General features: G+C 62.8%; 56 protein-coding genes (1 of these 56 only partly in view). 18 read left to right on the top strand and 38 right to left on the bottom strand.

Annotation, left to right across the window (positions count from 1 at the left end; translation table 11 throughout):
• Together LCF60_RS05625 and LCF60_RS05620 are read left to right on the top strand one after the other, a co-directional pair.
• Positions 1-285, top strand: partial view of a YbaY family lipoprotein gene (locus LCF60_RS05625; RefSeq protein ID WP_292290296.1) — the 3' end only. Its footprint begins 1,149 nt before the window's first position; 285 of the gene's 1,434 nt are visible here — the last part of the coding sequence; the start codon falls outside the window, past its left edge; the stop codon is at positions 283-285.
• 37 nt (positions 286-322) lie between these two features.
• Positions 323-2,755 (top strand): mechanosensitive ion channel family protein, encoded by a 2,433-nt coding sequence (locus tag LCF60_RS05620; RefSeq protein WP_292290295.1) that lies wholly within the window; start codon positions 323-325, stop codon positions 2,753-2,755.
• Between the two features lie 38 nt (positions 2,756-2,793).
• On the opposite strand, the gene LCF60_RS05615 is transcribed toward LCF60_RS05620, so the two are convergent.
• Entirely contained in the window at positions 2,794-5,478 is a 2,685-nt protein-coding gene (locus LCF60_RS05615) for an HAD-IC family P-type ATPase (RefSeq protein ID WP_292290293.1), read from the bottom strand.
• A 194-nt stretch (positions 5,479-5,672) separates the two neighbouring features.
• On the opposite strand from LCF60_RS05615, the gene LCF60_RS05610 reads away from it, so the two are divergent.
• Complete coding sequence (locus LCF60_RS05610; RefSeq protein ID WP_292290291.1) at positions 5,673-5,912, top strand: CDGSH iron-sulfur domain-containing protein; 240 nt, start codon at positions 5,673-5,675, stop codon at positions 5,910-5,912.
• 54 nt (positions 5,913-5,966) lie between these two features.
• Here the strand turns inward: LCF60_RS05610 and LCF60_RS05605 are convergent, their stop codons facing one another.
• The 4 genes from LCF60_RS05605 to LCF60_RS05590 are packed head-to-tail and all read right to left on the bottom strand — an operon-like array spanning position 5,967 to position 10,534.
• Entirely contained in the window at positions 5,967-7,562 is a 1,596-nt protein-coding gene (locus tag LCF60_RS05605; RefSeq protein ID WP_292290290.1) for a gamma-glutamyltransferase family protein, read from the bottom strand.
• Positions 7,562-9,073 carry a tripartite tricarboxylate transporter permease gene (locus LCF60_RS05600; RefSeq protein ID WP_292290289.1) on the bottom strand — a complete coding sequence of 504 codons (1,512 nt, stop codon included), beginning with the start codon at positions 9,071-9,073 and terminating at the stop codon, positions 7,562-7,564. The genes LCF60_RS05605 and LCF60_RS05600 overlap by 1 nt, the downstream gene beginning before the upstream one ends.
• 4 nt (positions 9,074-9,077) lie before the next feature.
• Entirely contained in the window at positions 9,078-9,587 is a 510-nt protein-coding gene (locus LCF60_RS05595) for a tripartite tricarboxylate transporter TctB family protein (RefSeq protein WP_292290288.1), read from the bottom strand.
• Entirely contained in the window at positions 9,584-10,534 is a 951-nt protein-coding gene (locus tag LCF60_RS05590) for a tripartite tricarboxylate transporter substrate binding protein (protein WP_292290287.1), read from the bottom strand. The genes LCF60_RS05595 and LCF60_RS05590 overlap by 4 nt, the downstream gene beginning before the upstream one ends.
• Before the next feature lie 126 nt (positions 10,535-10,660).
• On the opposite strand from LCF60_RS05590, the gene LCF60_RS05585 reads away from it, so the two are divergent.
• The 4 genes from LCF60_RS05585 (at position 10,661) to LCF60_RS05570 (ending at position 13,841) form a co-directional block, all read left to right on the top strand.
• Entirely contained in the window at positions 10,661-11,575 is a 915-nt protein-coding gene (locus tag LCF60_RS05585) for a LysR family transcriptional regulator (RefSeq protein ID WP_292290286.1), read from the top strand.
• A gap of 327 nt (positions 11,576-11,902) precedes the next feature.
• Positions 11,903-12,466 (top strand): hypothetical protein, encoded by a 564-nt coding sequence (locus LCF60_RS05580; protein WP_292290285.1) that lies wholly within the window; start codon positions 11,903-11,905, stop codon positions 12,464-12,466.
• On the top strand, positions 12,463-12,945 hold the full coding sequence (locus LCF60_RS05575; RefSeq protein WP_292290283.1) for a hypothetical protein: 483 nt from the start codon (positions 12,463-12,465) through the stop codon (positions 12,943-12,945). Before LCF60_RS05580 ends, LCF60_RS05575 begins: the two co-directional genes overlap by 4 nt.
• A gap of 224 nt (positions 12,946-13,169) precedes the next feature.
• Entirely contained in the window at positions 13,170-13,841 is a 672-nt protein-coding gene (locus LCF60_RS05570) for a DUF1045 domain-containing protein (protein ID WP_292290282.1), read from the top strand.
• Between the two features lie 74 nt (positions 13,842-13,915).
• On the opposite strand, the gene LCF60_RS05565 is transcribed toward LCF60_RS05570, so the two are convergent.
• Entirely contained in the window at positions 13,916-15,061 is a 1,146-nt protein-coding gene (locus LCF60_RS05565) for a response regulator (RefSeq protein WP_292290281.1), read from the bottom strand.
• A gap of 25 nt (positions 15,062-15,086) precedes the next feature.
• Complete coding sequence (locus LCF60_RS05560) at positions 15,087-15,479, bottom strand: winged helix-turn-helix domain-containing protein (protein ID WP_292290280.1); 393 nt, start codon at positions 15,477-15,479, stop codon at positions 15,087-15,089.
• A 207-nt stretch (positions 15,480-15,686) separates the two neighbouring features.
• Between LCF60_RS05560 and LCF60_RS05555 the strand changes: the two genes are divergently transcribed.
• Positions 15,687-16,508 carry a fumarylacetoacetate hydrolase family protein gene (locus LCF60_RS05555; RefSeq protein ID WP_292290279.1) on the top strand — a complete coding sequence of 274 codons (822 nt, stop codon included), beginning with the start codon at positions 15,687-15,689 and terminating at the stop codon, positions 16,506-16,508.
• Here the strand turns inward: LCF60_RS05555 and LCF60_RS05550 are convergent.
• The gene (locus LCF60_RS05550; protein ID WP_292290277.1) at positions 16,483-16,797 is read right to left on the bottom strand and encodes a hypothetical protein; all 315 of its coding nucleotides are present in this window, start codon (positions 16,795-16,797) and stop codon (positions 16,483-16,485) included. The two genes, LCF60_RS05555 and LCF60_RS05550, sit on opposite strands and share 26 nt — an antisense overlap.
• 56 nt (positions 16,798-16,853) lie before the next feature.
• On the opposite strand from LCF60_RS05550, the gene hemN reads away from it, so the two are divergent.
• Positions 16,854-18,209 carry an oxygen-independent coproporphyrinogen III oxidase gene (gene hemN, locus LCF60_RS05545; RefSeq protein ID WP_292290276.1) on the top strand — a complete coding sequence of 452 codons (1,356 nt, stop codon included), beginning with the start codon at positions 16,854-16,856 and terminating at the stop codon, positions 18,207-18,209.
• Between the two features lie 213 nt (positions 18,210-18,422).
• Here the strand turns inward: hemN and LCF60_RS05540 are convergent, their stop codons facing one another.
• The 8 genes from LCF60_RS05540 to fliF all read right to left on the bottom strand — a co-directional run bounded on the left by LCF60_RS05540 (position 18,423) and on the right by fliF (position 27,627).
• Complete coding sequence (locus tag LCF60_RS05540; protein WP_292290275.1) at positions 18,423-20,495, bottom strand: hypothetical protein; 2,073 nt, start codon at positions 20,493-20,495, stop codon at positions 18,423-18,425.
• A 95-nt stretch (positions 20,496-20,590) separates the two neighbouring features.
• Positions 20,591-21,955 (bottom strand): hypothetical protein, encoded by a 1,365-nt coding sequence (locus LCF60_RS05535; RefSeq protein WP_292290273.1) that lies wholly within the window; start codon positions 21,953-21,955, stop codon positions 20,591-20,593.
• Between the two features lie 214 nt (positions 21,956-22,169).
• The gene (locus LCF60_RS05530; protein WP_292290272.1) at positions 22,170-22,532 is read right to left on the bottom strand and encodes a hypothetical protein; all 363 of its coding nucleotides are present in this window, start codon (positions 22,530-22,532) and stop codon (positions 22,170-22,172) included.
• 576 nt (positions 22,533-23,108) lie between these two features.
• Positions 23,109-24,122: a flagellar motor switch protein FliG gene (locus tag LCF60_RS05525; RefSeq protein WP_292290270.1), complete on the bottom strand. Its 1,014-nt coding sequence runs from the start codon at positions 24,120-24,122 to the stop codon at positions 23,109-23,111.
• A 22-nt stretch (positions 24,123-24,144) separates the two neighbouring features.
• Positions 24,145-24,975, bottom strand: coding sequence for a flagellar type III secretion system pore protein FliP (gene fliP, locus LCF60_RS05520; RefSeq protein WP_292290269.1), 831 nt, complete (start codon positions 24,973-24,975; stop codon positions 24,145-24,147).
• A 3-nt stretch (positions 24,976-24,978) separates the two neighbouring features.
• The gene (fliN, locus tag LCF60_RS05515; RefSeq protein WP_292290268.1) at positions 24,979-25,308 is read right to left on the bottom strand and encodes a flagellar motor switch protein FliN; all 330 of its coding nucleotides are present in this window, start codon (positions 25,306-25,308) and stop codon (positions 24,979-24,981) included.
• Positions 25,301-25,975: a hypothetical protein gene (locus tag LCF60_RS05510; RefSeq protein WP_292290266.1), complete on the bottom strand. Its 675-nt coding sequence runs from the start codon at positions 25,973-25,975 to the stop codon at positions 25,301-25,303. Before LCF60_RS05510 ends, fliN begins: the two co-directional genes overlap by 8 nt.
• 11 nt (positions 25,976-25,986) lie before the next feature.
• Positions 25,987-27,627: a flagellar basal-body MS-ring/collar protein FliF gene (fliF, locus tag LCF60_RS05505; RefSeq protein ID WP_292290264.1), complete on the bottom strand. Its 1,641-nt coding sequence runs from the start codon at positions 27,625-27,627 to the stop codon at positions 25,987-25,989.
• A 277-nt stretch (positions 27,628-27,904) separates the two neighbouring features.
• Between fliF and LCF60_RS05500 the strand changes: the two genes are divergently transcribed.
• Genes LCF60_RS05500 through LCF60_RS05485 form a run of 4 tightly spaced genes read left to right on the top strand, consistent with a single transcriptional unit; the run spans position 27,905 to position 30,438 of the window.
• Positions 27,905-28,423 carry a flagellar basal body-associated FliL family protein gene (locus LCF60_RS05500; RefSeq protein WP_292290263.1) on the top strand — a complete coding sequence of 173 codons (519 nt, stop codon included), beginning with the start codon at positions 27,905-27,907 and terminating at the stop codon, positions 28,421-28,423.
• A gap of 13 nt (positions 28,424-28,436) precedes the next feature.
• A complete protein-coding gene (locus LCF60_RS05495) occupies positions 28,437-29,405 on the top strand; it encodes a FliM/FliN family flagellar motor switch protein (protein ID WP_292290262.1) in 969 nt (322 codons plus the stop codon).
• Positions 29,405-29,740 carry a hypothetical protein gene (locus LCF60_RS05490; protein ID WP_292290261.1) on the top strand — a complete coding sequence of 112 codons (336 nt, stop codon included), beginning with the start codon at positions 29,405-29,407 and terminating at the stop codon, positions 29,738-29,740. Before LCF60_RS05495 ends, LCF60_RS05490 begins: the two co-directional genes overlap by 1 nt.
• Complete coding sequence (locus LCF60_RS05485; RefSeq protein ID WP_292290260.1) at positions 29,734-30,438, top strand: hypothetical protein; 705 nt, start codon at positions 29,734-29,736, stop codon at positions 30,436-30,438. The genes LCF60_RS05490 and LCF60_RS05485 overlap by 7 nt, the downstream gene beginning before the upstream one ends.
• Here the strand turns inward: LCF60_RS05485 and LCF60_RS05480 are convergent.
• From LCF60_RS05480 to LCF60_RS05445, 8 genes are read right to left on the bottom strand one after another with little or no spacing between them, the layout of a single operon-like run.
• Positions 30,419-31,585, bottom strand: a complete 1,167-nt coding sequence (locus LCF60_RS05480; RefSeq protein WP_292290259.1) for a flagellar type III secretion system protein FlhB — start codon at positions 31,583-31,585, stop codon at positions 30,419-30,421. The genes LCF60_RS05485 and LCF60_RS05480 overlap by 20 nt on opposite strands.
• Positions 31,586-31,588: 3 nt before the next feature.
• The gene (locus tag LCF60_RS05475; protein WP_292290258.1) at positions 31,589-32,350 is read right to left on the bottom strand and encodes a flagellar biosynthetic protein FliR; all 762 of its coding nucleotides are present in this window, start codon (positions 32,348-32,350) and stop codon (positions 31,589-31,591) included.
• Between the two features lie 3 nt (positions 32,351-32,353).
• A complete protein-coding gene (gene flhA / locus LCF60_RS05470; protein ID WP_292290257.1) occupies positions 32,354-34,456 on the bottom strand; it encodes a flagellar biosynthesis protein FlhA in 2,103 nt (700 codons plus the stop codon).
• Between the two features lie 3 nt (positions 34,457-34,459).
• Entirely contained in the window at positions 34,460-35,428 is a 969-nt protein-coding gene (locus LCF60_RS05465; protein ID WP_292290256.1) for a transglycosylase SLT domain-containing protein, read from the bottom strand.
• Positions 35,428-35,697 carry a flagellar biosynthetic protein FliQ gene (locus LCF60_RS05460; protein WP_292290254.1) on the bottom strand — a complete coding sequence of 90 codons (270 nt, stop codon included), beginning with the start codon at positions 35,695-35,697 and terminating at the stop codon, positions 35,428-35,430. Before LCF60_RS05460 ends, LCF60_RS05465 begins: the two co-directional genes overlap by 1 nt.
• 1 nt (position 35,698) lies before the next feature.
• Entirely contained in the window at positions 35,699-36,022 is a 324-nt protein-coding gene (locus LCF60_RS05455; protein WP_292290252.1) for a flagellar hook-basal body complex protein FliE, read from the bottom strand.
• A 5-nt stretch (positions 36,023-36,027) separates the two neighbouring features.
• Complete coding sequence (flgC, locus tag LCF60_RS05450) at positions 36,028-36,438, bottom strand: flagellar basal body rod protein FlgC (RefSeq protein ID WP_292290251.1); 411 nt, start codon at positions 36,436-36,438, stop codon at positions 36,028-36,030.
• 5 nt (positions 36,439-36,443) lie between these two features.
• A complete protein-coding gene (locus tag LCF60_RS05445; RefSeq protein WP_292290249.1) occupies positions 36,444-36,791 on the bottom strand; it encodes a flagellar basal body protein in 348 nt (115 codons plus the stop codon).
• 66 nt (positions 36,792-36,857) lie between these two features.
• Here LCF60_RS05445 and LCF60_RS05440 point away from each other — a divergent pair, with 66 nt between their 5' ends.
• Positions 36,858-38,219 (top strand): FliI/YscN family ATPase, encoded by a 1,362-nt coding sequence (locus tag LCF60_RS05440; protein WP_292290248.1) that lies wholly within the window; start codon positions 36,858-36,860, stop codon positions 38,217-38,219.
• On the opposite strand, the gene LCF60_RS05435 is transcribed toward LCF60_RS05440, so the two are convergent.
• Together LCF60_RS05435 and motA are read right to left on the bottom strand one after the other, a co-directional pair.
• The gene (locus LCF60_RS05435) at positions 38,191-38,613 is read right to left on the bottom strand and encodes a hypothetical protein (RefSeq protein ID WP_292290247.1); all 423 of its coding nucleotides are present in this window, start codon (positions 38,611-38,613) and stop codon (positions 38,191-38,193) included. The genes LCF60_RS05440 and LCF60_RS05435 overlap by 29 nt on opposite strands.
• 23 nt (positions 38,614-38,636) lie before the next feature.
• On the bottom strand, positions 38,637-39,500 hold the full coding sequence (gene motA / locus LCF60_RS05430) for a flagellar motor stator protein MotA (protein WP_292290380.1): 864 nt from the start codon (positions 39,498-39,500) through the stop codon (positions 38,637-38,639).
• A 132-nt stretch (positions 39,501-39,632) separates the two neighbouring features.
• On the opposite strand from motA, the gene LCF60_RS05425 reads away from it, so the two are divergent.
• Both LCF60_RS05425 and LCF60_RS05420 read left to right on the top strand, forming a co-directional pair.
• Positions 39,633-40,634 carry a hypothetical protein gene (locus LCF60_RS05425; RefSeq protein ID WP_292290246.1) on the top strand — a complete coding sequence of 334 codons (1,002 nt, stop codon included), beginning with the start codon at positions 39,633-39,635 and terminating at the stop codon, positions 40,632-40,634.
• Positions 40,635-40,965: 331 nt separating this feature from the next.
• Positions 40,966-41,520 (top strand): hypothetical protein, encoded by a 555-nt coding sequence (locus LCF60_RS05420; protein WP_292290245.1) that lies wholly within the window; start codon positions 40,966-40,968, stop codon positions 41,518-41,520.
• A gap of 296 nt (positions 41,521-41,816) precedes the next feature.
• On the opposite strand, the gene LCF60_RS05415 is transcribed toward LCF60_RS05420, so the two are convergent.
• The 10 genes from LCF60_RS05415 to LCF60_RS05370 all read right to left on the bottom strand — a co-directional run bounded on the left by LCF60_RS05415 (position 41,817) and on the right by LCF60_RS05370 (position 50,853).
• Positions 41,817-42,341, bottom strand: coding sequence for a chemotaxis protein CheD (locus LCF60_RS05415; RefSeq protein WP_292290244.1), 525 nt, complete (start codon positions 42,339-42,341; stop codon positions 41,817-41,819).
• On the bottom strand, positions 42,338-43,360 hold the full coding sequence (locus LCF60_RS05410) for a CheB methylesterase domain-containing protein (RefSeq protein WP_292290243.1): 1,023 nt from the start codon (positions 43,358-43,360) through the stop codon (positions 42,338-42,340). The genes LCF60_RS05415 and LCF60_RS05410 overlap by 4 nt, the downstream gene beginning before the upstream one ends.
• 134 nt (positions 43,361-43,494) lie before the next feature.
• Positions 43,495-45,777 carry a methyl-accepting chemotaxis protein gene (locus LCF60_RS05405; protein WP_292290242.1) on the bottom strand — a complete coding sequence of 761 codons (2,283 nt, stop codon included), beginning with the start codon at positions 45,775-45,777 and terminating at the stop codon, positions 43,495-43,497.
• 94 nt (positions 45,778-45,871) lie between these two features.
• The gene (locus LCF60_RS05400) at positions 45,872-46,207 is read right to left on the bottom strand and encodes a hypothetical protein (RefSeq protein ID WP_292290241.1); all 336 of its coding nucleotides are present in this window, start codon (positions 46,205-46,207) and stop codon (positions 45,872-45,874) included.
• Positions 46,207-46,596, bottom strand: a complete 390-nt coding sequence (locus LCF60_RS05395; protein ID WP_292290240.1) for a response regulator — start codon at positions 46,594-46,596, stop codon at positions 46,207-46,209. The genes LCF60_RS05400 and LCF60_RS05395 overlap by 1 nt, the downstream gene beginning before the upstream one ends.
• Positions 46,593-47,516, bottom strand: coding sequence for a protein-glutamate O-methyltransferase (locus LCF60_RS05390; protein WP_292290239.1), 924 nt, complete (start codon positions 47,514-47,516; stop codon positions 46,593-46,595). The genes LCF60_RS05395 and LCF60_RS05390 overlap by 4 nt, the downstream gene beginning before the upstream one ends.
• The gene (locus tag LCF60_RS05385) at positions 47,513-47,974 is read right to left on the bottom strand and encodes a chemotaxis protein CheW (RefSeq protein WP_292290237.1); all 462 of its coding nucleotides are present in this window, start codon (positions 47,972-47,974) and stop codon (positions 47,513-47,515) included. The genes LCF60_RS05390 and LCF60_RS05385 overlap by 4 nt, the downstream gene beginning before the upstream one ends.
• Positions 47,975-47,988: 14 nt before the next feature.
• Complete coding sequence (locus LCF60_RS05380; RefSeq protein WP_292290236.1) at positions 47,989-50,124, bottom strand: chemotaxis protein CheA; 2,136 nt, start codon at positions 50,122-50,124, stop codon at positions 47,989-47,991.
• Position 50,125: 1 nt separating this feature from the next.
• The gene (locus LCF60_RS05375; RefSeq protein ID WP_292290234.1) at positions 50,126-50,497 is read right to left on the bottom strand and encodes a response regulator; all 372 of its coding nucleotides are present in this window, start codon (positions 50,495-50,497) and stop codon (positions 50,126-50,128) included.
• Entirely contained in the window at positions 50,494-50,853 is a 360-nt protein-coding gene (locus LCF60_RS05370; protein ID WP_292290233.1) for an STAS domain-containing protein, read from the bottom strand. Before LCF60_RS05370 ends, LCF60_RS05375 begins: the two co-directional genes overlap by 4 nt.
• Positions 50,854-51,132: 279 nt before the next feature.
• On the opposite strand from LCF60_RS05370, the gene LCF60_RS05365 reads away from it, so the two are divergent.
• Complete coding sequence (locus tag LCF60_RS05365) at positions 51,133-52,335, top strand: PAS domain-containing protein (protein WP_292290231.1); 1,203 nt, start codon at positions 51,133-51,135, stop codon at positions 52,333-52,335.
• 25 nt (positions 52,336-52,360) lie between these two features.
• On the opposite strand, the gene LCF60_RS05360 is transcribed toward LCF60_RS05365, so the two are convergent.
• Complete coding sequence (locus LCF60_RS05360) at positions 52,361-53,086, bottom strand: response regulator transcription factor (RefSeq protein WP_292290229.1); 726 nt, start codon at positions 53,084-53,086, stop codon at positions 52,361-52,363.
• A 356-nt stretch (positions 53,087-53,442) separates the two neighbouring features.
• Positions 53,443-55,299, bottom strand: a complete 1,857-nt coding sequence (locus LCF60_RS05355) for a hypothetical protein (RefSeq protein ID WP_292290227.1) — start codon at positions 55,297-55,299, stop codon at positions 53,443-53,445.
• Between the two features lie 352 nt (positions 55,300-55,651).
• Here LCF60_RS05355 and LCF60_RS05350 point away from each other — a divergent pair, with 352 nt between their 5' ends.
• Positions 55,652-56,098: a hypothetical protein gene (locus LCF60_RS05350; protein ID WP_292290225.1), complete on the top strand. Its 447-nt coding sequence runs from the start codon at positions 55,652-55,654 to the stop codon at positions 56,096-56,098.
• The last annotated feature ends 113 nt before the right edge of the window (positions 56,099-56,211 follow it).

Below are 56,211 nucleotides of genomic sequence, written 5' to 3'. Positions count from 1 at the left end.
CGTGAGCCGCATATCGTCCTCTACAGCGATCCCGAACGGCGCTTCCGGGCGACCGTCGGGTGCAATCGGATCCTCGGCCGGCATGATCAAGACGGAGAGACCCTGACTTTAGCCGTGGGGGCGAGCACGCGAATGGCCTGCCCGCCGCCGCTCGATACGATTGAACAGGCGCTGCTCGACATGCTGGCTGCGACCCGCAGCTTCCGTCTTCAAGGGCAATCGCTCGAGCTTCAAGATGCGGAGGGCGGCATCCTCGCCGAACTTTCCGCCGTTTATCTGCGCTGACCGCAGATGTTTCACTCTGCAAGGACACGGACACATCATGGCCAGCCTGCTTAGGGTATTTTCACTTTTCGCCCTGCTGCTTGGCCTCGTCCTCTCGACGCCGGCCAAGGCGCAGGACGCGCCGCCCGCGCAATGGGGGGGCACATGGGATACGCTGTGGCGCGACGGCGGGGCGAGGCTGAACCTTGACCAATCCGGAGCCCTGATTACCGGCACCTATCCGCTTTATGAAGGCCGGGTCGAGGCCGTTGCGGTGGGGCGCGAATTGCGCGGTCGCTGGATCGAAGAGGACCGCTCTGGTGCTTTTGTCTTTGTCCAGTCGCGCGACGGGCTATCCTTCACCGGTCGCTTCGGATCCGGTGAATGGTGGACAGGTGCTCGGGCCGCGACGGAAGGCCCGCGTGTCGCGATCGTGAACCAGTCCAGCCCGATGAACACGATGCGCGATTTTCTGACGGCGGCCAACGAGGCTGTCGACGGCGATCTCGAAGCCCTGGGCATGGCCGCGGCACTTGTCCGCCCGCAGGATGGCACGGAAGGTGATGCGGACAGGTTCGACTATGCCCGAGCGCTCCATGCGGTGATCAACCAAACGACCTTTCGCCTGTGGGACCTGCCTCAGCAGGTGGATGGCAACGCGGTCACGGTCGATCTGGAACAGGCGGGCACAGGGCTGAAAGTCGGGATCGAGTTTCAGCTGCATGAGGGCCAGTGGTATCTCGCGCCGCGCTCGATCGATGAGCTTGCCACTTTGCGCGACAGGCTTCGCACTGCGTCCGGAACCGCAACGGAAGAGCATCAGGCGGGCCTTGGTCCGAGAGACCCGCGCGACGCGATGCGCGCGTTCCTGTTGAGCTTTCGCTTCAACCCCGACGGATCTGCACCGGCTGCGCTTGCTGCGCTGGATCTGCGGGGACGACCGGAAGTCACCCGCATTCACGACGGCCAGGTGCTGGCGGGATATCTCAAGCGGGTGATCGACCGGGCCGGCTACGTCATCTGGCAGGAGATTCCCGACGCCCCGAACGGCGATATTCCCTATGTGCATTTTCGGCACTCAGAAGGCAGCGTCGTCATCGCTCCTGTCGAAACCGAAGAAGGTGTCATCTGGCAATTCACCCCCGAGACCCTGCGGACCATCCGGGCCGTCTACACGTCGATGGAGGACATGCCGCTGGCTCCCGGATTGACCGAGGTTCAGGATCGCGACATTCACTTCATCATCCGCAGCGCGCTTCGCGGTGTCCTGCCCTCGACGCTCACGCCCCTGGGACCGCTCGAAATATGGCAGTGGTGGGCCCTGTTCGTGACGCTGATCCTGGCATGGGGTGCTGCATTTCTTGCGCTGCGTATCCTGCGCAGTCTTTTCACGACGGAAAACGCGTCGGCAGCCGAAGAGCATCCGATCAGCAACGAGCTTGCCAGTTGGGCGCTGTGCGGATTGGCCGTCGGGATTGTCTTTCTGGGCGCGGACCTTGTTCTGGGTCTTCCGGAACGGTTCACCGGAGTTCTGGCCGCCGTCGCCGTCATCCTGATCGTTTTCGGCCTGTTCCTGTTGGGATGGCAGGCAGTTGGCGCCATGGCAGACAGGTATCGCAATGCTGAACGGGTCATCGGGCACAACCTCATCCTTCTGTCGCTGGTCTCCGGGGTCCTGCGGGGCGGTCTGCTGCTTGCTGCGGTTCTTGCCATCGCGCATATGCTGTCGCTGCCGCTTACCAGTGTTCTGGCCGGCTTCGGGATCGGCGGCATCGCCTTCGCTCTTGCCGTTCAGCCGACGTTGCAGAACCTGCTTTCGGGCTTCACGATCTTCGCCGACCGCCCGATTTCCGTCGGCGATTTCTGCCGCTTCGGCGACAAGTCGGGCACGGTGGAACATATCGGGCTGCGGTCGACCCGGCTGCGCACCCTCGACCGCACGGTCATCAGCGTGCCGAACTCGCAGTTCCTCGACATGGAACTCGAGAATTTCTCGCGTCGGGATCGCTTCCTCTTCACCACGGTCCTGCAACTGCGCTACGAAACGCGCCCCGACCAGCTGCGCTATGTTCTGGTGGCGCTGCGCAAGCTGCTCATCGGCCATCCTGCGGTGCTGTCGGATCCGCTCAGGGTGCGCTTCATGGCGTTTGGCGCGCATTCGCTCGATATCGAGATCTTTTCTTACATCCAGGCCTCGGACATCGACACCTTCGCGGCTGTCCGCGAGGATGTCCTGCTGCGCATGATGGCCGTGGTGGAAGAGGCCGGTGCGCAATTCGCCTTCCCGTCCGTGACGCATTACGCCGCCCCCGACGAAGGCCCCGACACCGAGCGTGTCAATCGGGCAGAAGCCGCTGTCGAAGCGTGGCGTCAATCGGAAAACCTGCCGTTTCCCGATTTCGACTGGACGCTGAAGGCGAAGCTGAGCGGAAGCCTGGAATATCCACCCGAAGGGTCGGCGCTGAACAAGCAGACACCCGACCCGACATAGCCCGGAGCCCCATTGAACCCCTCCGGGCAGCGCCAGGATCAGGTTTGGTCACGTCTGCTGCCAGGCAGGAGCGAAAGGCGTATCTGTTTTTCTGTCTCTATCAGGGCCAGGAAGGCGATCCCGATCCCGACAAGCAGGATGCCTTCGCCGAAGGGCACCGCCGCGGTTCCGAAAATCCTTTGCAGCGGCGGCAGATAGGTGATCGCGCCCTGCGCAGCCGTAACGAAGATCACGCAGGCCCAGACGACCTTTGTGCCCTTGGCGGCTGCCCAGGTCAGGGACGGTCCGTGCAGGTTCCGGATATAGAAGAGGTACATGATTTCCAGCACCACCAGCATGTTCATCGCCAGTGTCTGCGCCAATGGCAAAGCATGTCCGGCGTCAATCGCATGGGCGTAGACTCCGAAAACGGCGGCAAGAAACAGCATCGAGACGAAGACGATCTGCCAGACAAGTCTGCGGGTCAGCAGCGGCTCGCCCCGCGGGCGGGGAGGGCGGCGCATGGTGCCCGGCTCTGGCGGTTCGAACGCCAACGCAAGGCCCAGCGTTACGGCGGTGATCAGATTGATCCACAGGATTTGCAGGGCGGTGATCGGCAAGGACATGCCGGCGAACAGCGCGACAACGATGGTCATCGCTTCGCCGGCGCTGGTGGGCAGCGTCCAGCTTATGACCTTCTTGATGTTGTCATAGACGGTACGTCCCTCGCGCACCGCTGCGACGATCGATGCGAAATTGTCGTCGGCGAGCACCAGTTCCGCCGCCTCCTTCGCCGCCGCGCTGCCCTTGAGACCCATCGCGATGCCGGCATCCGCGCGCTTGAGGGCAGGGGCGTCGTTGACCCCGTCACCGGTCATGGCCACGGTGAGCCCGCGCGACTGCAGCGCCGTGACCAGCCGCAGCTTGTCGGCCGGAGAGGTTCGGGCAAAGATGTCGGTCTGAGCAGCGGCGTCGGCAAGGGCGGCATCTCCCATCGCCTCGAGCTCTGCACCGGTCAGAACGCGGTCCTGGATTTTCAATCCGATCTGCCTTGCGATGGCGCGCGCCGTTGCGGCGTGATCACCGGTGATCATCTTCACGTGGATACCGGCCGCATGACACTCGGCCACCGCCGTTATCGCTTCGGGGCGGGGCGGGTCGATGAGGCCGATCAGCCCCACAAAAGTCAGCTTTCCGGCAAGTTCGCCAGGGGCGAGACTTTTGCACTCGGGGTTCCGCTCGAGCGTGGCCACCGCGATCACGCGCTGGCCTCCGGCCGCAAGGGTCTCGACTGCGCCAAGCCAGTGATCTGCGTCAAGCGGTACCGTTCCGCCGTCCTCCGAACGCGCGTTGCCGCATAGCGAAAGCACCGCCTCTGGTGCGCCCTTGACGTGGATGCAGGCGCGTCCTGAACCGTCGCAGTCAAGCGTCGCCATGTAGCGGTGCGCGGCGTCAAAGGGGATCGCATCCCGCCTGGTCCAACCGGCGAATGGCGTTGCCCCGTCACCGGTGATCTTGCCTGAAAGCGCCAGAAGCGCGCCTTCCATCGGGTCGCCTTCCACGCGCCAGCCGTTCTCGGGCCCGCGCAGTACTGCATCGTTGCACAGCGCGGCCACGCGCGCGATCTCCTGCAGGGTTGCCGCCTCGCCGTCACCTGCACCGGGCGCGCTAAGCTCGCCTTCGGGCGCGTAGCCATCGCCGGTCACCTCGTGGATATGACCGGCGGTGGCCAGCGATGCCGCCATCATCTCGTTGCGAGTAAGCGTTCCGGTCTTGTCCGTGCAGATGACCGAGACAGACCCCAGCGTCTCGATTGCAGGCAGGCGGCGCACGATGGCGTTGCGCCGGGCCATCGCCTGGACACCCACCGCCAAGGTGATGGTAAGCACGGCGGGCAGGCCTTCGGGAATGGCCGCGACCGACAGGCCGACCACTGCCATGAACAGGTCTGAAAAGCCCATGTGCCGGACAAAATAGCCATAGCTCAGCAAGCCGCCCGCAAGGATGACGATGAACACGGTCAGCCACCGTGCGAAACGGTCCATCTGTGCCACAAGCGGCGTGGTCAGCACCTCGACCCGGCTCAGCATGCCGCTGATCTGGCCGATTTGCGTCTCGGCGCCCGTGGCCGCGACCACGCCGCGTCCTGTGCCCGAGGCGACCAGCGTTCCGGAAAACAGCATCGATGCCTGGTCCCCGAGCGCAGCATCACGGTGCACCGGTGCCGTGGCCTTCTCCACGGGCATCGACTCTCCGGTGAGGATCGCTTCCTCGGCGGTCAGCCCATGCGCGAGGATCACCCGCAGATCGGCTGGCACACGGTCGCCTGCCTCGAGAATGACGATGTCACCGGGTACAAGATCGGCGGCATCGACGTTGACACGGCTCCCGCCACGCAGCACGGCAGACCGCGGCGCAAGCATCTCGCGCAGGGCTGCCATCGCCTTTTCTGCGCGGCCCTCCTGCACGAAGCCGATGATTGCATTGACCACCACCACCGCAAGAATGACGCCCGTATCGACCCAATGCTCCAGGGCGGCGGTGACGATTGCCGCGCCGATCAGAACGTAGATCAGGACGTTGTGGAACTGCGCAAGGAACCGCAGAACCGGGTTGCGCCCCGGCGGGTCGGGCAGGCGATTTGGGCCGTGCTTCGTGCGCCGGCGCGCGGCCTCGTCAGCGCTCAAACCGGCTGTCGTCGTGCCAAGCGATGCAAGCGCGCTTTCGGGTGTCTTGTCGTGCATGGCGCCTCTTGGACTCTGGTCGATCATGGGTCAGCCTGGCTGACGGCACTCTACCCGGCTTGGACAACCGGGTATTTGATGCAAATCAGGGCCAGTGCCCGAGCCGAACCTGCTTCTTCATCGCTGGGCTCAGCCCGCCTACCATTTGCCCGATCTGGCGCTACTTTCCGTGACAGACAATGATGGAGTATCCAGTGACAGCACCGATCATCACGCAGAAGTCGCCGTTTCCGGTCGAGGTTCAAGACGGCAAGACCTATTTCTGGTGCGCCTGCGGCAAAAGCACCAAGCAGCCCTTTTGCGACGGCAGTCACAAGGACACCGGCATCACGCCGGTCAAATACACCCCAGATGCCAGCAAGCGTGTCTTCTTTTGCGGCTGCAAGCACAGCAGCAATCAGCCGCTCTGCGATGGTGCGCACAGCAAGCTGTAGTCGCGCGAAACCTTCCTGTCGTCCCGGCCCAAAAGCCTGCGACAAGCCATGCGCTCAGAAGCCCACAGCTTGCCCGTCCTTGCGGGGGTCTGACCCGGCGGCATATCCGCCGGTTGCAAGACGCTCGATCAGTTGCGCGCCGCCGAAGCCAAAGGCGCTGTCCGGCGACTCCACGGAAATGTCATGCCCCAGATCCGTCAACCGCGCGCGGGTCTTTTCGGGCAGGGCTGTCTCGCAGGCGACGGTGCTGCCCGAAACGAAACGCCAGCGCGGCGCATCCACCGCGGTCTGGACATCCTGTCCCCAAAGCTGCGTGCGCAGAACCATCTGGACATGGCCCTGTGCCTGCATCGGTCCGCCCATGACTCCAAAACTCATTTTCGGCGCGCCGTTCTGCATCAGGAAGCCGGGGATGATGGTGTGGAAGGGCCGTTTGCCCGGTCCCACCTCGTTGGGATGTCCCGGCTCGAGCGTGAAGCCCGCGCCGCGATTCTGAAGGCTGATGCCTGTGCCCGGCACCACAACGCCCGAGCCAAATCCCGCATAGTTGGACTGGATGAACGAGACCATCATGCCCGATGCATCGGCGGCGGTCAGGTAGACCGTCCCCCCGTTTCGGGGTGCGCCGGGGCCATGGTTCTGCGCGCGATCCCGCGACACCAGCCGCGCCCGGGTCGCGAGGTAGCCCGGGTCGATCAGGTGTTCGGGCGTGACATCTGTCATGAAACGGCGATCGGCGACAAAGGCGTGAAGGTCGGCAAAGGCCAGCTTGATTGCCTCGATCTGCAAATGCAGGGCAAGTGGATCATCGGCATCGAATTCCCCAAGGCCGAGATGCTCGAGCATGCCAAGCGCCATCAGTGCCGCGATCCCTTGGCCGTTGGGAGGGATCTCGTGCAGTTCGTTCTTGCCATACGCCGTTGAGAGGGTGCCACACCATTCCGGTTCGAACGCCGCCAGATCCGCCTCGGTCAACGCGGCGCCATGCTCGCGTGCAAACGATGCGATCCGCGCTGCCAGGTCGCCTTCGTAAAAGGCGCGGCCGTCGGTTTCCGCAATGAGCTGAAGGCTATGGGCCTGGTCAGGGTTGCGGAAACGCTCACCGGCTTTCGGGGAGTGCCCGCCCGGCATGAAGGCCTGGGCAAAGCCCGGCTGATCCGACAGCGTGTCTGCCCCGCGCTGCCACAATTCACCGATCACGGGTGTGACGGTGAAGCCGGTTTCTGCATAGCCGATTGCCGGGGCCAGGAGCGTGGGCAGGTCCAATGTCCCGAACCGCTTTGCCAGGGCGGACCATGCACCGATGGCGCCGGGGATTGTGACGCTCTCCCAACCTCTGAAGGGCATCGCATCCTGGCCGCTGAACCGCTCCGGCGTCCAGCCTTGCGGCGCCCCGCCCGAGGCATTCAGCCCGTGCAGTTCGGACCCGTCCCACAGGATGCAGAACGCGTCCGAGCCCAGACCATTGCCCGTGGGTTCGACCACCGTGAGGGTCGCGGCGGCTGCAATTGCCGCGTCTACGGCATTGCCGCCTTTGGCCAGCATGGAAAGCCCCGCCTGCGCGGCAAGCGGATGGGACGTGGAGACCACGTTTTCCGCCAGAACCGGTGAGCGGCGGGAAGCATAGGGTGCATCGTGGCGGAATGGCATCAGGAAGAGTCCTTGAGTTTGGTAGCGTGTTTTCTGGATTTGAGGACGGTCCAAATCGCCCAGCCCACTGACAGCACCGCAGCGACAAGCAGCAGGAGGCTGATGGGGCGCGTCAGGAACAGCGTCCAGTCATTGTCCGTCATCAGCGCGCGGCGCAGATTGGTTTCGGCGATGGGTCCGAGGATCACCCCCAGTACGAGCGGGGCAAGCGGGTAATCTAGCGCCTTGAGCGCGTAGCCCAGCAGGCCAACAGCGGCCAGCAGGTAGAGATCCGTCACCCGGTTGTTGAGCGCGAATGATCCGACCACGCAGCACACGAGGACAATCGGCACGACGGCCCATTTCGGCACTTCCGCGACACGCAGGAACAGTCGCATCGACACAAGGCAGACCGCGAGCATCATCAGGCTCGAGACCGCCATGGCAAGGAACATCCCGTAGACGAGATCCGCATTGTCGAGGATCAGGCGCGGGCCCACCGAGATGCCATGCACCATCAGCGACGCCATCAGGATCGCGTCGACGGCGGATCCCGGAATGCCAAGCGCAATCAGCGGGATAAGGCCGCCGCCGGCGGTAGCCGAGTTGCCGGCTTCGGAAGCGACAACGCCGTCCGGGGTTCCGGTTCCGAATTTCTCGGGCGTCTTGGAACTGCGTCGCGCCTGGTCGTAGGCAACAAGATTGGCGATGGACCCACCCGCTCCGGGCAGGGCGCCAATGCCGACCCCGATCAGGGACGACCGGATCAGATTGACCGGGCGCATCAGCACTTCACGCATCACGCTCCAGGTCCGAAACTCGATATCGCTGGTGACCAACCGCTCTCCGGTCTTGATGGCGTTGACGTCCTCGACCTCCGAGGCAAGTTGTGAGATCGCGAAGATGCCGATCAGGACAACGAGGAAGGGCAGACCCGCCGCCAGCAATTCGAACCCCATGTCGAAACGCGGGCGACCCATCATCGGGTCGGTTCCGATCGTCGCGATGACCAACCCGATGAGCGCGGCGATCAGCCCGCGCTGAAGCGAATGTCCGACGAGGCTGGCCACGATGGTCAACGCGAAGACGATCAGCGAGAAATACTCCCAAGGCCCCAGTCTGACGGCAAAGATCGCCAAGGGTGGGGCCGCGACGATGAGAACGGCGGTCGAGATGATCGTGCCGAAGAAAGAGGCCCAGACCCCGAGCGACAGGGCGCGGCCCGGCTCGCCGTTGCGCGACATGGGGAAGGCGTCGAAGGTGGTGGCTACGGAAGAGGGCGTTCCGGGAATACCCAGCAAGGCCGCCGAGATCAGGCCGCCGGTGTAGCCGCCGACATAGACCGAGAGCATCACGGCGATCCCCTGAAGCGGGTCCATTGTAAAGGTCAGCGGCAGCGTCAGAACGATCGCCATGGTCACCGTGAAGCCGGGTATGGCTGCCGCGATGATCCCGGCAATCGCACCGAGCAGCATCATCGCCAGCGTCGACAGCGACAGAACCTGAGAAGCCCCGAGCAGAAAGGCGTCCATGAGCCTAGTTTCCCCTTGGCAGGAAGACGTTGAAGACTTCGGCAAAGAGCCAGTTCAGGCCGAACGAGAAGACCAGCGCCAGAACCAGAGCGACGACAAGGGCCGTGCGGGTCTTGGGCGCCAGGGTGACCAGCAAGGTGATGAGGAACAGAAACGTCGAAGACGTGTAGCCGATCACAGGCATGACCGCCACGTAAAGGCCAAGCCCGGCGAAGACCACGAAGACAAGGCGTTTTGCCTTGCCCCACGCGACCACGTCAGCGGCAAAGCGCCCGTAGGCATCCGCCGGAATCTTGCGCAGCGACCCGATGATGGATCCGGTCAGCAACAGGATCAGCGCGCCATGCACCAGCATGGGAAACGCCCCTGCACCCAGAACTTCGAACCGCGATGTCGGCATGGTGCTGGCCTCGAGGAAAAGACCAGCCGATGCCGCAAGCAGTGCGACATAGGACAAGAGCCGGGCGATGTCGCCCGACCCTCCGGTCCCGATCTGTTCGTCTGTCGTGCTCAAGGCGCGATGACCGCTGCCAGACGCTCGACCGTTCCGGCGAGGTTCGACAGGTAAGCCGTGTAAGCCTCGCGCCCACGGAACGCGACATCGGCGCCGGCATTGTTGATCTGTTCGATGAAGGCGCCATCCTCGGAAAGCTCGGACAGGGCCGCCTCGAGCGTGGCCTGTGCGTCTTCGGGCGCGCCCTTGGGCATCACGATCCCGCGCGTGATCGACAGGTCCAGATCGGCGCCAAGCTCCATGAAGGTGGGAACATCCGGTGTCTGTTCCAGCCGCTCTGTCGATCCCGTGGCCAGGAAGACCAGATCGCCGTTCTCGACAAATTGCAAGGACGACGAAATATCGCCGATGGCGAGGTCGAGATTGCCACCGACCAGCGCACGCACACGCTCGCCCGTGCCTTCGTAGCCGACATAGCGCCAATCAAGCTCAAAAGCCTCGGCGATCATCGCGGCGTGCAGATGCGGAACGCCGCCAAGCGTCACGCCGATGGTCAATTCGCCCGGATTTGCCTGTGCATAGTCTACAAGCCCCTCCATCGTGTCAAAAGGCTGATCGCCCGCAGCCACGAGATATTGCGGAGAGGCGGTCAAGAGTGCGATCGGGTCGAAATCGCTCCAGGACAGCTCGGTCAGGCCGGTGGCCGTGGCCGCAAGCAGCCCTTCGTGAACCTGGCTGATCGTATATCCGTCCGCCGCTCGGCGCGATGCTTCGGTCAAGCCGACGGTACCACCGACACCGGGAATGTTGATCACGGGCATTTCCGCTCCGAGAAACGGCGTGACGTTGTTGGCGACGATGCGCATCAGCGTGTCACTGCCACCGCCCGGCCCCCACGGCACGATGAATTCAACGGGTTTGCTGGGATAGTCCTGAGCAGTGGCTGGCTGGATCAGGGCGACAACTGCCAGGCCAATGCCGGCGAGGGTCCGCAAGAATAAGGTCATGAAGAATTCCTTTCTGTAGGTGCCCACGCATCAGGGCCTTCAACTGGTTAGAACGGGACAAACGCTTTCGAAAGCGAATATTCTTTGTCTTTTGATGAAAGGATGCTTAAAGAAAGATGCATGGATATGCGCCAACTCCAAACGATCGTGGCCGTGGCCGACGCAGGAAGTCTTGCCGGGGCAGCGGCCATCGTGAATCTCACGCCGTCCGCTGTAAGCCAGCAAATTCAGGCGCTTGAGACCCATATCGGAGTCGAGCTCATCGACCGCAAGAAACGCCCCCGGCAGCTCAATGCACGGGGCCAGGAACTGGTGCGGGCCGCGCGGGACGTGGTGCAGACGATGGCCGAGGTCCAGATGGTGGTTTCGGGCAGAAAAACTGCCGGCGTGCTCAAATTCGGTGCAATTCGCACAGTTTCCATGCAGCTTGTACCGCAGGCTTTCGCGAAAATGCGACCGCAGTTCCCTGATCTGGCCTTCGAACTCACCGTCGGGATGTCGCAGGCCCTGATGTCGGATGTCGCCGCAGGACGTCTTGATGCTGCGATGGTGGCGGAACATGTCGGCGTCCCGGCCGGACTCACCTGGAGCACGGTTCTGACAGAGCCGCTTGTCCTTCTGGCACCGTCAACAGAGCGGTCGCGCAGCGATCTGTCGCTTTTACGCGACCTGCCTTTCATCCGCTATGCAACCGATGTGCCGTTGGCCCGCCAGATCGAAACGGAGCTTTCGCGTCTGAGCATCACCCCACGGCAAATCGTCGTGACAAACACCATGCCATCGGTCGTCGGCATGGTCGAGGCCGGGCTTGGCGTGGCCATTGTGCCAAAGATCGTCACTCTCGACATGCGGACCGACAGGCTCCACACCAGACCCTTCTGCGAAGGCGCAATCTTTCGCCGTGTCGGTCTCGTGCAACGCCAGGTGTCGTCGCGATCGACTGTTCTGGTTGGCCTGCGCGACGCTTTGATCGAACACGCCGCCGCCATCGGGCTCCAGCCCGACGATGGCTCCGAAGCCGGTATGTCCGTTCGAGCCTAGAAACCACGCGGTTCCTCCCGCAGCTCGGGGAAAAAGTCGTCCACGCGTGTGGCTCCGAAATGCGTATATTACATAAACATAATTACACGATTCAAAAGGTGTACGCGGGCACATTCCAATCTGATCGGCCGTGAGACGGACGCCGTAAAGGTGCTGGCGCGGTTGTGACCAAGCACGTCGCACCTTGGACAGTTGTCGGGGGCGTCCCGGCGCGCAAACGCCGCTTTTCAGAATGACAGGCCGAAGCCCTGAGGGAGATTGCGTTGTGGGACGGGTCCCGCGATACGTACGAGCGTGAACTGCCGGACATTCGGAGACTCGACATCGATGCTTTCATTGAAAAATACCGAGGCTGATCCACCACCCCTGCGCAAGCCTCGCAAGGTGGTGGATGGCAGTCTTCTGGTTCTGCTGGGCTTCACCCTTGCCGGTGGATTGGCCGTCCTTTGGACGTCGGGGCTTGACCGCACGATCGAGATCGTGGCCGAAACCTTTCGCTTCATCGCACTGCTGACGCCGAAGATCGCGGCGGGGATATTCATCGCCGCGACACTGCCGATGCTTCTTCCCCGCGACCGGGTGGGACGCTTGATCGGGCGCGAAAGTGGACTGCGAGGTCTTGTTGTGGCCGCCGCGTGCGGCGCGGCCTTGCCCGGCGGGCCGATGATGACCTTTCCCCTGGCGGCGGGATTGACGCTCGCCGGGGCGGATCTCGGGGCGATGATCGCGTTCATTTCGGGCTGGAGCCTTTTGGGGCTGAACCGGACCCTGATCTGGGAGTTCTCTTTCCTGCCCTCGGATCTTGTCTGGACACGTTATCTGCTCAGCCTTCCTGCGCCGGTTCTGCTGGGATTGGCCGCGCGCGCCGTGATGCAAAGGCGCGTGGCATGAACATCCTGATCGGAACGGTCCTGATCGGGGCAGCGGCCCTTTGGCTGTGGTCTTACCTGCCCAATTCGCAATGGCGGCACGCGTCTTATCGGGCCTCGCTCGATACCTTCCTGTTCACCGCGCCGCGTGTCCTCGTTGCGTTGCTCGGCGCAGGGTTCTTTGCCGAGTTGTTGCCCGAGGATCAGGTGCGTCGCCTTCTGGGAGCCGAAGCGGGAATCACCGCGGTGTTCCTTGCGATCGCGTTGGGGCCGCTGACGCCGGGTGGGGCGTTTGTGAGTTTTGCCATCGGTGCAGCGGCGCTCAAGGCAGGCGCAGCCCCGGTCGCCGCGATTGCCTATGTCACGTCCTGGTCGCTTTTTTCGACGACGAAGATTTTCGCGTATGAATTGTCCTTCATGGGCCGCCAGGCAACGCTGGTGCGCATTCTTGTCAGCCTGCCGGTCCCCTTTGCCGTCGCGGGACTTGCGTACTTACTCTGAGCGATTTCTTTAAGGCATGGTCGGCAAAGCTGAAGATGTTGGTCTGGTGTGTCGCGATCCGGGCGGAACCGGCGATCTTGACCCGTCTCTTTCTGTGACGCCTTTCGCCGGTTCTGGTCACGACACGATCCGGCAGAACGAGGCGGGCATTGGCAAGATGCAGCACCTCTGACATGGAACCGTCATCGGCCTCTGCCAAATGGGTCGAAAGGAAAGGTGAGTTCATGTCATATACGCGTTTTGCGATCTATTATCTGCCGCCGGAGGGCAGTTTGGCCGATTTCGGGGCGGCCTGGCTGGGTTGGGATTGCGTCGCGGGGCGCGACTTGGTTCAGCCCGACGTGCCCGGACTTGATGATGTGACAATGACACCACGCAAATACGGGTTTCACGGCACGCTGAAGCCGCCGTTCCGGCTGGCCGAGGGCACGGATCTCGAGGGTTTGTGCGTGGCGATGACTCGGATGACGCAGGCTTGCGGTCCGGCGCAAAGCGACGGTTTGGCCCTGACCAGTCTGGGTCGGTTCCTCGCGTTGACTCCGTCTGGCGATACCTCGGGGATTGCCCGCGTGGCCGCGACCTGTGTCGAGGTGCTGGATGCCTTCCGCGCTCCGCCGTCACCGGCCGAGCTTGAGCGTCGGCGCAAGGCGCGGCTGTCAGAGCGCCAGGAGGCGTTGCTGCAACGGTGGGGCTATCCCTACGTCATGGAGCAGTTTCGCTTTCACCTGACCCTGACGGGCCGTCTTCCGATCACTGAGATCGACCACTGGATCGACACCGCTAGCGCATATCTGCCCCCCCTGCCCGCGCCTTTCGTGATGGACGAGGTTGCGCTGGTGGGCGAGCGGGAGGATGGGCGTTTCGAGTTGATCCAACGCTACACCCTCGCCGGTTGAAGCGCATCGAGCGCCCGCGCGACAGCGTCTTCACTCGCGCCGTCATTCGCGGTGGTGACACTGTCCGGGCCGGATTACCTCTCGAATAGAAAGGGCTGTTTTCCGACTGCCGCGTCCCGCTTGTCGGCGGAGGCTTCCGATACCTGAGAGGCACGCTGCTGGCCACGGGAGATGCGCCGCGGAATGATCTTTTGCGGGGCGGCCTTCATCAACGCAATCTCGTAGGAGGTGACGACGCATTGCTGGTCTCGTCCAAGGATCTGATGGCGCATGTCCGTCTCGCATTCGGCCGTGGTTCGATGGGCGGCATTGCCCCTCGCGATGGTCCCGGCCTGGAAGAGGGCATTGATGCGCAGGTGGTCATCCGGGTCCGAAAGACGGACATGTTCGACACAAAGCGCTATCTCGGCGCGACAGGCGGCGACGGTTTGGAATGCCGTTGTCGCCAGGCTGGCCTTGAATACGCTATGGATGCCCTTGGCGGATATGAACCCGACATCGAAGAGCGCGACCAAGAAGACGCCGTGGCCGGTATAGCTGATCCGTGGATTCCACGCCGCCGTGACATGGTAAATCGAATTGGCCAGTTCGTTCACGAAGGCCCGGAACTCGGTGGCTGTTAACGCGTCCCAGAGACGTTCGACGTCCGAGACGGCGACCGAAAACATGTGCATGGACCGGCGGAGTTGATCTGTCTCCATGAATTCGCACACGAGATCTGCCTGGCTCACAAGCCCCGGTTTCGATTCAAGGCTGAAAGCGTCCGGCAGTTGCAGGGCCGATGCGCGCTCTGCCCGAGCTTTGACCGGGTTGGGGCGCGCATGCCGGTGTGCCGCCTTGGTTGCGTTCATGAGCGATTCCGCTGCACGCAACCGTGTGACCAGTTCCAGCCCGTCGAAAGGCTTGCTCACGTAATCCGTCGCACCAGACGCGATGGCACTTGTCAGGGTGTCCTTGTGCTGCACCGCAGTGATCATGATGATCGGAACATGTGCATAGAGCGGCATCTGGCGCACATGGCGGCACAGGGCGACGCCGTCCATTTCCGGCATGACGATATCGAGCAGCAGGCAATCGTAAGGGGTTTCAGCCTCTGCGATAAACGCCAGAGCTTCGCCAGGAGACTGCGCCAGATCAAAGTTATCGTAGCCTGCGGCGCTCAGGGCCAGTTCCAGGATTTCGAGAGCAGTGAAGTCGTCATCGACAGCGAGGATTTTCATGATGCCCCTTCAAGAGTATGCGTCTTCATCCGAACCGCCACGCGACGGCAGGACTCGCGGACGAGTCGGTCATGTCAAAGCAGTCGACCAAAGCTGAGGCATGAACTTGTCCGAATTTTGGCAACCGGGCGTCAAGATAACGAGATTGTCCCACCTGCGCGGGATTGATCTGGTCGCCCGGATAGGTGACGTCCTGAAGGTTCGGACCGGGACGTGACCCGACAAATGTGTCCCTGCCGACATGCCGCCAGATGCACCCCTGTGCTTCGAGTTCGGCCAAAGCCTTGCGGACCTCGATGCGCGTCGTGCCCAGTGCCTTGCAAAGTTCGCGCTCTGGCGAAACGCAGTCATTGTGGCGAGATCCAGCGGTGTCGATCTGGTCGCGCAGCCGTTGCGCAAGGTCGGTTGTTGAGGACATGCCGCCGCCCAATCCGGTGATTGGTTGATTGATCGAAACCTTGAGACTACGAAACATGCCTGGGAAGAGAAGAGTGTCCGCGAATCGCAAGGCAAGGCCTTGCCGGACGCGCGCGACACAAGAACGAGGGAGGATCGCCGAGTGCGATTGGCTACGATATCCGTGGGCGGCAATGCAATCTGTGTTGCATACCTGTCTGACGGCAGCATGTTGGACATCTCTCAAGCCGCGGGGACGATGCAATCCCTGATCGAGGGCGGGACACCGGCGCTCGACGCGGTCCGCAAACTGTGGGCAGAGGCCGAAGACGGCCAGCATGCAGACAAGACGATCCGCAACGCTGTCACGCTTCTGGCGCCGATCCCGAAACCGCTGAAAAACGTTTTCTGCGTCGGCCGCAATTACGCCGAGCATATTGCCGAGGGAGACCGCGCGCAGAACCAGAAGGTCGGCGCGACGGAACATCCGGTCTTCTTTACCAAGCCACCAACGTCCGTCGTGCCTCCGGATGGAGATGTCCTGATTTTCCCGGACGTTTCGACATCGATCGACTACGAGGTGGAGTTGGCAGTGGTGATCGGCAAGGCCGGGCGCAACATCGCAAAGGCCGACGCGATGGACCATGTCTTCGGCTACACGATCCTGAACGACGTCACCGCACGCGACGTCCAACGCCGCCACGGCGGACAGTATTTCAAGGGCAAGGGTCTCGATGGATCCTGTCCCATCGGCCCGGCCATCGTGACCGCCGATGAAATCAGCGATCCCCAGGCGCTTTCCATCGGCCTCAAGGTCAATGGCGACCAGCGCCAGGACGGCAACACGAAAGACATGATCTTCGACATTCCTACGCTGATCGCGTCGCTGTCCGAGGGTCTGACGCTGGAACCCGGCGATCTGATCGCCACGGGCACGCCGTCGGGTGTCGGTTACGCGATGGATCCACCGCAATTCCTCAAGGATGGCGACACAGTGGTTTGCGAAATTGAAGGGATCGGGACGCTCAGCAATACCGTGCGCTCCGTATAGAGGCCCCCCCGCGGGGAAGTCCGGAAAAATGGCAGATGCCAGTGACCTTTTTGCCCGGCAGATGTACAAGGCTCAACTCAAGCCCGGTAAAATAGGCCAGCGTGCCTTCGGACCCGGCATAGGGCCTGGGCTTTGGATCGTCGCCATTGAAACGGGCCCGAATGCCGTCCGGCAAGATGGCCGAAATCGCGCGAATATTGTCGCGCATGATCAACAGATCGACCCGGATCAGGCTCACACTGGCTGACACAAGGGCAGATGACGGCTTCGACGGGCCGCGTATTTTCATCGCGCAATTTGATCTGGTGCAAAGATGAGGGTTTCGTACCCGTTTACACAGAGCGCATGGAACACATAGACACACTCAAGGCGCTTGGCCTTTTCGATGCGCGCGTGCCGCGCTACACGTCCTATCCGACCGCGGCTGTCTTCTCGCCCCAGACCGGGGGCGCGTTTCAAAAAGCCGCTCTGGAAGGGCTCGATCCGGCGGACCCGGTCTCGGTCTACATCCACATTCCGTTTTGTGAACGCTTGTGCTGGTTCTGCGCCTGCCACACCCAGGGCACGCGGACGCTTGGCCCGGTGGAAAGCTATATCGGGACGCTGGAGGCGGAACTCGAGCTGCTGCGGCAAACCATTCCGGGCGGCCTGCGCATGGGCCGGCTGCATTGGGGAGGCGGGACACCGACGATCCTTCCGCCGCCGCTCATCCACCGCCTCGCCAAGGCGATCAGGGCCGTGTTTCCCCCCGCCGAAGAGTTCGAGTTCTCAGTCGAGATCGATCCCATCATGGTCGACCGGTCCAAGATTGAAGCACTTGCCACCGAAGGTCTGACGCGCGCCTCCATCGGGATCCAGGATTTCGACCCCGAAGTGCAGCAGGCCATCGGGAGAGAGCAGCCCTTTGACGTGACACGGACATGTGTCGACGATCTGCGCGCGGCGGGTGTCACGTCGCTCAACACCGACCTGGTCTACGGTCTGCCACACCAGAGCCTCGCGCGTATCGAAGACACCATCGACAAGGTCCTGACCTTCGCGCCTGACCGCGTGGCGCTTTTCGGCTATGCGCATGTTCCCTGGGTGTCGAAGCGGCAGAAGCTGATCGACGAGGCCGCCCTGCCGGATGATCTGGCGCGCTATGCCCTTGCCACCCGCGCGGCCGAGCGGTTTGTCGAGGCCGGCCTGACCGCCATCGGCATCGACCATTTCGCCCGCCCCGAGGATGACCTCGCGCAGGCCCTGACCACCGGACATCTGCGCCGGAATTTCCAGGGCTACACCGCCGACACATGCCAGACCCTGATCGGTCTCGGGGCCTCCTCGATTTCGCGCTTCCCGGACGGCTACGTGCAGAACGCTCCTGCGACCGCCGCCTACATCCAGCGGATCAACACCGGCGCGTTTCCCGGCGCCCGCGGCTATCACATGACGGCCGAAGACCAGTTGCGCGCGCGGGCGATCGAACGGTTGATGTGTGCATTCACGCTTGATCTGGATGACCTGGGATCAGAGTTCGGCCCGGTCGCCTATGGTCTTGCCCCGTCACTGGGCACCATGGCGGCGCGCTTTGCGCCTTACGTCACGCTGGACGGCACGCGCCTGCACATCGCGCCGGAGGGTCGCCCGCTGACCCGCATCATCGCGTCTGTCCTGGATCAACACGTGCCCGAAGGCGTACGGTATTCGCGCGCGTCTTGAACTGTCGCGAATAGACACAGATGCGGGGACCGCTTCTTCCTTGATGGGCGCAACGATGAACAATGGCAGGTTCGCCCCTTCCGGACGTGCTCAGCAGGTCATCGGAAATGCCTCATTGGGTTGACTTGAAATTCGCCCTGAAAATGTTGGAAGAGCCCGGCTCGATGCCGGGCCCTCCATGGATACGCGTGACGTTCGCGGCACACTCAGAGTTTACTGGGAAATGCCAGCATTGTTGCCGATGCCGCTCTGGGTAAAGTTGGCGACATTGCTCATGCCGACCTGCGTCACGACGGCCTGGTGCATGTTGCCCGAGACCGAACCGTCGATGCTGTTGCCGTTACCGTCTTGCAGCGTGGCAAAGCTGTTCAGGTCCCCTGCAACCGCAAGCAACAGAGAGTTGCCATCGCCGTTCTGGAACAGGTCGCCTTTGCCAAGACCGGTGCCGTTGGCGGTCAGCGCGGCACCCGAGAATGTTGGTGACGACGGCGGGTTGATCGGGACGGTCCCGACGAACGGCAAGGTGAGCGTTGGCGAGGTGTAGTTGTTCCGGTCCCCCGTCACCGACACGTCCATGTTGTTGTTGCCAGCACCGCCCTGCTCCAATTGCAGGCGGTTCAAGTTGCCGGTCATCGACGCCATCAGGACGTTGTTCCCAGCACCACCGACGTCGGCAGTTGCAACGTTTCGGAAACCATCCTGCAACAGCGTCGTATCGTTGTCGCCGCCGCCACTGATGGTGATCCTGCCGTCATTGGCCTCGCCAAGCTGATCGAGCAGGGTGGTGTTCCCGCCGGCGCTGCCGATATCGGCCAGACCGAAGTTTCCGAAGCCGTCCTGCAGGACGTCGGTGACGTTGTCGCCACCGCCGCCGACAAGTGCCGTACCGATATTAAGATTGCCCATCTGATCGACCGTGGTGGTGTTGTCTCCACCGCCGGAAATATCCGCCGTGCCGATGTTCGCGTTGCCATTCTGCAGGACGTCCGTGGTGTTGTTTCCGCCACCCCCAACCCCTGCCGTACCGATATTCGCATTACCGGTCTGATCGACATTGGTGGTGTTGACGCCGCCGCCGGAAATATCTGCGGTGCCGATGTTCGCGGTGCCATCCTGAAGGACATTGGTGGTGTTGCCACCCCCACTGATGACGGTTGCCGTGCCGATGTTCAGATTGCCGGTCTGGTCGATCAAGGTGGTGTTGTCTCCACCGCCGCCAATTGTCGCCGTGGCCGTGTTGAAGTCACCCGTTTGCCGCGACAGCGTATCGTTGTCGTCTCCGGACACATCGGTCGAGGCGAAGTTGTCATCGCCTGTCTGGTTGATCCCGGTGCTGTTGCGAGTCCCGGCCACGGTGGCAAGGTCGATTTCGTTCCGGTCGCCGAACTGGCCAACACCGACCGAATTATCATTGCCTGTCACGACGATGCCAAGGGCAAGGTTCTCGTTCCCTGCCTGCTCCACGCCATAGGAATTGCCCGTTCCCCCAATCGAGAGCGCCGTCACGTTGAGGTCGCCGGTCTGGTTCACTTCCGAAGCGCTGGCATTGCTGGCCCCCGAGAAGCCATCGGTCAGTTCGTAGGGTGCCACGCCGTTGCTTTCGCCGGTCATCAGAACATTCGCGCTGTTGTCATCGCCGATCTGTCTCAGGCGGCGCAGGCGCAGCCGGGTGCCGTCCTGTTCGACCGAGGCGATGTTGCGCTGGCCATTCTGGGCCACGCCGCCATCGGTGGTCGAGGTCAGGATGTTGTTCTGCCCGCTCCCGGTGTTATTCTGGACGATGGACGCGGTGTTCCCGTCTTCGCCGCTGCCGCCGTTGCTTTGGCGCAGGTTGGCATTGTTGGGGCGATCCGATGTTGTCTGGGTGATGTTAGCCTCGTGATTGTCACCGACCTGAATGGTCGTTCCGACACGGTTTCCGGAAGAGCCGGTCGCGGCTGGATCGCGGGCCTGCACGATCGAAAGAGTATTGCCATCGCCCAGCTGATCGGCACGACCATCGTTGAAGGGACCGGGTGCAACCCTGTTGGCACTGCCGATTTGCGTGATGTTCATGACGTTGTCATCACCCACCTGCTTTGCGATGCCATCCACAATCCCGCCCGGGCCGGACGGTGTCGGCTTGACATGCCCCACGCTTGAATTGTCTGCGCCGGTCTGGTCGATCAGAGCCGAGTTGGATTCGCCTTCCTGTTCCAGAAGGACGAAATTATCATCGGCAAGCGCTGCAGACAGCGACAGGACAAGGGCGCTGCTCGATGTAAGAAGAAGTCTGGTTATGGTCATTTTCAAATCCTTTTGAGGTCAATTTTGTTGAAGCGCCCGATGCGAGACCGGACACTTTCGTCGATAGGCGCATTTCGCGCGGATGGTTCTACGGCCTATTGGATGATCCCGGCGTTGTTGCCATTGCCGACCTGGCTGAAGGTGGCACTGTTGTCATCGCCGATCTGGGCAACGACGGCCTGGTTCATGGTTCCATCCGTGATCGACCCGACAGTCGCGTTGCGATTGCCGTTCTGGTAGGTGGCGAAGCTGTTGTTGTCGGCATTCGTGCCGGTGATGAACACGCTGTTTCTCGAATTGCCCGATCCTCCATATCCGATCTGGATCAGGTCGCCACGCCGGAAATCCGCGCTTTTCAATCCGCCGCTGGCGCGCACGAAATCACGTGCAATCAACGCCGATCCGTTGAAGGGGTCAGAGGCAAGCAGATTGTTGTTGCCGCTCCCGTCGAGGGTCACGAACATGTCGTTGCGGCGCTGTTTCTGAAATCCGTTGAGATAGTTGTCGTCTCCGGTGACTTTCAGTTCGGCCTCGTTGAAATTGCCGTCGACGTCGAGGCGCGTTTCATTGCGGTCACCAACCTGGCTGACAAGTGCCTCGTTCTGGTTTCCGTTCACTGTGGCCAAAGCGAAATTCTCATTTCCGACCTGTTCGAACCCAATGCTGTTCAGGTCGCCGGCCACGGTCGCAAGAGAGATCTCGTTGAGGTCTCCGAATTGACCTACTCCGACAGAGTTGTTGTTCCCCGTCACCATGATGCCCAATGCATCGTTTTCGTTGCCCTGCTGCTTCACGCCGTAGGCATTGGCCATCCCTGAAATGTTCACGTCGGTCTGGTTCAGATCGCCAAGTTGCAAGACCTCGCGGCTAAACGCACCGACAGAGCCCGACGGCCCACCGACAGTCAAATCCGGCTGTCCATTGTCAACGCCGGTGAGAACAACATTCGCATCGTTATCATCACCAACTTGCTCCAACAGTCTCAGGCGGAGGCCCTGACCCTGCTGCTCAACCGCCGCCGTGTTGCGCTTGCCGTTCTGGACAACCCCGCCAACGTGACCTGGGCCAGAGGACACTTCGTTGCGGTTGGCATTCTGGTTGTCCGGAGCGGTGTTGACCTGAGTCACACTGGCCGTATTGCCATCTGCACTATTGCCGGCATTGTTCTGCCGAACGTTTGCATAGTTGCGATTCTGGTCGCTCGTTTGCGAAATCGTCACATCATTGCCAGCACCCTCTTGGCGCATCACGGTCACCACGTTGCCCGTGCTTGTGGAGGGTGATGTCGGCGGGATCGTGCGGCTTTGCTCGATGCTGCCATTGTTTTCAGTGCCATCCTGAAGGAGAATTGCCGCCGCCGCGTTACTTGCAATCCTGTTGGCATCACCGGCTTGGCTGATGACGAGAACGTTGTCATCGCCGTTCTGTGTTGCCGCGGGAATGGACCCCAGCACACCCACGTCGGAATTGGTCGCAAGGGACTGATCGATCAGCGTCGAGTTGTCATTTCCGGATTGTGCCAATTCGGTTTCATTGCCATCTGCAAGTACCGCAGTCATCGATAGGCCAAGCGCAGTGGATGTGGTGAAGATAAGCCTGGACAGTTTCATGGTAATTCTCCCTTGTAGAATTCAGGTTGGTAGATGCCGGGAGCGTGGGCCGCTCCCGGGGACGTTAAACATGCGGTTCTTGCGAGATCCCCGACAAGTTTGAGGAGGCGCGGTGCGTCGTGCTGGAAAAGTTGCCAGTTCCGACCGACACAACGACGACTTGCTTCCAGTCGCCGGCCTGTAAGCTTGTTGCCGGAGTCATCCAGCAAGGTGGTGAACGTGTTTCAATTTCCGTTGACGAGCGATGATGCTCTGTATTCGTCGCCAAGTCGGCAACGTCACGGCCCGCGATGATGCCTGTGCCACCAGACTTACCGACCAGCACTGAGGTGCCGGAGCCGTTACGATCAAGAAGCTCGTCATCGGCAAGACCGGCGCTCATCAAAAGGCTGAGGGCTGTCGTGAAGAGAAGCTTTGGGAATTTCATTAATCAGGTCTCTAAAATTGGGCTGTTTTCTTAAATGTCTTGCTTTGGCATTTTCACGGACATTTTTTCCGCACGTCTCCATTTGGTTGCCGAAAGGGCTCCATTACCGAGTTGGTACAACGGGATTTAAAATGAATTGGTTCTAGGCAATCCTAGGTGACCAGTGCTGTATCAAGATGCCATTGATCGGCGCAAAAATCGGTCAAGCTACGGTGTTCTTCCTCCCCTTGCTCACAACCTGAATGTTAACTTTTCAGAGTTTGCTACAAAATTCCACAGCTTTTGCCCAATTTTGCCCAATTTCTGCCTTTTCCTGCTTTAATGCAATTTACGGAAGTTTTCTTTGGATATCGATATCCTCTTAAGTTGTGTTGCGCAGATGGCGAGTTTCCACTTTGGACACGAAATTGCTTTGATAGGTGGATTGTCGATTTCGACAATTGGCCTTCGAGCTTGCTGAACGATTTGATGCTTCGCAGCCCCTGCTCATGACGGGCCCGCCCGGGCCGCGGTGTCAGCCGTTTTTCTTTGTCGGCGTATCGCCGTTGATTTTGAGTATAGAGATGAGGGTGTTTGTCATTCGAGGAGTTCGTCTTCCTGGGTTGGGAGGCGGATGATTTCCTGTCTTGCGAGGTCGTTTGCGATGTCGATGAGGGCGGATTGTGCTTCGCGAGTGTCGCGGGCTCGGACGGGACCCATGTCCTGCATTTCGGCGCGCAGCATGTCCTGCATCCGCAGGGTGAGGGTTTCCATGATGCCGTCGCGGATGGGTTTTTTTGCGCCGCGCAGCGCGAGCGCGAGGAGTTTTCCGTCGGCCATGCGGATGATGCGCTGAAGCGCGTTTGCGTCGAGGCGGATGAGATCGTCGAAGGTGAACATCTTCTGCTTGATCGCGATGAAGTCGGTGGGCGCGCGCTGTTCGAGGGCCTCGGACAGCCGGTCGAAGACGGCGCCGTCCATCTTGTTGAACATGTCTGCCATGCGTTGCTTTGAATCGTGGCTTGTCTTGCGCGAGGCGGCGGTGAGGAGTTCGTTGCGGACGACGTTCTCGAGGGTTTCGGTCACGTGGCGGGGCAGCATGTCGATGCGGATCATCCGGGTCGTGATGTCGGCCATCCGCTCGGGTCCGAAGAGCGGCACGACGCGCGCGGCGACGTCGGGTTTGACCTTCGTCATGATCGCGGCGATGGTCTGGTCGTGCTCGCCCTTGAGCCAGCTCGCGATGGTCTGCTCGTTGAGGGTGGAGAGGGCCTCCCAGACGTTGCGGCCGCTTGCCGGGCCCTTCAGCTCGCCCATGATCTCGGCCACCTGGTCCTCGTTCATGAAGTTCAGCAGAAGCCGCTCGGCCATCTCGATCGAGCCCTGGACGCCGGCGGAGCCCGAGACGTTCTCGGAGAACTCCTTGAGCACGGTCTCGACCGTTGCGGCGGGGATCGTGCCGAGCGTCGACATCGCCGATACGAGGGCCTGGATCTCGGGGGTCGACAGCTGGCGCATCAGTTCGGAGCCGCGCGACTCGCCCAGGCAGATGAACAGGATCGCGGCCTTCTCGATGCCGCGCAGGCGAATGTCGTCGGGGGGGATTTTCATGGGAGGGCCTGCGTGTTCGGGCTTAGTATGCCGCGTAGGACTGGATGAGCGAACCGGCCAGCATGTACCAGCCGTCGATGAGCACGAAGAAGATGACCTTGAAGGGCAACGAGATCATCACCGGCGACAGCATCATCATGCCGGCGCCCATGAGGATCGACGCCACGATGAGGTCGATCGCGACGAAAGGCAGGTAGATCAGGAAGCCGATGGTGAAGGCCCGCCGCAGTTCGGAGATCATGAAGGCGGGCACGAGGACCGACCACGAGACCCCGGCGCGGTCGTCCGGTCCGTCCGGTGGCTCGGCCGCCATGGCCGCGCCCGGAGGCGCCAGGGCCTCCTGGCTGCCGGCGCCCCCGGCGGCGTAGCGTTCGAAGAGCGCGATGTCGATCTCGCGGGTGTTGGCCGCCATGAAGCGGTGGAACGGCATGGCGATCCGCGGCACCGCCTGCTCCTCCGTGATCGCGCCCTCGAGCAATGGCGCGAGGCCCTCGTCCCAGCTGGCCTGGAAGACCGGCTGCATCACGAAGAAGGTCAGGAACAGCGCCAGCGAGGTGATGACGAGGTTCGGCGGCGACTGGTTGAGCCCGAGCGCCATGCGGAGCATCGACAACACGATCACGAAGCGCGTGAAGCACGTCATGACGATCATCAGCCCCGGCGCGATCGACAGGACCGTCAGCAGGCCGATGAGCTGGACAAGCCGTCCCGACAACGCCTCGCCGCCGTCGTCGCCAAGGCTCTCGGACAGGTCCCGGAGCAGCGGGCCAAGCGACTCCATCGGCGTGGCCTGCGCCAGGGCAGGCCCTGCGCAGAGACCGACGAGACAGGCCAGGGGAAGGGCCCCGCGCATCTGTCAGCCAATCACCGAGACGTAGTCCTTGACGATCTCGGTGAGCGTGATGCCGATCCCGTCCTCGCCCACCTTGACGAGGTCGCCGCGGGCCACGAGCCGGTCATTGATCATCACGTCGAGCGGTTCTCCGATCTTGCGGTCGATCTCGATGACCGAGCCGCGGGCCAGCGAGAGGAGCTGCGAGATCGACATGCGCGCCTGGCCGAGCACCACCTGGACGTTCAGCGACACGTTGAGCATCGAATTGATGTTGTGGCCGTCGATCTCCTCCTGCGCGGGGCTGTCCTTGGCCATGTCGTCAAGGAGGTTGGGCTGTGGCGGGTTAAGCATCTTCTGGACCTGTTCCTGCTTCGGGAGGGGGGGCGGACGCCGCGTCGGCGACGAGCGCGAGGATGGACCGGCAGAGCGCCGGGAAGGAATGGCGCGAGCGGCCGTTGCACCAGCTCGCCCGGACCTCGGACGGCTCGAGCGCGGCATCGGGGACCACGCGGATGGCGGGGCCCTGGTGGTCGCCGCCGGCCGCAAGAATGTCTGCAAACGTGTCCGGGAACGTGTCCGCCACGAGGGGGGACAGGTGTATCTCCAGCGTCGGGCTGCCGACGGCGCGCCTGACGATGCGGGCGATTTCCGCATCGAGCCGCCGGCGCCCGAGGGCGTGGACGATCTCCGGCAGGACCCGCTCGGAGACGTCCCGCACATAGGCCACCATCTCGGCCTCGAGGCCTTGCCGGTACGCCGCCCGATCTGCAACCAGCGCGGCGATCTCGGGGAGGAGCTGTTCGAGCGCGTCTGCGCGCCGCGCCTCGAGCGCCGCGCGCATCTCCGCGCGGCCCTCCTCGAGGCCCTGGGCGCGGCCTTGCGCAAGGCCTTCCTGCCGGGCCGCTTCGACCGCCGCGGCAAGTTCGTCCGGGCCATGGACCGGCGCAACGCAGGCGGCGAGACGCCGTTCCTCGTCGATCTCCGCGTCGAAGTCGCGCGCGAACAGCAGATGCGCCATCGTCATTTCCGTCAGCCCTTCTGGTTGATCCAGGCGCGGATCGTGCGCATGGAAGCTTCGGGTTCGGTTTCCACAAGGCGGCTGAAGTCGTCGACATACTGCCGCATGACGTTGCCCGAGAAGGACGAGAAGGAGACGAAGTCGCCCTCGGCCTCTCCTTCACCCGGCGCCCCGTCGGAAAGCCCCGGGCTGTCCGCAAAGGCGCTGCCCATCGCCATCGGTCCCGCAAGCGCCATGGCCATCGGGGCCTCCCCGGGGGCGCCGAGCGCCGGCAGCCCGCCGCCGACCTCCGCCTCGCGCGGGCCGGCGAGATGCCGGAGGGCGGGGCGGACCGCAAGCAGGAGAACCAGCGCCACCGCGGCCAGGCCGATGAGCGCGCGCAGGACGGTTCCCAGATGCAGCGCGAGGAGCTCCGACAGGCCGCCGGTCTCGTTGTCGAGAAGCGCCATGTCCCCGGCGAAACGGAAGCTTTCGACCGTGACGAGGTCACCGCGGGCCTGGTCGATGCCGGCCGCGGTCCGCACGAGGGAGGCCAGCCGCTCGAGCTCCTGCGGGCTCCGCTCGGTATAGGTCTCTCCGTCCCAGCTGCCGTTGACCACCGCCGCAACGGTCAGCCGCTTGATGCCGCCGGCCTCGGTGACCTGCTCGGAGCGGACCGAGCCGATCGAGAACTGCCGTTCCTCGGATTGCCGGGAGCGGCTCTCCGAGCTGCTGCCCCCGCCGCCCGCCGGCTCGACGGCGACGAGGTTGTTGGCCACGTCGACCGCGCCGGGATCGGCATCCCTGGATTGCGACTCCTCGCTTGACGAGGTGATCGTGCGCGGCACCGCCTGCTCGGGATCGAAGCTCTCCTGCACCACGACCCGGCGCGTCGAGTCAAGCTCGGCGGTGACGCGGACGCGGACGTTCTCGGGCCCCACATGGGCGCCGAGGATGCTCTCGATGTTGCGCCGCAGGCGCTCCTCGATCTGAAGCTGCGCATCGCCGATCCCGGTCTCGGTGCCGTCCTCGGCCAGGATCGTCTGGCCGGTGGCCGAAAGCACCGTCACCCGCCCCGGCGCGAGATCGGGCACCGCAGCCGCGACGAGGCTCCGGATCGCGAGCGCCTGGCGGCGCTCCATCACCTGCCCGCGGCGGGTGCGGACGATGACCGACGCCGAAGCCTCCGGCCGCTCCTGCGAGAAGGTCTCGCGCTCGGGCAGGACGAGGTGGACGCGGGCGTCCTCCACCACGTCCATGCTCTTGATCGAGCGGGTGAGTTCGCCCTCGAGCGCGCGCAGCCGGTTGATCCTCTGCAGGAAGCTGTTCATCCCGATGGCCGAGACATTGTCGAAAAGCGCCCATCCCGCCGTGTCGGCCGGCGGCAGGCCGGCCTCGGCCAGCGCCATGCGGGCCTGCGCGATGTCGGCCTCGGGGACGCTGATCATCGTGCCGTCGGGCGAAACCCGGGGCCGCAGCCCTGCGCGTTCGAGTTCGGAGGAGATCTGCGCGCCCGCCGCTGCGGTTGCATCCGTCACCAGCGGGCGGTAGGTCGGCGCCATCGCCACGCCGAGCCCCAGGCCGACGGCAAGAAGCACGCCGAGCCCGGTCAGTCCCAGCAGGACGAGACGGCGGCGACCGAGTGCTGCCAGATTGTCGATGACGTTGTTCACGGGCCCCCCGGCGCCTGACCTGCCCGCCCGTGGACTCCCCGCGGATTCCCTGGAAGTGGCTTGCGAAAAACGGGATATACCGAGTTTTGAACAATCTCAAGACCGGCGAAGACCGTGCCGGAAGTTGAAGCCTTCCTGCAACGCCCTGTGCCTGTTGGCCCGGATCTGCGGGCTTTGCCCCGGGCGGCCCGGGAAATTCGGATCGCGGGGCTTCCCAAGCGGGCGCCGACAGGGTAACGGTTTGCGAAAAGCTTTCTGATCCCGGAGTTCGCGCATCATGTCCAGCGTCACGGCGCTTCCCGAAGCTCCCGCCTCGCGGGGCAGGATCGTCCTGATCCTTGGGGTTGCCCTCGTCTTCCTGGTCGGCGTCGGCGCCGGCATCTCCTTCGGGATGGTGTTCGGCGACGACACCGCCTCCGAAGACCCGCCGCACGCCGCCACCGAAGAGAGGGACGCGCCCGCGCGCGACCGCCAGGAGGTCGAGGTCGGCCGGATCACCGTCGTCATCCCCGCCGATCGGGCCGGCGGCGGAAGGCTCCATCTGCTCATCGCACCTCTCGTGGTCGCCTATCCCGACGCCGTGGCCGACGACCACGACACGGGCGAAACCACCCCGGCGCCCACCGCCGAGCTGAGGGATGCGTTCATCGAGTACCTGTCGCAACTCAGGGAAAGCGACGTGCGCGGCAGCGCCGGCTTTGCCCTGCTGCGCGAGGAGCTGTTGCGCCGCGCCCGCGCCGTGGCGCCCGAACTGAACGCGAAAGCGGTCCTGATCCAGGACCTCGTTATCCAATGAGGGAGAACCCCGTATGGAAGACACCGACCCGCACGCGCCCGCACCCGGGCTGACCGCGCCCCAGACCCGGCTCGTCGAGGAAGAGATCATCGCCAAGGCCTCGGCCGGCTTCCAGCCGCTGCCGATGCTGGACGTCATCTTCTCGCGCATGGCGCCCGCGACCGCAGCCTCGTTCCGCGCCCGGGCGAGCCTGCTCACCGATATCCGGTTCGACCGCACGACCTATGCCTGCTGGGGGGAGGTGGTCACGGGGATGGACCCGCATGCGATCTGCGCCACGGCCCAGGCGCCGGAATGGAACGGCGCGATCGCGCTGTCGATGGACAGCGAGTTCGTCTTCGCCGCGATGGAAAAGCTGACCGGCGGCATACCGGTTCCCGGGGCCGCGCCCGCCCGGGCGCCGACCGGGATCGAGCGCGAGACCATGCGCCATCTCTTCCGCCTGATCCTCGAGGATCTCGCCACCAACATGTCGCGGATCGCCGAGGCCCGGTTCAGCCTCGAGGCGGTCGAATCCCCCAAGGAGATCGGCGCGATCCACGGCGTCAACACGCCCTGCGCCATCGCCCGGATGGAGGTCCGGCTCGACGATTGCGAGGGCAGCTTCAGCATCATCATCCCGTTGCGCACGCTCGATCCGGTGCAGGAGCGGCTATCGACGATGTTTCTCGGCGACAAGCTGGGGGGCGACACCTCCTGGCGCGACCACATCGCGGGCCGCATCACCGGCTCGAGCGTCGTCGTCACGGCCCGGATCCACGAAAAGCGGATCCCGCTCGCCCAGATCCTCGGCTGGAAGCGGGGCACGCAGATCGACTTCGGCATCCTGCCCGACCAGGAGGTGACGGTGATGTGCTCGGGCATCCCGATCCTCTTCGGACATGCCGGCCGTCTCAAGAGCGGCAACATCGCGCTGCGGGTCGAGCGGGAGGCGGGCGAACCGGCCGAACCCACCGATCCTGAAGAGCTGGAGGCGCTGTGATGGCCGATATGGACCTCATCGAGGGCGCCATCCTGGTGCTCCTGCTCGGCGGGATCGGCTATGGCGTCGTCCTGTCGCGGCGGCTCGACAGGCTGAGCCGCGCGCTTGTCGAGTTCGGACCGGCCCTTGCCGCCTTCTCGGCCGCCGTCGACCGGTCGGAGCAGTCCGTGCACGACCTGCGCGCACAAAGCGCCCGCATCGAGACGGTCGCGGCCAACGCCAACCGGTCCGTCGACGCGACCGACAGCCCGGCCCGCCCGGCGCCGGCAGACGACCGCGAAATCCTCATCAACTCCCTGATGGAAATCGTCCGCGGAAGGCGGCGCGGATGCTGAAGCTGGTCAAGATCGGCGCCGTCGCCTTCGCAGGGCTCGCCGGGGCCAAGGCGGTCTCCCTGCTGTCCGGCGCCGAGGGGCTCGATGCGGCCCTGGCCCTGGCAAGGCCCGCCGGCGCCGCCGTCGCGGAGCCGACCCTGCCCCCTGGCTCGGACGCCGCCTGGGACGGGACCGGAACGCCGCGCCGGACGCTGCCCGATGCGCCGGCCACATCCCAGGCCACATCCCAGGCCAGATCGCAGGCCGGATCACAAACCGGGCCCGCAGACGCGCTGCCGGAGCTGCTTGCCGCCATCGCGGCCGAACATGACGCGCTCGCCGCCCGCGCCGCCGAACTCGACCTGCGCGCCGCCGAGATCGACCTGGCCCGCGCCGCCGTGATGTCGCAGAACCAGCAGCTCGCCGCCCTGCGCGACGAGCTCAGCCGCCTTCTCGAGCAGGCCCGGGGCGACCACAACGCCGACATCACCCGGCTCGTCAAAATCTACGAGGCCATGAAACCCGCAGAAGCCGCCGCCATCATGCAGGAAGCCGATCTCGAACTGGCCGTCCTCGTCATCTCCGCGATGCCCGAACGCAGCTCCGGCCCGATCATGGCAACCATGGACCCGATGCGCGCCAACGCCATCTCCCGCGTGATCCTCGAACGCTCCCGCCTGCCAGGAGACCGCGCCCCCGTCATCGTCCGCCTCGACTGACACCGAAGACCCCAGCATCCTCATCCCCAGGACCCCGCAACCGCGACCCAAACGGAAGCTCGCGACGAACCCGACCTCGCAAATCCAATACAAAACTCACCAGACCGGCAACCGCCTGCCAATGCGCCTCGGGTATGACCTGATCAATTTCCGTCGTCGCGTGCAGCGCGCGCGCCAGCGCAGCACTTTCGATCACCGGGACATCACTGTCATACGCAATCCGACGAATCCGCGCCGCCACCAGATCCGTTCCCTTCGCAACGCAAACCGGTGCAACATCAACGCCTCGTACATATCGCAACGCGACGGCATAGTGTGTCGGATTGGTGACAACGAGCGTCGCCGCGGGAACCGACTGAGAGATCCGCTGGCGAACACGCTCGCGGCGGATCTGCATGCGCCGGGCCGCGATGTGCGGGTCCCCTTCGGTCTCCTTGTGCTCGTCGCGCACCTCCTTGATGGTCATGCGCTGCTTCTTGTTGTGGCTGTATCGCTTCCACAAAAGGTCGAAGATCACGATCGGCATCATGAATGCGCAGATGAGTCCGAGCATCTTCAGGGTGCCGGACGCCAACATGCCCGGAATCCATTCCGGTCCCGCGACGGTGCCGGGCAGAAGCGCCCGCATCACCGACCAGACGACGTAAAACCCCACGGCCCCGATCATCATCAGCTTGAGAAGGCTCTTCAGAAAGTCGACAAGATGCTCGGCCGAGGTGAGTTTCTTCAATCCCTTCATCGGTGAAATCTTGTCGGGCTTCGGCCGGATCCGTTCGGCCGAGGCGGCAAACGGTCCCTGAAGAAGGCCCGTCAGAAGCCCACCTGCGCCCAGCAGGCTCAGCGCTCCGGCTGTCATCAGGGCGGCCGGCCGCAAGGGGCCGAAGATGAGGTCGCCCAAATCGCCGATGCCGGCCTCACCGACGCTGATCTCGGCCGCGGTTGCCTGTGTCATGAGTTGTGCCAGCGAATGCGTCGCCTCGAGACCGGGGCCCGTGGCCATCAGGACAACGATGCCCAGAAGCCCCCCGAAACCCAGGAGGTGCCCGACATCACGGCTGATCGGCACATCGCCCTTGTCGCGCGCTTTGCGGAGCTTTCGCTCGGAGGGCTCTTCGGTCTTCGAGCTGTCGTCTTCATTCTCGGACATGGCTTACCGGGACAGTCCGAGGAGCCAGTCGGACAGCACCATCATCATGTGATCCAGAACAGCGGGCAGCGTGATGACGAAGACGGTAAGCCCGGCGAGAATGAGGCCAGGCGCGGCCACGAAGAAAACCTGCATGGTCGGCATGATGCGGTTCGCGAGGCCAAGTGCGAGGTTGAGAAGTACGGCGATGACCAGGAAGGGCGTCGCCATGCTGGTCGCAATCTGGAACGCCCCGGCCCCGAGCCGGGCGATCTGGTCGGTCATGTCGCCCACCGGCAGCCGCCCGGGCGGCAGGATCATGTACGAGTTCAGGATCGCGGAGATCATCATGTGATGCAGGTCGGTCGCGAAGATGAGCGCAATCGCTGCCACGGTCAGGAGCGCGGCAAGCGCGGTGGCGCCTTCGGTATTGGCCTGGCTTGGGGCAAAGGCATTGCTGAGGCCCGAGACCATGCCCACGAGCGCGCCGAGCAGGTGCAGCGAGGCAACCAGAATGCGCGCGCCGGTTCCGATGAAGATGCCGATCGCCGCCTCGGCGCCGAGCAGCAGCGCAAGTGCGGTGACCTGCGTCGGCGGCGCCGGGAGCGGCAGGATCGGCAGAAGCGAGAGCGTCAGCACAAGGCCGAGCGCGATGCGGATCCGTGGCGGGATTTGCGTTTCGCCAAAGCCGGGAAGAAGAAGGACGGCGGTTCCGACCCGCGCGAAGGCAAGAGCGGCCAGGTGAATCCAGCCGCTCACGATGTCGGGGGCGAGGGTCGGATCCACCTGTCACGTTCCGATCGTTGCGACGGTTTTCAGACGGGCCTTTCGATGCACTTCTGAATGCGAGAGGACCTGCGTCTGCCCGCTCACCCTTTCCAGCATGGAGCGCACGATGGGCCGGATATCGGCATTGACGAGAAGTCCGGGCCATTCGTCACGCGCTGCGAATTTCTGAATTTCAACGCGTGCCGCAAGGATGAAGTCCTGTACCTTGGCAGGCGACATCGTGCAGATCGTCTCGTCGCCCTGGGTCCGGATATTGGCTGCGAACTCCGCATCCCACTTGGGACCCAGAACGATCACCGGCACGAAGCCTTCTGCGTCCTCGAGGCCATGGCAGATCTGCACGGCCAGACGCCGGCGGACATGTTCGCCGATGAGGGTGACGTTCTTCGTGACCGCTGCGACCTCGACCACCGCTTCCACGATCATCGGCAAGTTCCGGATCGACAGGCGCTCGGTCAGGAGGTTCTGAAGGACGTGCTGAAGAAGGATCACCGGCGCGGGGTTCGGTATGTCGCTGACGAGCTTCTGGTAGTCACGGTCGAGCCGCTTGATGAGATCCTGCGTGGCCCCGAATGTCAGAAGATCGGACAGATGTTCCTTGATGACCTCGGTCATGTGGGTGATCGCCACGCTTTCGGGATCGACCACGGTGAATCCTGCCGCCTCAGCCTCGGGCGCGCTCGATGTGTCGATCCAGCGCGCGTTCAGGCCGAAGGTCGGCTCTCGGACCTGTTCGCCCGGAATGGCTGTGGCCTCGTCTCCGGGGTCGATCAGCAGACGGCCGCCCGGGCGCAGTTCGCCCGTGGCGACGTCAAGACCCTGTATGCTGATACGGTAGTCATGCGGCTTGAGATGCGCGTCGTCCTTGATCCGTACCGGTGGCAGGATGAAACCGTACTCGGCCATGAAGAGGTTGCGCAGGCTTCGGACCTTGCCCGGAAGCGAGGCTTCGAGATCGTTGACGAGCACCATGAGCGCTGTTCCGAGGTCAAGGCAGATGGCGTCGATCCTGAGCGGGTCTGTCTGATCTTCGGCGTTTTCGGCCTGCGGCCGGCGCGCCTGCTCCTCCTCTTCGGCGCGTTGCCGGTCGAGGCCGCGCTGGACTGAAAATCCGATCAGCGCCAGGCCACCCGCCAGCGCGAGGAACATCATGTGCGGGAAGCCCGGAAGCAGCCCGAGCCCCCCGACCAACGCCGCAGCGAGGTGCAACGCCTTGGGACTCGCGCCCAGCTGCGCAGTCACCGCCTCGCTTGCCATTCCTTCGTTGGAGCCCTTCGTGACGATCATACCTGCGGCGATCGAGACAATGAGCGCCGGGATCTGCGTGACCAGCCCGTCGCCTATGGTAAGAACGGTGAAGTTGTGCATCGCTTCGCCGACCGGCATGCCGTGACGCAGGATGCCGATCAGCACCCCGCCAAGTATGTTGATCAGCGTGATGATGATGCCGGCGACGGCATCGCCGCGCACGAACTTTGCCGCGCCGTCCATGGCGCCGAAAAAGTTGCTCTCGCCCTCGACTTCCTTGCGCCGTCGGCGCGCTTCTTCCTCGTCGATGACGCCCGCGCCGAGATCCGCATCGATCGCCATCTGCTTGCCCGGCATCGCATCGAGCGAGAACCGTGCGGAGACCTCGGCGATCCGGCTGGAGCCTTTCGTGATCACCATGAAGTTGATGACGATCAGGATACAGAACACCACCGCGCCGATCACGAAGTCGCCGCCCACGACAAAGCTTGCGATACCCTCGATGACATGGCCTGCCGCGTCGGTGCCGGTCTGACCCTCGGACAGGATCAACCGGGACGAGGCGACATTGAGCGCAAGCCGAAGCATGGTGACGACGAGAAGAAGCGTCGGAAAGCTGCTGAACTCGAGCGGCTTGTTGACCCAGAGTGCGACCATCAGCACCAGGATCGACAGCGCGATGGACAATGCGAGCCCGAGGTCGAGCAGGACCGACGGCAACGGTACGAAGAGCACCGCGAGGATGACCGCGATGCCGACCGCAAAGGAGACGTCGCGGTTGCGCAAAAGCGGAGCGACAAGGTCGAGGACCGTGTCGAGAGGCGTGGACGACTTCTGTCGGACTGTGCGGGACATGGATCAGTGCGCCGGTGGGGAGGGTAAGAAAAGGGGCTGCGCGGCGCCGCCGTAAAGGGACGCGGCGCCTTCGTCGGCGTCCGACAGGGCCGCGGACCATCCGGCACCTGTCTGCTCGACCACAGGCGAGGGCGATGCGTGCTGGTTCGTGACCGAGGCGGGCAACGGCTCCAGCACGCGCAGGAAAGTGGAACCCCTCGGCGGAATTCGCCGGATGGACGTCTTCAAGGGCCTCATCCGCTGCGGCACGGCCGCAGCCACGCGAATGCCGGGTGCTCGGGTGACGGGCATCGGGGCGACCACGTCCGCCTGGGCGGGAGGAACTTTCTCGGCCAGCGCATCGATCGCAACCGCGCCAGACTCGAGCGTGGCGAGCTGTCGGTCGACGCCCTTGAGATACAGCGCCTTGTGTTCCGGCGTGGCGGAATGATAGCGCCCCGCCGCTTGCCGCCAGTCTCCAGTCTGGGCGCGAAGGTCGCGCAGGAAACGCGCGGCGTAATCGGCATTCAGGGCCGGGTCGAACCCGTCACGCGGCGTCGGGAAGGCGTCGGGATGCCAGCGCAGGTTGATCTGCAGGCAACCGACGTCGATGGAGCGGATGCCCCGCTCCAGTTGCCCCTGCACGAAAGCTTCGGCCTCAAGACGGGTGTCGAAGCGGTGTCCCCGCCCCTCCACGTTCACCGACCAGGGCCAGATCGTCCGCGCCCCCTGGAAGGTCATTCCCGCTTCCTGCAAACCAAGCGCCATCAGCAGGTTGTGCGGGATGCCATTGGCCCGCTCAGCCTGGCGGATCGCCCGGATGCACACCGCCTGGTCAAGCCCGGCTGCCGCTGACGTCTGGCTCTGATCGGGTCCAACCGCAACGTCCACAGCCGACGCGGGGGGAAAAAAGAAAAGGCCGTCGAAGATGCCGGCATCCGATGCCGCTGGCAGCAAAGAGCTCAGCGTCACGGCGAGACACAGGCGCCGCATCAGATCGCGCCTGACTGGATCAGGTCGAAGACCCGTTCGCTGAGGCCGAAGAGTGTCGCGTAGATCAGCGGCAGGGTCAGCGCGACACACACGAAGATTGCCGCGAGCTTGGGAACAAAGGTCAGGGTCATTTCCTGCACCGAGGTCAGAGCCTGCAGGAGGGCGATCCCCAGGCCCACCGCCATTGCCACGGTCAGCGCGGGTCCGGCGGCGATCAGGATCACCCAGATCGTTTCCGCCACGATCTCGCTGACATCGGCCGGCGCCATGTCAGACCGCCATCCGCAGAATTTCCTGGTACGCCTCGACCATGCGATCCCGCACGGCAACCGTGACCTTTACCGCCGATTCCATCGCCATTGTCGCCTCTACCACCTGTTGGGTGGGCAGTGCGCCCGCAAGCCCCGCCACCGCGGCCCGGTCGCCCTGCCGTACGGTTTCGAGCGTTTCGGCCGCAGTGCGCTCCAGGACTTCGCCAAAGCTCGGCCGGCTGGCGTTTTCCGTCGGCGCAGGGGCGGCCGCCGGCAGGGCTTGGCCGGACTTGTAAGCGCGAGAAACCGCGCCAGTCACAAAGCTGCTCGTACTCTCGATCATTGCGGTTATCCCAGCATGTCGATGATCTGGCCGCGCATCTTCCGGCCGGTTTCCATCATGTTCAGGTTGGCCTCGTAGGACCGGGCCGCTTCGCGCATGTTCGCAAGCTCGAGAAGCGGATCGACGTTGGGCGTTTTAACATAGCCCTCTGCATCGGCAGCCGGATGGAACGGATCGTGGCGCAAACGGAATGGCGACGTGTCCTCGATCACGGAACTTACCGAGACCAATGTCGCGCCCGAGGCTTCGTCGGTCATGTCCCCAAAGGTAACCACCCGCCGCCGGTACGGGTCCGCACCCTCGGCCGATCCCGTTGAATCGGCGTTCGCCATGTTCTCGGCGATGATCTGCAGCCGCTGTGACTGTGCCGTCAGGCCCGAGGAGGCCGTGCGGCCGAGTGCGCTGAGAATATCCATGATGTCTATCTCCGTCCGGATGCGAGCGCGATGAGCTGATGGCTCTTGCTGTAGAGGCGAGAGGCGAGGCGGAACTCGCCGCTGATCTGGTTTGCGAGAATCGTTTGCTCTTCAAGAACGACAGTGTTGCCATCCTTGCTGCCACCCCATCGGCTCGCCGACTCCTCGGTTATGGTGCGCTCCGCGCCAAAGCGGTCGTCCTTCAGAAAATCCTCGAATTTCTGCACATCGCGACCAACGTAGCCTGGCGTGTTGGCATTCGCGATATTTTCGGCGACGACCTTTTGGCGGGCTGTCAGCCACTCGAGCCGGTGGCTCGCCATCTGGAATATGGAGGTCTTGTTCACGTCCATGTCTCACCCTTGCGAAAAACGTTGCTTAGTGCTTTAAACACAGAAATCAGATTAGGGGAAGAGTCCATGAGCGAGCGCACGATGTTCTCCGAGCTCAGGGTCCGGACACGCCAAATCGCAGAGAGCGAGGTCTTTGGAAAGGTGCTGTCGATCGGCGGCCTCGAACTGGAGGTCGCGGGGCTCGGCGCCGCAGCGCGGATGGGCGGGCATGTCAAGGTGGCGGACAGGATCCGCGGCGAGATCGTCGCGGTTGACCGCGATGTGGCGACTGTCCTGCCTTTCGGCACCTGGGAGGGCGTCGCGCTTGCTGACGACGTGCGGCTGATCGATGCCGGCGGCGACATCTATCCGGACGAAAGCTGGCTTGGTCGGGTCCTTGATGCCTTTGGGCAACCGCTTGATGACGCCTTGCTCTGCGAGGGCCCGCATTGCTATCCGCCACGCGCGGTCCCGCCAGAGGCCTTTCAGCGCCGTTCTACAGGAAAAAAGCTCGAGACCCGCATCAAGGCGATAGACGCCTTCACACCCATCTGCAGGGGCCAGCGGCTTGGCGTCTTCGCGGGCTCGGGCGTTGGGAAATCCACCTTGATGGCGATGCTTGCGCGGCAGATCGACGCCGATGTCATCGTGATCGGGCTTGTTGGTGAACGCGGCCGCGAGGTGCAGGATTTCATCTCGCGCGACCTTGGTCCGGAAGGCATGGCGCGGTCGGTGCTGGTGGTCGCAACCTCGGACCAGCCGCCGCTGACACGCCGTCAGGCGGCCTGGACCGCAACTGCCATCGCCGAGTTCCTGCGCGATCAGGGGCAGCATGTCTTGCTGATGATCGACAGCGTGACACGCTTCGCGATGGCTCAGCGCGAAATCGGCCTTGCCGCCGGTGAACCGCCGACAAGCCGCGGCTACACGCCGACAGTCTTTGCCGAACTGCCACGGCTGCTCGAACGGTCGGGACCGGGGCGCAACGTTCCCGGGCAAGGCGACATCACAGCCATCTACACCGTGCTCGTGGATGGTGACGATCACAACGAACCTATCGCCGACACCGTCCGCGGCATTCTCGACGGTCACATCATCCTTGATCGCAAGATCGCCGAGGGCGGGCGTTATCCGGCCATCGACATTGCGAAATCTGTTTCTCGAGCGCTTCCACATTGTCACGCGCCGGCGGAACGCGCGATCATGACCTCCGCCAGGCGCGCGCTGGCATTGAACGCCGAGATGGAGGATCTCGTCCGGATCGGTGCTTATCGGGCTGGCGGAGATGCGCGGACAGATGCCGCCATTCAATTCGCGTCCCTCGCCGATGGGTTCCTTTGCCAAGCCAGCTCGGACAGCCTGAGCGCCGACGAGACTTTTGCGACGCTCTACGGGCTCCTTGATGAAGCCGGCCTTCCGCTCAGCCCCGAGGAGCTTGCCGCCGGATGATCGAGCCGGCGCGGGCGTGATCCATGACGCCGCGCTCATCCGCCTCTGCCTGTTCGGAACGTCGCCGGTCCTGCAAAAGGCGGGCCAATAGCGCATCGCGCAGATGTTGGTTGCAGCGTTGATCGCGCCATGTGTCGAGCACTTCGTCCCGCTTGGCTTCCACCGCGCTCTCGACTCCTTCTTTCTCGACCGCGATACGGTCCCGCTCGCGTCGGAGCGTAAGCAGAAACTGTGCTGTGTAGGGCATCGCTTCGGTCAGCACGACCGATGTCTCTTCATAGCGCCGCCGCTCGAGTTCCGCGCGTTCGGCGTCCAGCACAGATGCCTGGTTTTGCAGACTCGCAAGGTCGGCCGCGCGCAACTTGAGCTCGCGATCGTGAAGGCGACCGAGCATTGCCAATGTTTCAAGGCGCCGTGTCATGCCGCAATCGCCCGCTGTGCCGTCTCGGTGTCCTGAAAACTCGGACGATGATGGGGCGGGATCGTGCCGCGTCCGATCTCGACGCAGATGTTGGCGGGATGGTTATGCAGCATTGCGATGACCACATCCCGGATCACGTAGGAAAAAGCGAGATCCTGCTCCTCGATGTCCTGCAGGCGTGTCACGACGGGAGCGACGATGCAGTAGGCGAGAAAGACGCCGAGGAAGGTGCCCACAAGCGCGCCGCCTAGCATCTTGCCCAGGATCGCAGGTGGCTGATCGACCGCTGACATCGTCTTGATGACACCGAGCACTGCCGCGACGATTCCGATCGCCGGAAGCCCGTCGGCAACGACGCTCAGACCGTGAACCGGAATCATGTTCTCGTGGTGAATCGCCTCGATCTTTTTCGTCAGGACGTCCTCCATCTGATGGGGATCGTCGAAGTTCATGCTGAGCAGGCGGAACGCGTCCGCGATCAGGTTTGTCGATTCCTGGTCCTTCAGAATGCGCGGGTAACGATTGAAAATATCCGAATCGCCCGGGTGTTCGATGTGACCCTCTAGCGCCACAGCACCCTTGCTGCGGTGAAGCCGGGCGAGTTCGAACATCAGGCTGAGGAGATCCGTATAGTCCTTGGAGTTCCAGCGCGGCCCCGTGACTACCCGCTTCAGGCTGGCCAGCGTCATCTTCAGCCGGGCCCCGGAACTAGCCATGACAAAAGCGCCGCCCGAGGCGCCGACAATCATCATGCCCTCGAAAGGCAAGGCGTGTAGCAGTACGTCGAACTTGCCGCCCGACAGGGCGAAGCCGCCGAACACCAATCCGAAGACAAGGACCAGTCCGATCAGGATCATCATGTCGGAATGCCTTTCATAGTCAAAGTTTGCGAAAACCGTTATTATTCCTAGCACATAAAAAGAGGGATTGAAGGCGGAAAGGAGATAAATTATGTTTTTCGCAAATTTGACACTGCATGGAGTTCCGGGCTCATGGAAACTGCGACCGCCACGCATGTGCGCATCCTACTCGCAGACGAGTTTGCGCGGCCACCAGGCTGGCCAGAGGACGTTGGCGTTGCAGTGGTTCGGACACGCGATCCGGAAGCTGAAATCTTTCCGATCCACAGGCTGGAAAGCAGCGCATCGCTGCTGCGCCGCATCGGGGATCTTTCGGGAATCGCATTCGATAAGGCTGCGGTCTATCCGCCCGTCGAGGGGCATCCCGAGTGCGACCTGCCGTTCAGCACGGTCCGCAGCCTTGTATCCGGTGTCGAGGAATTTCTGGCCGCCAACCCCGAAGCAGTGGAGGAGGCTGACGACTTTGCTGTGAACTTCACATTCGCGACCGAAGAGGGGATCGATGTCTCCAGCGCTGTTGCGGAATCCACCCACGCCCCGCACGCCGCTTCAGCCGTGTTGCCCGGCTACGCGCCGATTGCCCCGGGCGCCGCGCGAAAGCGCCCGTTCGCCAAGGCGGTTCTTCGGATCGACGCAGATGGCAGCGCGCTCGTCATCCTCGACCCTTCAGCACCAACGGGCGAAATTGCGACCCCAGAGGTGCTCGTGCGCAATGACGGCATCGGATTCGCGGTACATTGCGAAGCGGTGAAGGGAGGCTCTCATCACCCTTATGCCCTGCGGCTTCCACACGGGAGCCTACCCGAAGCTCTCGAAGGGTTTGAATGCGAAATACCCCTTGTTTCGTCTGAACGTGACGACCATCTGCTTTTCACTCCACTTCCGGGTCTGGCGCAGCGCCGCGTCGAGCCGTCGCTCAGTTTCGGGCCAACGCATGCAGAACCGGCGCCCTCAGGGGTCCTTCGCGCACTTGAGGCCAGATTGACCAAGCCTCGACTCCGCGGTTTCGGGGTCGCCACGGGCGTTGCAATGTTTTTGACAGTAGTCTTCATTTCAACAGCTTCTACCCGCGCGCTGCCGCCTGACACGCCCGTCGACGCGCTGCGCGCCAGTCTGTTCCAGGTGGAACCCTGACCCGTTCGAACAATCTGGAAGAATAACAAGTTTTTGCACAACTTCTGCGAATCCAGTTCACAAAACCCCTCTTTAAGCGTGTCTGACTATCGAAAGTACGCAGGGGGCTGCATAAGTGCTTACAAACAACTATCGAAAGATACCAAACACAGGTTCGACAGCAAAAGGCCACACTGGGACGGATGATCCGCTGGATCACATCGTTCCACTTTGGCTGGACCTGCCCAAAGACGGCGATGCGCGGCCCACAACCCGGATCGGTAGCGAGGTATTGACTGCCGAAACGGCTGGTTGGTGCTCAGGCAAGTGGAAGCTGCATCTCTTTTCCTTTGTGTCCGAAGCGCGTCAGGCGCGGCAGACGCTGGCTGCCGTGGGCCTTGCCGATATGTGCGAGGCGGGCGCACGGGCCACCGGCGAGGGGTTGCTTCTTGTGCAGGTCGACGCAGACGGGCCGTTCGATTGCAGCATCGTCGACCGACGCCGCGTCAGGAACGCACACTCCCCTGTCGGTTCCTGGCAGGCGGCCGCCCAGATCGGACGCCGCGCGGCCCTGCATATCCCATGCTGCGCCGCCGAACGTGCAGAGGCGGTGCTTCATCAGGTCGAGGCAGAATTCGACGACCCCGAGGACCGCGCCCGGGTATTCGATCACCTGGGTGTCGGACTGTCGCAGCGAACGCTCGCCAGCATTCGCCTCGACGATATCGTGGAGGCGGCCAACCGTCTCTTGGAGCCTGTTGGAGCCGAAGTATCCTGTTCGGATCGCCGGATCGCCAAGTTCTTCGACGCCTTCGCCAAGACGCTGCGACCCGACCTCGACGGTCTTGTCGAACGCCTTGCGCACGATCTGGTCGTGGAACTCGCCGACTGCGGCGGTATCGGCTGATCGGATTTGCGCGAGACGCCTCTCAACACCGCAGTCCGCTGCGCCAAGATTGCAGCTAGCCTGAGCAATTGATCCATTCCTGTTGAGCTGTGGCCCTTGCAAGCCAAGGGCTTCCCTCTGTTGCGAACAGGGGTCGGATGCGCGATGCAGACGTCAATCTTCAGACCCCCGTTAGCTGAACACAGCCTCATGCTGGCCGCGTGTTTCCCTTTCATGGCCCAAGCCAAGAGGCTACAAGCGCGGTGGACTTGATCCAAGATATTCTGCTGCCAGAGGCAACTGGCAGCGGCGCGGGTTCAGAACAGGGTGATATCCGGCTTGAGTACGGCAGGCACTGGTTTGCGCGGCTCGTCGAAATCGCCGGGAACAATCATCTGGCGCGCTGTGCCGGTGGCGGGGTGAAACAAAACCTTGCGCGCGTTGACGCCGCCAAAGCTTTCCGCAACGCATGCGATGCTCTCGGCCAGGAGGAAGTCTCGAGTGAATGTCGCGTTGGCATCTCCGATCGGGCTCAGCCGCTCGGTCATGTTGGCGGCACCGAAAGCCTTGGCGACAAGTGACTTGCGCCGGGCGCCCATGCGGAGGAGCGCGTTGATAAGCTGCTCCATGGCGTTGACGCCATAGCGTTCGGAGCGTCCGCCCGGCGTGTCCTGGCCCTGCGGCAATAGGAAGTGGTTCATGCCACCAACGCCCACTCCAGGATCATACAGGCAGACCGCAACACAGGATCCGAGGATTGTGGACAACACCACGTCGGGTTCCCGTTCGGCACGGAATTCGCCTTGAGTGACAGTGATCGTGCGCCGGACGAGAGGGATCATCGAAGGACACCGGCTTGGGTGGCGCGCAGCACAGCGCCCGCGATGTTGGAAAGCGAATGGCGGTTTTCGACGGCACCCATGTCCCAGGCGGCCTTCGGCATGCCATAAACGAGCGACGTGGCTTCGTCCTGGCCGATGGTGACGGCGCCACCGCGGCGGAGTTCCAACAGGCCCGAGGCACCATCGCGGCCCATGCCGGTGAGGATCACGGCGACAGCACGGTCCGCCCAGGGCACAGCAGACATGAAGAGTGCGTCGACCGAAGGCATGTGTCCGGAAACGGGAGGCCCGCCGCGAAGGTGGCAGCGCAGGACCGAGCCCGCGTTGATCCGGAGATGCGCCTCGCCGCCGGCCGCAACGGCAATCATGCCGCGGCGCAGTTCCATACCGTCCCGGGGCGCCATGACTTTGGCGCGGCAGCGTTGCGCCAGTAGCTGGATAAGGCTGCCGCTATAGCCGCGTCCAGTGTGCTGAACGATTGCCGTCGGCGGGCAGTCCTCCGGGAAGTCGCCGAGAATCTGAAGCAGCGCGTCGACACCCCCTGTCGAGGCGCCGATAAGGATGAAGCGGTTCGCTGGCTCGGTCGTTTGCGCATCCGGTGTTCGGCGGAATGCCGGCGCCGTTTCACTGGAAGTGGCGCGATCAACGGGGGCCGCCATGACTTCGGCAAGGGCTTTTTCGGTCTGGGTCTGCGTCATGCCATGTGTAAGCACAGGCAGATGCCGGCCGTCCCGAGCGAGGCCGTCAGAATCGGCCGCAGTGTTGAGGCCCGCGATCTCGATCCAGCGGCATGGCATGGCGATGAGGAGGTCGCGGAGGTCCTTGAATTCGCGTGATGCCGCCAAACTCGGCCCGAGGACTGCGATGTGGGGGCGCGATGTCTCAATCACGCGCTTCGCGTCTGCAAGGCTCACCGCTTCGCCCACAAGCTCGATCCCCGGCAGCGCAACCAGCCGTCGGCCGATGAGAGATCGAGAAATTGGACTTTTCGCAACGATGACGATCCGTGTGGGGTTCATGGGCTTTTCCTGCAAAAGCGGTGCCCGGGATCGGGCACCGCGCCGGCGGCCCTGGAGCCGCCGCCTTTGTTTCAAGATACAGGTGTCACGTCAGGGAGGCGAAACCACCTCCCTGCGCGACGGGCGCACCGCGCTCAGAAGTCCTGCCAGACGCCGTGCGGAGTCTCGATCGCTGCACGGAGCTTGGCGACGACCGGTGTGGTTTCCGTTGCTGCTGGCTCGCCCTTCGAACCCCCGGCTGCTCCGGTTGCCAAGAGCGGCTGAGGGGATTTCGGGACATCGTCGCGTCGAACCTTGAAGTGGCTCACAAGCCCGGCAAGGTTGGTCGCGTCCTGAGCGAGACCCTGGCTCGCTGCGGTCGATTCCTCGACCATCGCAGCATTCTGCTGGGTCACCTGGTCGAGTTGTGTGACGCCGATGTTGATCTCGCCGAGGCCGGACGATTGCTCGGCGGCGCCAGCGGCGATGCCGGTCATGAGGTCCGAGATATGCGCCACACGGCCAACAATGTTCTCGATGACCTCACCCGCCCGATTTACCTGATCGACTCCGGTGCGGACGTGCTGGCTGCTCGAAGTGATAAGGGTCTTGATCTCTTTTGCCGCGTCGGAAGACCGCTGGGCGAGAGCGCGCACTTCGGAGGCGACAACGGCAAAGCCCTTGCCCGCGTCCCCCGCCCGCGCCGCCTCGACGCCTGCGTTGAGCGCCAGAAGGTTGGTCTGGAAGGCGATGTCCTCGATTGTTCCACTGATGTTCGAAATCTTCTCGGACGAGCGTTGAATTTCGGTCATCTTCGAAACTGCGGCCTTGACGACCTTGCCGCTTTCCTCTGCTTCCGAGCGCGTTGTCTTGACGGTGGCTTCGACCTCGACGGCACCGCTCGCGTTGTCCTTCACACTGGTGGTCAGGGCATCAAGCGCGGCGGCAGTCTCTTCCAGAGCAGCGGCCTGGTTCTCGGTCCGGCGCGACAGGTCGACGGAAGCGTTGCTGATCTCGCTCGAACGGGCGCGGATACTTTCGGCAACCTCGACGACCTGGGAGATGGTGGAGTTCAGCTGCTCCAGGGTCTGGTTGTAATTGACGCGCAGCACCTCGTATTCTTCTCCGAAGGCGGTGTCGATGGGTGCGGAAAGGTTGCCGGAGGCGAGGCGCTTCATGCCGTCCCGCATGCCTTCGACCACACGTTGCAGGTCTTCCTGCTGACGGGCACGCTCGGCTTCCAGGGCGCGCTGCTCTTCGAGCAGGCTGCGCTGGCGTTCGACCGCCTTGGCGATGTCGCCAAGTTCATCGCTCCGGTCAGTGTCGGCGACTTCGGCATCAAGCTTGCCTTCGCCGATCCTGTGGATCGCGCCGGTGACGCGGCTGAGTGGCTGCGAGATCGACCGCCCGATGAAGAAGCCCAACAGAAGCGTGATGCCGACTGCAGCCAGAGTGACCAGTATCTGCTTGGTCAAAACGGCATTCACATCGGCGAAGATCTCGGTGTTGCCTTTCTCGACAACAAGCCCCCACTGCTCGTCGAAGAGATTTATCGGGACCGCAACCGCATAGGCGCTCGGATCAGCATCGGGCGCGTCATTGACAGGCCGTACATCGGGAAGGACCGTCGCCTCCTTCGACTCAAGCGCTGCCGCTGCCTGCGCGCTTCGCGGCATGTTGTCCAGCAGGCCGAAAGCCTCGCCGCGGGTCGGCAAGGAAGCTGCCTTGAAGTCCGAGCCGATGACGTAACCTTGGGTGGCCGATCCGAGAGTATAGCCGTCCGTCATGTATTCGTGGAGTTCGTCGTGATGCAGGTGGACTGCCAGCACTCCGATTGTCGAACCCTCACCGCTGACGATCGGCGCCCCTACGAAGCTCGAGATTTTTTCGTAGAAAGGGCCGTATCCCTCGAAATCGGCGAACTGGGCCTGACCTTCCGATGCCCCCATCGCTTCACCGAACACTTCGGCAAGCGCGCTATTGGCCAGCGGGCCGTCAAGCAGCCGCGTTCCGACAGGCACCACGCCGTCGACAGACTGCACCACGACACCGCGTGCGTCGATCACGAAGATGTCGTCGGACTCGGCGTTTTCGGCAAACTTGCCCAGAAAACGGATCAGGTCGCTCTTGTCGTCCGGTGCGCCAGCCCCCCTCGGTCCTGCCGAAGCCCCTGTGAATGTCGCGTTACGCTGCACGCTGCGTACGATCAGCGGCGAGGCCGCCAGCTGCAGCGCAGTGAGCCGTGCCTGATCGACCCAGTCGACGACGTTCTGCTTTAACGCCTCGCCTTGAAGAAGGAATCGCGCTTCCTGGTTCTCGATCGCTTCACGACGCATCTCTGTATAACTCAGGGTTTGCAGAGCGGCCGCCACCATGATGCTGACGCCGACGATGGCGAATGGAATCTTTGTCTTGAGCTTCATTCGGGTGGTGTCCATGACGGGCCTTCCTTGGGTTCGAACTGCTCCCGGTTGGGTTGCAGGGGATTGCGATTGTGTGCGCCGGAACAAGCTTTTGAGCGCGGATTTCGGATCAGAAGAGTTCGACATGATGGCCTCCGGTCTCATGCGGGGTTTCGTGCAACCGCGCCCGCACGGCGCCAAGCCGCAGGGGCGACGTCAGCCGGTGAGCATCGGCAATGACGAGCCCGTCAAGCTCGGACGCGCGCGATAGAGTGTCGAGAAGAACCGAAATGTCGCCCAGCATCTGGTCGAGCAGGTCAATGCTCTGGAAGTCGGCGTGCCATTCGGAGACCGGGTGATGCGCGACCGCGTTCTCGACTTTCTCGACAAGTGCACGGCACCGCTCGATCTCGAGCGCGGTACGCTGCAGGAGGTCGGCCGCAGGCAGGGGAACAGAGACCGGCATCACAGTCGTTTTCCGATGACTTGCTCGATCGCCGTCCGAAGCTTGGGCGTATCGAACGGTTTGGCGACGAGGTTGTTCAGGCGCAGCGCCTGGCCTTTCTGAATGATGTCAGGCGAGGGCGTGCCCGTGATGACGATGAAGCCGATATTGGCCGTCGCAGGCTGGCGGCGCAGGGCCTCGAGAAGCTGTAGCCCGTTCATGCCGGGCATGTTCATGTCGCACAGGACAAGATGCACGGGGCTCGCAGAAAGCTTGGCCAGCGCGGCCTTCGGATCGGCCTCGGCCGAGTAGTGAATCACGCCCATCTCGTCGAGAGCATTCGTGACGAGCGCGCGGCTGACACCCATGTCATCGATGACCATGACCCGGAGATTTTCTCGAACGCTCATTTTGTCGCTCCTTTGGTGTCGGGCCTCTGCCCGGTGCCATCGCGTTGCTGCAAGACGCGGTAGGCGGTGATGCCGACGTTCTCGAGCCGCGCCTCGGCGGGGCCGACAATCCGTTCGGAATGGCCGATGAAAAGATGTGCGCCGGGCTGCATGAAGCTGGTGAACCGCTGCCAGAGCCGGTGCTGTGCGGCGTCGCCGAAATAGATCGCGACATTGCGGCACATGATCACGTCGAAGGGCCCGCGCACAGGCCATTCGCCGATCAGGTTGAGAGTTGCGAAGGTCACAAGCGCGCGCGCGGACGCAGCAATGCGAAAGCTGTCGCCCTCGGGTTCGGACTCGGTGAACCGCGAAAGCAGCGGCTCGCCGATGGCGGCGCGTTCGGCAGCTGGATATACGGCCTCCTGGGCACGGGCGACGATCTTGGGGTCGATGTCCGTGGCAAGGATTCGAATGTCGTACCGCGCCGCGTCGGGGCAAAGCGCCAGCACCGTCAGGGCAAGTGAATAAGCCTCTTGCCCCGACGAACAGCCCGCCGACCAGAGCCTGACCCGGCCGCCGCGCCGCGCCGCGTCAAGAAGCGGCGGCAAGACCGAACTGGAAAGGAGATCGAAATGGTGCTTCTCACGAAAGAAGTGTGTGACGTTCGTGGTGAGCGCGGAAAGCATCTCGGTGCGCTCCGGCACGCCGGCCACGCTTTCCACATGATCGCAATAGGTCCCGAAATCCACGAAGCCATGAAAGCGGACCCGTCGCAGCAGCCGTGAATAGACAAGATCCTTCTTTGCCTGGGGCAGATGGATTCCGTAATCTTCCTGAACACGGCCGGCGATCCGCTGAAAATCCGCCTGGCTCATCGAAATCGCGCCAGGGCCGTCGAAAGATGACTCTTGCGCTGGAGTGGTTCGCGTTTCGATCATGCCGGCACCGGCATACGCCGCTGGATCAGCGACGGCAGATCGATCACGCGGCTCATGCCCTCTTGGAGAGGCACGAGGCCGGAGATGTGGCTCTGCGCCGACCCACCCAGCATATCCGGAGCGTCCTGAATATTGGCTCGGGGGAACGAGACGATCTCGGACACGGATTGGACCAGAAGCCCGATGGTCTGCGTGCCGTTCATCGCGATGACAATGACGTTGCGTTCGGCGTCAACCGTGGCACCCAGGGCAAAGCATCTCGCAAGATCGAAAACCGGAATCACGGCGCCGCGCAGGTTCGTGACGCCAAGCACTTCTTCGGGCGCATGCGGTAGAGGTGTTACCGCGCTTTGCCCACGGATCTCGCGGACATGGCGGATGTCGAGGGAGAAGCTCTGTCCTCCCGAAGTGAAGATGACGAACTCGACCTCGCCGTTCTGGTCTGCTGCGTCCTGCATCTTGGGCGTCTCCATCAAGAGGGGATCACGGCACGCAGGCCGGCCCCGTGGTTCTGTGCGACGATAGCGTCGGGATCGAGGATGAGGGCGATCTGGCCGTCTCCGAGGACGGTCGCAGCCGAGACGCCGGGAACGTGGCCATAGTTGCTTTCAAGCCCCTTGATGACCACTTGCCGCTGATCGTGGACGCGGTCCACGAGGAGCGCACATGTGCCACGTGCCTCGGTCTCGACAAGCAGGAGAAGCATCGGCGCGTCGGCCTCGACGGCGCGCGGAACGCCAAGATTCGCGGCAAGATCAATGACCGGAACAAAGCGACCGCGGATCGAGAGAAGGCACTCGTCTGGGCCGACGGCCTGCACCTCGCCCGCCAGCGGGCGGATGGTCTCGAGCACGGCAGAGATCGGCACGAGCATGCTGATGTTGCCAACCGAGATCAACATTCCGTCCAGCACGGCGAGTGTCAGGGGCAGTGCTATGGTGAACTCGGTTCCCTTGCCGGGGCGCGAGACGATGTTGACCCGGCCGCCAAGCGACTGGACCGCCGTGCGCACCACGTCGAGGCCGACACCACGTCCGGACAGAAGCGAGGTTGCCGAGGCGGTCGAGAAACCCGGCAAAAAGATGAGATTGTCGATCTCGCTCTCGGACAGGTCCGCGCCAGCTGGCACCAGGCCCTTCTTGACCGCAACGCCAAGCACTTTCTCCCGGTCGAGACCGCCGCCGTCATCCCGGATGGTAATGACCACGCTGCCCGAGCGATGTGCCGCCGAGAGCCAGATCGTACCCACCGGGTCCTTGCCGTTGGCGCAACGCTGCTCGGGGCCTTCGAGGCCATGGTCGACCGAGTTGCGGATCATATGGGTCAGGGGATCTGCCAGACGTTCGATAACGGTCTTGTCGACTTCTGTGCCTTCGCCGACCATCACGAGCTGCGCCTGCTTGCCGGTGCCGTCGGCCGCCTCGCGCACGATGCGAGACATGCGCTGGAACAGTGGCTTCACCGGCTGCGCCCGGATCGCCATGACCGCCTCCTGGATGTCTCGGGCGAGAAGCCGGTAGCTTTCCACATGGACGGCCATGTCGGCATCGTGGTGAAGCTGCAGGTCGTCGACCCGCTGGGCGATCATTGACTGGTTGATGATGAGCTCGCCCACCGCGTTGAAGAGCCGCTCGATCCTGTCGAGATCGACCCGCAGCGTCGGGCGTGGCGTGTCCGCTGCCGCGACCGACTTGGCGGCTGATGCGGGTTCGGCCGTTTCCGCTTCGATACACGTCGCGGTTGGTGCCGCATCCGGCTCCGCGAGTTTGGTCGTCGCCGTCTCGATCGGCGCCCCGTTCTGCACGACTGTCTCTGGCATGTCATTGCCTTCGGCTTGAATGGTCAGGTCGCAGAGGCCGTCAACGAAATCAAAGACCTCTTCGATCGCGTCCTGCGTGGCGTCCGTCGCAAGGCGGAGCTTCCACGAGAGCGCCTGCTCGACGATCTCGGGCGCGCTCCAGTGCGGCAGCGCCGAAAGATCGATCTCTGTCTCGAGGTGCCCAAGCTCGGCAAGTTGCGCGAGAAGAAGCGCGGGTTCGTGGCCGTTCTCGTAGAGCGAGGGATGGGGACGGAAGCAAATGTCGAAACTCTGCGGGCCGGTCTGAGCAAGACTGTCGAGATCGAGGGAGAGCGGCACGAAACCGAACTGGGGTTCTTCTTGCGCGGGACCCGCCTCCGGCGTTTCGGAGGCAGTCGGCATTGGGTCCGCGCCTGTCGCGGAAGCGGCGCAGAGGCAAGCATCGAGGGCCGCAAGAGCGGTTTCCGTGACCGCCCTGTCGGTTTCCTGTTCGGTACGGGCCGCCTCGACCAGGACGGCCAGGTGATCTGCTGACCGCTGCACGACCCGGAATAGGTCGGGTGTCAGCTCGAGCCTGTCGCTGCGCACCCCATCAAGCACGGTCTCGTAGCGATGAGCAAAATCCACCAGCTCTTCCAACGAGAAGGCGCCGGCGCTACCCTTGATCGAATGTACGGCCCGGAAGATCGAGTGGACAATCTCGTTGTCGAACTCCCCCGCGCTCAGTCGGACGAGGTCATCCGACAGCGTGGCAAGCAGGTCTTCGGCTTCTTCAAAGAACAGGTCGCGAAAAGCGTCATTGGCTGCCATCTCATGCGGCTCCCGTGACACGACGAATGACCTGCACAAGCGACTGGTCGTCGAACGGCTTGCCGATCCAGCCCGTGGCGCCGGCATCGCGTGCCCGAGTCTTGAACTCCTTGGCGGTTTCCGTGGTCATGACGAGAATCGGGACTCTGCGGTTTGCGACGTCCTTGCGGATCGCCTCGATCACGCCGAAACCGTCCATGTGGGGCATGTTGATGTCGGTGATAACAACATCGGGACGGAGCTCTTCGAACCGCCGCACACCCTCGACGCCATCTTCCGCCAGTTCGCAGGAAAAGCCGGCCGCGGCGAGCGCTTGGTGCACCATGCTGCGGATCGTTCGCGAGTCGTCGATCGCCAGAACCATGATGCTCATTGCGAGACCCTCAGGCCGATCATCTCGGGCCGAAGACCCAGAAGCGGCAAAGCCGCAACGACAGCCTCGGGAATGTCCACAACCGTGAAGGAGACCTTCCGCGCCGCCCAGTCCCGCTTGGCCGCCAACAGGAGTTGGAGAAGGAGGGTGTCTGCGCGCCTTAGCTGTGCCGCCGAGATGACCACCGCCGCAGCACTGTTGTTGGAAAGGAAAGCCTGCAAGTGCAGCAGGTCTTCGTGGTCAGGCTTTTCGGGTAGATCATAGTGCACGCATCTGCCGGAGCGGAACTCTGGCGGCTGCATGGCGGCGGCCCCGGGAGTCTCCGGCGCGCTGGACATCTGGGCGGGTGTGGTCATCGGCGGCCCCTTGCTTTCGAGAATTGCGAAAATAACAGCTAATACGTTTTTCACAACATGTACTTGCTTGTAAGGAAAGTCATCTTTTCCGAGTGGGGGAAAAATTTGGCGGCCGACAGGCAAAGCCCATGCCTGTATGAGAAAATCAGCTCCGACTGTCGGCGCGAGATGTGCTTTTTTCGCAACATCTATGTAAAGCCACGCTATCGACAGATGCCAAAAGGAACGTTAGGGTGAAATTTGCGAAAAACAGAAAGTGTCGGACAAGGAGACTCCACGATGCTCGACAATGCTCAAGCCCAAGAAGTGGAGGTGCCCTTCGGGATCGATGAGATCTTCTTCTCACGCACTGACGGGCGCGGTGTGATAGAGGCCGGCAATTCCGTTTTCCAGCGCGTCTCCGGCTATCCTTGGGAGCGGCTGATCAACGCTCCGCACAAGCTTATCCGCCATCCGGAGATGCCCAAGGGGGTCTTCCACTTGTTTTGGGAACGGATCAAGGAGGGACAGCCAACAGGCGCCTATGTCTGCAACAGTTCGTCGGATGGCCGCTTCTATTGGGTCTTCGCGGTGGTTGTTCCCTTGGGGCAAGGGTATCTTTCCGTGCGGATCAAACCGACCTCCGAGATGCTGCACAAGGTCAAGGGCGTCTACGCCCAGCTGCGCAAGGAAGAAGCCGAGGGCCGCACGCCGAGTGAGAGCGCCGAGAGTCTCATACAAGGCCTCGCCGAGATGGGATTTCCGAGCTACGATTCCTTTCAGGCGCGCGCCCTTGCGACCGAACTGCAGCACAGGGAACTGCAGCTTGGTGGCGGAGGGGTGAACCGTTCCGAGGCGCTGGCCGCGGCGGAAGCTGCCGACCAGATCGAAATTGCGCTCAACGGAATGCAGTCGATGTTTGCAGAGGCGCTGCGAATTGCTCTGAACCTTCGTATCGCGGCGTCACAGCTCGGCGAGCTTGGCCGACCGGTCAGCGCGATTTCAGACAATTACGCTCTTCTCGCAAACGATATGGTCGACTGGCTGAACACCCGTGCCTTGGACGAAACCGTCGGCTTTGGCGGCATTGCGCGTTCGGTCTCCGAAAGCTTGTTCCTTCTCAACGCGGCGGATCTTCTGTCGGAAATGGCAGAGGCCTTTGCGAAAGATGATTCGAAGGCCGAGGGGGACGCCGCCGCCGAACGGGCGCGGCTCAGCGGCGTGGCGACGGATTACGAAGGGAAAGCGCAAACATGCCAGGATCGAACCATGCGGCAAGCCGCCACCGTGGACAGCCACCTTGCAGAGATGCGCAAACACGTCACAGCCCTCAATTCCATCCGCATGCTCTGCCGGATCGAAGGCGCCACACTTCGCCACACCGGTGTATCGCTTGATGAGATCGGCAGCCAACTCGACGGATTTCAGGACGAAATCGGCCGACGGCTTCTGAAGATCACGTCATTGGGGCAACAGGTCCAATGGGCCACTTCGCGCACGTAAGCGTGCCCGAAAATCGGAGTCAAATCTACCCTGAAAAGGAATAGCCCACACCATGGACGGTGCGGATGTAGTGCGCACGCCCGGGCGGCGCCGGAAGCTTCTTTCGCAATCGACTGACAAGCCCGTCGACCGCCCGGTCGTAGGCATCCCAGTCACGACCCTTGACCGCGTTCATCAATTGGTCACGGCTCACCACGCGCCCCCGCCGTTCGATGAGCGCGCATAGCAATTCGAATTCCGCCGTCGTCAGCGGTATCTCCGTGCCCTCGGCGTTCCATACGAGGCGGGCGGAGGTGCTGACGGCATAGTCGCCGAATCGATAGTCTATTCCCGCAGGGGATGCCGTTTCGGCACTTGCCTCAACTTCGACGTCTGGCGACTGCCTTCGGTACCGGCGCATGACCGCATTTACGCGGGCGGCCAACTCACGCGGTCGGAAAGGCTTTGTCACATAATCGTCGGCACCAAGTTCGAGGCCCACGACATTGTCTGTCTCTTCGCCCCGACCCGACAGGATAATGATACCACTTTCACCTCGCTCCCGCAAAGACCGAACAAGGCCGAACCCGCTGCCGTCAGGAAGCGTCAGGTCAATAATATAGACATCAACCAAGATCCTCGCCGCCATTTTCTCAAACTCGGCGATACTGCCGGCGCAGCGGATATCCAGACCCTCCCGTTCCAAAGCGTCCCGCAACAGGTCACGGATGGCGGGTTCGTCATCCACGGCAAGTACGACGGGACGGGACAAGAAGTTTCTCCTCTGCAATCAACCCCCTGTTGCAGAACAAGGCTCGCCCATGAGAAGTTTCCGCATTCTTGCGAAACCAGATTAGACGATGGTCGGATTTGACACCGGTGATCGCATCTTGCCGGCACAGAATCAAGCTGCCGGATGGAGGCGTAGCTTTTGCCTGCCGCCGTTCAAGCGGCTGAAGAACCATTTCCTTGGGCCGGTCTGTAACGAAATTTCCTTTCAGACCAGCGGAGCTTGGAACTGGAAGTAGCTTGTCGTTCGCTCCTCCCTCCGGACCTTCAAGGTTTGATCAAGCGGAGGATACACGAGTTGCCGACCGCGGCGGAGTCACATGCCGGAACCGCAGCGACTCATGTGGCCAATTCGTTGTTGCGATAAGCGCGATAGCTCTCCCAGGCCTGCAGAAGGAGCGACAGCACCTGACGGCGCGAGCCGCGTTGCTCTCCCTCGAGGTTGCGTGTGCGCCGGATCCGTTCTCGAAGATTGAGCACCGGGTTTTCCTTGGTCAGGTTCTCGCCTGTGAAGAGATCCCTGAAAAATTCCTCGGCTGCCTCCGGATCGACTTGCCGGAGATGGTAGAGCACGAAGGTCATGACGCCGGAAGAGCCAAACTCCGCCACTTGCCGCTTGCGGGACTCGGGGAACCAGTCGGCAAGACCTGGATGGCGCTCCAGCGTTTCCTTTATTTCGGAAGCGGATGGGACTGCCCGATCGTGTGGATGCAACCCTTCGTCCACGCGCCACTGAAAACGCGCTGCACCCGCGAGAACACGCAGGTCCGACTGCGGCCCGCCGGACGAGAAGACCGCTCTGCGCGCATGCGTATCGTAGGTGGCAAACGCGCTTTCGGCGATACCGCTCGCGACCGGAACCTCAATCGACATATCGGCCTCGATCACACCGTAAAGGCGGTGCTGCCCATTCAGAAGTCGCGTCTCGCCGCGGCGCGCTTTGGGGGCGAAAGGATCGGAGGTAAAGCAGATCGGTTGGGCGTTGACCATCCATCGGCCCGCCTTGATGTCACGTGCAATTGCATCAACCTGCGTCGGCTGCGTTCGCCGGTTGCCATCGTTGAATTCCCGCAGCCAGTGCCGGGCAAGTTCGGGCGTGACTTCGACCATCCGGACGCGCACATCGTCCGGTCCCATTGCCGCGGTCTGACGTAATTCCGCAACGAGGCGGCTGTCAGTCTCGTTGCTGCGGGACGGATCGGCGATGAGACCCTCGCGCAAACCGGGATAGTCCTTCATCACTGGAAGACCGAGGTTTGGAAGAAACCGCTGCTTGCCCTTGGCGATTCCGCGCGCCTCCGCATCGTCGGTTCCCTCGGAAGCCTCCGCGAGGTCATCGCTCAGCGGTCGGCGATCGGGTGCCCACGTGTAGACCTTCCGGCGACGCCCCTCCTCGATCCAGTCGTTGAAGGCAAGGATGCCAAGCGCGATCATCTGGTCGGTATCGACCTCACCCACCGCGCGCATCGCCTCGATGGTGGAAAGAAGGTTCGTCGCACCGTCAAAACCTGCCGCCCCTTCATCGTCGTCGGTATCGAGCGCCACGAGGAAGTTGCGAAAGGCCGGGCCGTGGCCCGCGCGCAGAGCCATGAAGGCGAGCACCGCCACCGGTTGGGAGTGCAGCTTGAGCCCGCGATACCGGTCCGCGAGGTCAACCGCTTCGATGAGTTCCGGGTTGGCGTCAAGAACTCGGTCATAGCGCGACCAGCTGATCGGCATTGCCGCAAGCCCGAGCATGCCGTTTTCGATGCGAATCAATTTGCCCATGAGCCGTACCAGCGAAGCAGGCCGACGGTACGTTCCGCGGGCTTCGAGAACGGCGACATAAGAGCGGGCGCGATGCTGATCGATGGTGTGAAGCGTGTCGCCCCGCACGTTGCGCGCCACGACGGTGGAAAAAGGCACCCCGGCTTCAATACAGGCCGAGAGGCGTTGCATGCCATCGATCAGGTGGCCTTCACTGTCGAAGATCACGGGCTGGCCATTCACCACCCAGGCTTTGGCCTTCATCGTGCGGGCATAGTTGCCGACCGCTCGCGCGTCGGGGCGACGTGCCGCCTGCGCAGTGGCCAGGTACTCTTTCGCCTGTTTCGGCGTAATGGTTTCCAGCGCAAATGACAGGCCGCCAGCCTCGTCGCCAGTGCCAAGCTGCTTACGCTTTGCACTTTCGCTTTTCGCATAGTTTAACACTGACATTACCTGTTTTCACTTTCTGACTGCAGGCATGCTTGGCACGCGAGACCGCTGAACAGCCCCAGACCAAGCAACACCCGTTTTCCGGCAACCCACACTTGATAAGATGTTAGTGCTATAGTGTCGTATAATCCACAGCCTTGCGAAAAAAAGCAACATTTTTTTCGCAAGTTTTCCCATTTCTCCGAATTGCAGTAGAATACGGTCGCTTCGGCATGTAGAGCCATCAGTCTCTGCACTGTCAAAGGACACGCATGAAGGACCGCAGGGCGTCCTTCCGGCACGGCGAAAAATTCTACCATTTTGTAGCCACAGGTGCTGGCTCATCGCGAACCATCCGTTTAAGTTGTATCCCATGCAGAGCCGCAACTCCCTCTCCGACGCGCCGCTGTCCCGAAACCTCCTCATCTGCAGCGGCTTCAATCGAGGTGACGCAGCATACATTATCGGTGTTCTCCAGGACCTCGGGATTTTTCTCGACGAGGAGCGCGGCAGGGGAACGGTAAGCCGGGACGCGAGCGGCGACTTGCGCCTTGAATCCCGCGGGGCCGCAGTCAGGGGCTATCTTCTGGCCGATGACGGCGAAGAGGCCGAGCTGCACGATATCAAGAGACTGGTGCTTGCCTGTGCCCAACCTCGGAGCGAAGTCCGTTTTTCGGGCAATTGCCAACTCTGTCCGGAGAGGCTTCTGGTGATCTCCAGCAAGGCGGAGCACGACGGACGGGTGGTCCAATGGAATTCGATCCGGACAGTGGTCGGACCGTTCGGCGAGGTCAAGACGATGCGCGACCGCGACTTTTAAAGGGATCGGGCGGTTGCCGGTCTGGTGAGTTTTGTATTGGATTTGCGAGGTCGGGTTCGTCGCGGGTTGCCTTCGGGGGCGCGGTTGCGGGGTCCTGGGGATGAGGATGCTGG

This window comes from Marivita sp. (genome assembly GCF_020055635.1).
Taxonomy (GTDB): domain Bacteria; phylum Pseudomonadota; class Alphaproteobacteria; order Rhodobacterales; family Rhodobacteraceae; genus Marivita.
Note: the sequence above shows the minus strand (reverse complement) of the source record. Positions and strands in the feature narration are given on the sequence as shown.

Coding starts and splice junctions, on each gene's coding strand:
- LCF60_RS05555 (WP_292290279.1), top strand. CDS start 15,687: ATGTTGGACATCTCTCAAGCCGCGGGGACGATGCAATCCCTGATCGAG.
- LCF60_RS05395 (WP_292290240.1), bottom strand. CDS start 46,596: ATGAGCGTTCGAGAAAATCTCCGGGTCATGGTCATCGATGACATGGGT.
- LCF60_RS05510 (WP_292290266.1), bottom strand. CDS start 25,975: ATGGCGCATCTGCTGTTCGCGCGCGACTTCGACGCGGAGATCGACGAG.
- LCF60_RS05550 (WP_292290277.1), bottom strand. CDS start 16,797: ATGAAAATACGCGGCCCGTCGAAGCCGTCATCTGCCCTTGTGTCAGCC.
- LCF60_RS05565 (WP_292290281.1), bottom strand. CDS start 15,061: ATGAAAATCCTCGCTGTCGATGACGACTTCACTGCTCTCGAAATCCTG.
- LCF60_RS05435 (WP_292290247.1), bottom strand. CDS start 38,613: ATGCTCGGTCGCCTTCACGATCGCGAGCTCAAGTTGCGCGCGGCCGAC.
- LCF60_RS05380 (WP_292290236.1), bottom strand. CDS start 50,124: ATGGCAGCCAATGACGCTTTTCGCGACCTGTTCTTTGAAGAAGCCGAA.
- LCF60_RS05355 (WP_292290227.1), bottom strand. CDS start 55,299: ATGTCAGTGTTAAACTATGCGAAAAGCGAAAGTGCAAAGCGTAAGCAG.
- LCF60_RS05390 (WP_292290239.1), bottom strand. CDS start 47,516: ATGATCGAAACGCGAACCACTCCAGCGCAAGAGTCATCTTTCGACGGC.
- LCF60_RS05480 (WP_292290259.1), bottom strand. CDS start 31,585: ATGTCCGAGAATGAAGACGACAGCTCGAAGACCGAAGAGCCCTCCGAG.
- flgC (WP_292290251.1), bottom strand. CDS start 36,438: ATGGATATTCTCAGCGCACTCGGCCGCACGGCCTCCTCGGGCCTGACG.
- LCF60_RS05495 (WP_292290262.1), top strand. CDS start 28,437: ATGGAAGACACCGACCCGCACGCGCCCGCACCCGGGCTGACCGCGCCC.
- LCF60_RS05485 (WP_292290260.1), top strand. CDS start 29,734: ATGCTGAAGCTGGTCAAGATCGGCGCCGTCGCCTTCGCAGGGCTCGCC.
- LCF60_RS05365 (WP_292290231.1), top strand. CDS start 51,133: ATGCTCGACAATGCTCAAGCCCAAGAAGTGGAGGTGCCCTTCGGGATC.
- LCF60_RS05530 (WP_292290272.1), bottom strand. CDS start 22,532: ATGAAATTCCCAAAGCTTCTCTTCACGACAGCCCTCAGCCTTTTGATG.
- LCF60_RS05440 (WP_292290248.1), top strand. CDS start 36,858: ATGAGCGAGCGCACGATGTTCTCCGAGCTCAGGGTCCGGACACGCCAA.
- fliN (WP_292290268.1), bottom strand. CDS start 25,308: ATGCTTAACCCGCCACAGCCCAACCTCCTTGACGACATGGCCAAGGAC.
- LCF60_RS05455 (WP_292290252.1), bottom strand. CDS start 36,022: ATGATCGAGAGTACGAGCAGCTTTGTGACTGGCGCGGTTTCTCGCGCT.
- LCF60_RS05590 (WP_292290287.1), bottom strand. CDS start 10,534: ATGACCTTATTCTTGCGGACCCTCGCCGGCATTGGCCTGGCAGTTGTC.
- LCF60_RS05375 (WP_292290234.1), bottom strand. CDS start 50,497: ATGAGCATCATGGTTCTGGCGATCGACGACTCGCGAACGATCCGCAGC.
- LCF60_RS05570 (WP_292290282.1), top strand. CDS start 13,170: ATGTCATATACGCGTTTTGCGATCTATTATCTGCCGCCGGAGGGCAGT.
- LCF60_RS05385 (WP_292290237.1), bottom strand. CDS start 47,974: ATGCAGGACGCAGCAGACCAGAACGGCGAGGTCGAGTTCGTCATCTTC.
- LCF60_RS05460 (WP_292290254.1), bottom strand. CDS start 35,697: ATGGCGCCGGCCGATGTCAGCGAGATCGTGGCGGAAACGATCTGGGTG.
- LCF60_RS05540 (WP_292290275.1), bottom strand. CDS start 20,495: ATGACCATAACCAGACTTCTTCTTACATCGAGCAGCGCCCTTGTCCTG.
- LCF60_RS05370 (WP_292290233.1), bottom strand. CDS start 50,853: ATGACCACACCCGCCCAGATGTCCAGCGCGCCGGAGACTCCCGGGGCC.
- fliP (WP_292290269.1), bottom strand. CDS start 24,975: ATGCGCGGGGCCCTTCCCCTGGCCTGTCTCGTCGGTCTCTGCGCAGGG.
- LCF60_RS05605 (WP_292290290.1), bottom strand. CDS start 7,562: ATGCCATTCCGCCACGATGCACCCTATGCTTCCCGCCGCTCACCGGTT.
- LCF60_RS05445 (WP_292290249.1), bottom strand. CDS start 36,791: ATGGACGTGAACAAGACCTCCATATTCCAGATGGCGAGCCACCGGCTC.
- LCF60_RS05405 (WP_292290242.1), bottom strand. CDS start 45,777: ATGGACACCACCCGAATGAAGCTCAAGACAAAGATTCCATTCGCCATC.
- LCF60_RS05415 (WP_292290244.1), bottom strand. CDS start 42,341: ATGATCCCTCTCGTCCGGCGCACGATCACTGTCACTCAAGGCGAATTC.
- LCF60_RS05615 (WP_292290293.1), bottom strand. CDS start 5,478: ATGCACGACAAGACACCCGAAAGCGCGCTTGCATCGCTTGGCACGACG.
- hemN (WP_292290276.1), top strand. CDS start 16,854: ATGGAACACATAGACACACTCAAGGCGCTTGGCCTTTTCGATGCGCGC.
- LCF60_RS05575 (WP_292290283.1), top strand. CDS start 12,463: ATGAACATCCTGATCGGAACGGTCCTGATCGGGGCAGCGGCCCTTTGG.
- LCF60_RS05600 (WP_292290289.1), bottom strand. CDS start 9,073: ATGGACGCCTTTCTGCTCGGGGCTTCTCAGGTTCTGTCGCTGTCGACG.
- flhA (WP_292290257.1), bottom strand. CDS start 34,456: ATGTCCCGCACAGTCCGACAGAAGTCGTCCACGCCTCTCGACACGGTC.
- LCF60_RS05350 (WP_292290225.1), top strand. CDS start 55,652: ATGCAGAGCCGCAACTCCCTCTCCGACGCGCCGCTGTCCCGAAACCTC.
- LCF60_RS05425 (WP_292290246.1), top strand. CDS start 39,633: ATGGAAACTGCGACCGCCACGCATGTGCGCATCCTACTCGCAGACGAG.
- LCF60_RS05525 (WP_292290270.1), bottom strand. CDS start 24,122: ATGAAAATCCCCCCCGACGACATTCGCCTGCGCGGCATCGAGAAGGCC.
- LCF60_RS05400 (WP_292290241.1), bottom strand. CDS start 46,207: ATGCCGGTCTCTGTTCCCCTGCCTGCGGCCGACCTCCTGCAGCGTACC.
- LCF60_RS05465 (WP_292290256.1), bottom strand. CDS start 35,428: ATGCGGCGCCTGTGTCTCGCCGTGACGCTGAGCTCTTTGCTGCCAGCG.
- LCF60_RS05490 (WP_292290261.1), top strand. CDS start 29,405: ATGGCCGATATGGACCTCATCGAGGGCGCCATCCTGGTGCTCCTGCTC.
- LCF60_RS05585 (WP_292290286.1), top strand. CDS start 10,661: ATGCGCCAACTCCAAACGATCGTGGCCGTGGCCGACGCAGGAAGTCTT.
- LCF60_RS05410 (WP_292290243.1), bottom strand. CDS start 43,360: ATGAACCCCACACGGATCGTCATCGTTGCGAAAAGTCCAATTTCTCGA.
- LCF60_RS05560 (WP_292290280.1), bottom strand. CDS start 15,479: ATGTCCTCAACAACCGACCTTGCGCAACGGCTGCGCGACCAGATCGAC.
- LCF60_RS05620 (WP_292290295.1), top strand. CDS start 323: ATGGCCAGCCTGCTTAGGGTATTTTCACTTTTCGCCCTGCTGCTTGGC.
- LCF60_RS05500 (WP_292290263.1), top strand. CDS start 27,905: ATGTCCAGCGTCACGGCGCTTCCCGAAGCTCCCGCCTCGCGGGGCAGG.
- LCF60_RS05580 (WP_292290285.1), top strand. CDS start 11,903: ATGCTTTCATTGAAAAATACCGAGGCTGATCCACCACCCCTGCGCAAG.
- motA (WP_292290380.1), bottom strand. CDS start 39,500: ATGATGATCCTGATCGGACTGGTCCTTGTCTTCGGATTGGTGTTCGGC.